At 71.4% G+C, this 48,351-nt stretch carries 46 protein-coding genes (1 of these 46 running past the window's edge); 27 read left to right on the top strand and 19 right to left on the bottom strand.

What is annotated here, in order from left to right; all coding sequences use genetic code 11:
* Window positions 1–413 carry the 3' portion of an aldo/keto reductase gene (locus tag E1295_RS08230; RefSeq protein ID WP_246079908.1) on the top strand. The gene continues 403 nt to the left of window position 1, outside the view, so 413 of the gene's 816 nt are visible here — the last part of the coding sequence; its start codon lies beyond the left edge, outside the window; it ends in the stop codon at window positions 411–413.
* Window positions 414–526: 113 nt separating this feature from the next.
* Here the strand turns inward: E1295_RS08230 and E1295_RS08235 are convergent, their stop codons facing one another.
* Entirely contained in the window at window positions 527–1,456 is a 930-nt protein-coding gene (locus E1295_RS08235) for an anti-sigma factor RsbA family regulatory protein (protein ID WP_132629200.1), read from the bottom strand.
* A 180-nt stretch (window positions 1,457–1,636) separates the two neighbouring features.
* Between E1295_RS08235 and E1295_RS08240 the strand changes: the two genes are divergently transcribed.
* Window positions 1,637–2,191: a DUF1707 SHOCT-like domain-containing protein gene (locus tag E1295_RS08240; RefSeq protein WP_246079909.1), complete on the top strand. Its 555-nt coding sequence runs from the start codon at window positions 1,637–1,639 to the stop codon at window positions 2,189–2,191.
* Here the strand turns inward: E1295_RS08240 and E1295_RS08245 are convergent.
* Both E1295_RS08245 and E1295_RS08250 read right to left on the bottom strand, forming a co-directional pair.
* On the bottom strand, window positions 2,161–3,273 hold the full coding sequence (locus tag E1295_RS08245; protein WP_132629202.1) for an aromatic ring-hydroxylating oxygenase subunit alpha: 1,113 nt from the start codon (window positions 3,271–3,273) through the stop codon (window positions 2,161–2,163). The two genes, E1295_RS08240 and E1295_RS08245, sit on opposite strands and share 31 nt — an antisense overlap.
* 63 nt (window positions 3,274–3,336) lie before the next feature.
* Window positions 3,337–4,467, bottom strand: coding sequence for an FAD-dependent oxidoreductase (locus E1295_RS08250; RefSeq protein ID WP_132629204.1), 1,131 nt, complete (start codon window positions 4,465–4,467; stop codon window positions 3,337–3,339).
* Window positions 4,468–4,517: 50 nt separating this feature from the next.
* Between E1295_RS08250 and E1295_RS08255 the strand changes: the two genes are divergently transcribed.
* The 3 genes from E1295_RS08255 to E1295_RS08265 all read left to right on the top strand — a co-directional run bounded on the left by E1295_RS08255 (window position 4,518) and on the right by E1295_RS08265 (window position 7,107).
* Window positions 4,518–5,081, top strand: coding sequence for a TetR/AcrR family transcriptional regulator (locus E1295_RS08255; protein ID WP_132629206.1), 564 nt, complete (start codon window positions 4,518–4,520; stop codon window positions 5,079–5,081).
* An 87-nt stretch (window positions 5,082–5,168) separates the two neighbouring features.
* Window positions 5,169–5,543 (top strand): hypothetical protein, encoded by a 375-nt coding sequence (locus E1295_RS08260; protein WP_132629208.1) that lies wholly within the window; start codon window positions 5,169–5,171, stop codon window positions 5,541–5,543.
* A 91-nt stretch (window positions 5,544–5,634) separates the two neighbouring features.
* Entirely contained in the window at window positions 5,635–7,107 is a 1,473-nt protein-coding gene (locus E1295_RS08265) for a DUF2079 domain-containing protein (RefSeq protein WP_246079910.1), read from the top strand.
* Here the strand turns inward: E1295_RS08265 and E1295_RS08270 are convergent.
* Entirely contained in the window at window positions 7,083–8,225 is a 1,143-nt protein-coding gene (locus tag E1295_RS08270) for a glycosyltransferase (RefSeq protein ID WP_166427141.1), read from the bottom strand. The genes E1295_RS08265 and E1295_RS08270 overlap by 25 nt on opposite strands.
* A 23-nt stretch (window positions 8,226–8,248) precedes the next feature.
* Here E1295_RS08270 and E1295_RS08275 point away from each other — a divergent pair, with 23 nt between their 5' ends.
* The 3 genes from E1295_RS08275 (at window position 8,249) to E1295_RS08285 (ending at window position 13,847) form a co-directional block, all read left to right on the top strand.
* Window positions 8,249–9,058, top strand: coding sequence for a PIG-L family deacetylase (locus E1295_RS08275; protein WP_246079911.1), 810 nt, complete (start codon window positions 8,249–8,251; stop codon window positions 9,056–9,058).
* A 91-nt stretch (window positions 9,059–9,149) separates the two neighbouring features.
* Complete coding sequence (locus E1295_RS08280) at window positions 9,150–10,208, top strand: lysylphosphatidylglycerol synthase domain-containing protein (RefSeq protein ID WP_132629210.1); 1,059 nt, start codon at window positions 9,150–9,152, stop codon at window positions 10,206–10,208.
* 264 nt (window positions 10,209–10,472) lie between these two features.
* Window positions 10,473–13,847, top strand: a complete 3,375-nt coding sequence (locus E1295_RS08285) for an ATP-binding protein (protein ID WP_132629212.1) — start codon at window positions 10,473–10,475, stop codon at window positions 13,845–13,847.
* Here E1295_RS08285 and E1295_RS08290 read toward each other — a convergent pair.
* Window positions 13,837–14,355: a hypothetical protein gene (locus E1295_RS08290; protein ID WP_132629214.1), complete on the bottom strand. Its 519-nt coding sequence runs from the start codon at window positions 14,353–14,355 to the stop codon at window positions 13,837–13,839. The genes E1295_RS08285 and E1295_RS08290 overlap by 11 nt on opposite strands.
* Window positions 14,356–14,518: 163 nt before the next feature.
* Here E1295_RS08290 and E1295_RS08295 point away from each other — a divergent pair, with 163 nt between their 5' ends.
* Window positions 14,519–15,052, top strand: coding sequence for a DedA family protein (locus E1295_RS08295; RefSeq protein ID WP_132629216.1), 534 nt, complete (start codon window positions 14,519–14,521; stop codon window positions 15,050–15,052).
* On the opposite strand, the gene E1295_RS08300 is transcribed toward E1295_RS08295, so the two are convergent.
* The gene (locus E1295_RS08300; RefSeq protein WP_132629218.1) at window positions 15,049–15,255 is read right to left on the bottom strand and encodes a YegP family protein; all 207 of its coding nucleotides are present in this window, start codon (window positions 15,253–15,255) and stop codon (window positions 15,049–15,051) included. The genes E1295_RS08295 and E1295_RS08300 overlap by 4 nt on opposite strands.
* 128 nt (window positions 15,256–15,383) lie before the next feature.
* Here E1295_RS08300 and E1295_RS08305 point away from each other — a divergent pair, with 128 nt between their 5' ends.
* Both E1295_RS08305 and E1295_RS08310 read left to right on the top strand, forming a co-directional pair.
* Complete coding sequence (locus E1295_RS08305) at window positions 15,384–16,202, top strand: D-alanyl-D-alanine carboxypeptidase family protein (RefSeq protein ID WP_132629220.1); 819 nt, start codon at window positions 15,384–15,386, stop codon at window positions 16,200–16,202.
* A 143-nt stretch (window positions 16,203–16,345) separates the two neighbouring features.
* Window positions 16,346–16,642: a hypothetical protein gene (locus E1295_RS08310; protein WP_132629222.1), complete on the top strand. Its 297-nt coding sequence runs from the start codon at window positions 16,346–16,348 to the stop codon at window positions 16,640–16,642.
* Window positions 16,643–16,666: 24 nt separating this feature from the next.
* Here the strand turns inward: E1295_RS08310 and E1295_RS08315 are convergent, their stop codons facing one another.
* Entirely contained in the window at window positions 16,667–17,656 is a 990-nt protein-coding gene (locus E1295_RS08315; protein ID WP_132629224.1) for an NAD(P)-dependent alcohol dehydrogenase, read from the bottom strand.
* 181 nt (window positions 17,657–17,837) lie between these two features.
* Between E1295_RS08315 and E1295_RS08320 the strand changes: the two genes are divergently transcribed.
* Window positions 17,838–18,500 carry a DUF2306 domain-containing protein gene (locus tag E1295_RS08320; protein ID WP_132629226.1) on the top strand — a complete coding sequence of 221 codons (663 nt, stop codon included), beginning with the start codon at window positions 17,838–17,840 and terminating at the stop codon, window positions 18,498–18,500.
* Here E1295_RS08320 and E1295_RS08325 read toward each other — a convergent pair.
* Genes E1295_RS08325 through E1295_RS08345 form a run of 5 tightly spaced genes read right to left on the bottom strand, consistent with a single transcriptional unit; the run spans window position 18,490 to window position 22,225 of the window.
* Window positions 18,490–19,146, bottom strand: coding sequence for a response regulator (locus tag E1295_RS08325; RefSeq protein WP_132629228.1), 657 nt, complete (start codon window positions 19,144–19,146; stop codon window positions 18,490–18,492). The genes E1295_RS08320 and E1295_RS08325 overlap by 11 nt on opposite strands.
* Window positions 19,143–20,273: a sensor histidine kinase gene (locus tag E1295_RS08330; protein WP_246079912.1), complete on the bottom strand. Its 1,131-nt coding sequence runs from the start codon at window positions 20,271–20,273 to the stop codon at window positions 19,143–19,145. Before E1295_RS08330 ends, E1295_RS08325 begins: the two co-directional genes overlap by 4 nt.
* A 52-nt stretch (window positions 20,274–20,325) precedes the next feature.
* Complete coding sequence (locus E1295_RS08335) at window positions 20,326–20,589, bottom strand: DUF4235 domain-containing protein (protein ID WP_132629230.1); 264 nt, start codon at window positions 20,587–20,589, stop codon at window positions 20,326–20,328.
* 60 nt (window positions 20,590–20,649) lie between these two features.
* Complete coding sequence (locus tag E1295_RS08340) at window positions 20,650–21,462, bottom strand: TrmH family RNA methyltransferase (protein ID WP_132629232.1); 813 nt, start codon at window positions 21,460–21,462, stop codon at window positions 20,650–20,652.
* On the bottom strand, window positions 21,455–22,225 hold the full coding sequence (locus E1295_RS08345) for a DUF4184 family protein (protein ID WP_132629234.1): 771 nt from the start codon (window positions 22,223–22,225) through the stop codon (window positions 21,455–21,457). Before E1295_RS08345 ends, E1295_RS08340 begins: the two co-directional genes overlap by 8 nt.
* A gap of 226 nt (window positions 22,226–22,451) precedes the next feature.
* Between E1295_RS08345 and E1295_RS08350 the strand changes: the two genes are divergently transcribed.
* The 5 genes from E1295_RS08350 to E1295_RS08370 all read left to right on the top strand — a co-directional run bounded on the left by E1295_RS08350 (window position 22,452) and on the right by E1295_RS08370 (window position 28,384).
* On the top strand, window positions 22,452–23,006 hold the full coding sequence (locus tag E1295_RS08350) for a cation diffusion facilitator family transporter (RefSeq protein ID WP_246079913.1): 555 nt from the start codon (window positions 22,452–22,454) through the stop codon (window positions 23,004–23,006).
* 134 nt (window positions 23,007–23,140) lie between these two features.
* A complete protein-coding gene (locus tag E1295_RS08355; RefSeq protein ID WP_246079914.1) occupies window positions 23,141–24,913 on the top strand; it encodes a VWA domain-containing protein in 1,773 nt (590 codons plus the stop codon).
* Window positions 24,914–25,034: 121 nt separating this feature from the next.
* Entirely contained in the window at window positions 25,035–26,606 is a 1,572-nt protein-coding gene (locus tag E1295_RS08360) for a sigma-70 family RNA polymerase sigma factor (RefSeq protein WP_166427143.1), read from the top strand.
* Between the two features lie 285 nt (window positions 26,607–26,891).
* A complete protein-coding gene (locus tag E1295_RS08365) occupies window positions 26,892–27,260 on the top strand; it encodes a hypothetical protein (protein ID WP_132629240.1) in 369 nt (122 codons plus the stop codon).
* Window positions 27,257–28,384, top strand: a complete 1,128-nt coding sequence (locus tag E1295_RS08370; RefSeq protein ID WP_132629242.1) for a GNAT family N-acetyltransferase — start codon at window positions 27,257–27,259, stop codon at window positions 28,382–28,384. Before E1295_RS08365 ends, E1295_RS08370 begins: the two co-directional genes overlap by 4 nt.
* Here E1295_RS08370 and E1295_RS48580 read toward each other — a convergent pair.
* Window positions 28,359–28,529 carry a hypothetical protein gene (locus tag E1295_RS48580; protein WP_166427144.1) on the bottom strand — a complete coding sequence of 57 codons (171 nt, stop codon included), beginning with the start codon at window positions 28,527–28,529 and terminating at the stop codon, window positions 28,359–28,361. The two genes, E1295_RS08370 and E1295_RS48580, sit on opposite strands and share 26 nt — an antisense overlap.
* Before the next feature lie 33 nt (window positions 28,530–28,562).
* Here E1295_RS48580 and E1295_RS08375 point away from each other — a divergent pair, with 33 nt between their 5' ends.
* The 4 genes from E1295_RS08375 to E1295_RS08390 are packed head-to-tail and all read left to right on the top strand — an operon-like array spanning window position 28,563 to window position 32,459.
* On the top strand, window positions 28,563–29,396 hold the full coding sequence (locus tag E1295_RS08375) for a glycosyltransferase family 2 protein (protein WP_132629244.1): 834 nt from the start codon (window positions 28,563–28,565) through the stop codon (window positions 29,394–29,396).
* A gap of 12 nt (window positions 29,397–29,408) precedes the next feature.
* The gene (locus E1295_RS08380) at window positions 29,409–30,350 is read left to right on the top strand and encodes a glycosyltransferase family 2 protein (protein ID WP_132629246.1); all 942 of its coding nucleotides are present in this window, start codon (window positions 29,409–29,411) and stop codon (window positions 30,348–30,350) included.
* Entirely contained in the window at window positions 30,347–31,150 is an 804-nt protein-coding gene (locus E1295_RS08385; protein WP_132629249.1) for a polysaccharide deacetylase family protein, read from the top strand. The genes E1295_RS08380 and E1295_RS08385 overlap by 4 nt, the downstream gene beginning before the upstream one ends.
* Window positions 31,143–32,459: a lipopolysaccharide biosynthesis protein gene (locus E1295_RS08390; RefSeq protein ID WP_132629251.1), complete on the top strand. Its 1,317-nt coding sequence runs from the start codon at window positions 31,143–31,145 to the stop codon at window positions 32,457–32,459. The genes E1295_RS08385 and E1295_RS08390 overlap by 8 nt, the downstream gene beginning before the upstream one ends.
* Here E1295_RS08390 and E1295_RS08395 read toward each other — a convergent pair.
* Window positions 32,431–33,213: a hypothetical protein gene (locus E1295_RS08395; RefSeq protein WP_132629253.1), complete on the bottom strand. Its 783-nt coding sequence runs from the start codon at window positions 33,211–33,213 to the stop codon at window positions 32,431–32,433. The two genes, E1295_RS08390 and E1295_RS08395, sit on opposite strands and share 29 nt — an antisense overlap.
* 673 nt (window positions 33,214–33,886) lie before the next feature.
* Here E1295_RS08395 and E1295_RS08400 point away from each other — a divergent pair.
* Window positions 33,887–36,103 carry a hypothetical protein gene (locus E1295_RS08400; protein WP_132629255.1) on the top strand — a complete coding sequence of 739 codons (2,217 nt, stop codon included), beginning with the start codon at window positions 33,887–33,889 and terminating at the stop codon, window positions 36,101–36,103.
* 113 nt (window positions 36,104–36,216) lie between these two features.
* Here the strand turns inward: E1295_RS08400 and E1295_RS08405 are convergent, their stop codons facing one another.
* The 4 genes from E1295_RS08405 to E1295_RS08420 form a co-directional block, all read right to left on the bottom strand.
* Entirely contained in the window at window positions 36,217–36,564 is a 348-nt protein-coding gene (locus E1295_RS08405; RefSeq protein WP_132629257.1) for an alpha/beta fold hydrolase, read from the bottom strand.
* Window positions 36,533–37,921: a GH39 family glycosyl hydrolase gene (locus tag E1295_RS08410; protein ID WP_246079915.1), complete on the bottom strand. Its 1,389-nt coding sequence runs from the start codon at window positions 37,919–37,921 to the stop codon at window positions 36,533–36,535. Before E1295_RS08410 ends, E1295_RS08405 begins: the two co-directional genes overlap by 32 nt.
* Window positions 37,922–38,028: 107 nt before the next feature.
* Window positions 38,029–38,781: an SDR family oxidoreductase gene (locus E1295_RS08415; RefSeq protein WP_132629259.1), complete on the bottom strand. Its 753-nt coding sequence runs from the start codon at window positions 38,779–38,781 to the stop codon at window positions 38,029–38,031.
* A gap of 73 nt (window positions 38,782–38,854) precedes the next feature.
* The gene (locus tag E1295_RS08420) at window positions 38,855–39,880 is read right to left on the bottom strand and encodes a phosphotransferase family protein (protein WP_132629261.1); all 1,026 of its coding nucleotides are present in this window, start codon (window positions 39,878–39,880) and stop codon (window positions 38,855–38,857) included.
* 154 nt (window positions 39,881–40,034) lie between these two features.
* On the opposite strand from E1295_RS08420, the gene E1295_RS08425 reads away from it, so the two are divergent.
* On the top strand, window positions 40,035–41,117 hold the full coding sequence (locus tag E1295_RS08425) for a GNAT family N-acetyltransferase (protein ID WP_166427145.1): 1,083 nt from the start codon (window positions 40,035–40,037) through the stop codon (window positions 41,115–41,117).
* Complete coding sequence (locus E1295_RS08430; protein WP_220448603.1) at window positions 41,114–42,247, top strand: DegT/DnrJ/EryC1/StrS family aminotransferase; 1,134 nt, start codon at window positions 41,114–41,116, stop codon at window positions 42,245–42,247. The genes E1295_RS08425 and E1295_RS08430 overlap by 4 nt, the downstream gene beginning before the upstream one ends.
* Here the strand turns inward: E1295_RS08430 and pdxR are convergent.
* Window positions 42,228–43,658 (bottom strand): MocR-like pyridoxine biosynthesis transcription factor PdxR, encoded by a 1,431-nt coding sequence (pdxR, locus tag E1295_RS08435; RefSeq protein ID WP_132629263.1) that lies wholly within the window; start codon window positions 43,656–43,658, stop codon window positions 42,228–42,230. The genes E1295_RS08430 and pdxR overlap by 20 nt on opposite strands.
* Window positions 43,659–43,733: 75 nt before the next feature.
* Between pdxR and E1295_RS08440 the strand changes: the two genes are divergently transcribed.
* The 3 genes from E1295_RS08440 to E1295_RS08450 form a co-directional block, all read left to right on the top strand.
* Window positions 43,734–44,372 (top strand): pyridoxamine 5'-phosphate oxidase family protein, encoded by a 639-nt coding sequence (locus E1295_RS08440; RefSeq protein ID WP_132629265.1) that lies wholly within the window; start codon window positions 43,734–43,736, stop codon window positions 44,370–44,372.
* An 82-nt stretch (window positions 44,373–44,454) separates the two neighbouring features.
* Window positions 44,455–46,968, top strand: coding sequence for a serine/threonine protein kinase (locus tag E1295_RS50770; RefSeq protein ID WP_132629267.1), 2,514 nt, complete (start codon window positions 44,455–44,457; stop codon window positions 46,966–46,968).
* 109 nt (window positions 46,969–47,077) lie between these two features.
* Window positions 47,078–48,351 (top strand): serine/threonine-protein kinase (locus tag E1295_RS08450; RefSeq protein ID WP_132629269.1); only part of this gene is annotated, 1,274 nt, incomplete at its 3' end.

The raw sequence follows: 48,351 nt of genomic DNA on the forward strand, positions 1-48,351 counted from the left end.
CGGCGGCCCGCGAGCTCGGCGTCGCGCTGGTGGCCTACTCCCCGATCAGCCGCGGTTTCCTGACGGGCACGCTGCCGCCGGCCGACGAGCTGCCCGACGACGACTTCCGCAAGCACATGCCGCGCAACGTGGGCGAGAACGCCCGGCACAACCGGGCGCTGGCGGCCGAGGTGAAGCGGATCGCCGAGGCGGCCGGCGTCACGGCGGCGCAGCTCGCGCTGGCCTGGGTGCTCGCCCAGGGCGAGGACGTCGTGCCGATCCCGGGGACGAAGCGGCTGCGCTATCTGGAGGAGAACGCCGCCGCCGCGGACATCACGCTGACGCCCGAGCAACTCGGCGCGCTGGACGCGGCCGTGCCCGCCGACGCGGTGCGCGGCACGCGCTATCCCAGCATGTCGGAGGTCGAGCTCTGACACGCAGGTCGGAGATCAAGCACTGACACGCAGGTCGGAGATCAAGCACTGACACGCAGGTCGGAGATCAAGCACTGACACGCAGGTCGGAGGCCCTGCACTGACGCCGCCGCTCAGCGCCGGACCGGGACGTCGAAATAGACCCTGACGGCGGTGCCCTCCGGCGTCGAGTGCACGCGGACGAGGTCGCTGAGCAGGTTGACGATGAGCAGCCCGCGCGAGCCCGCCTGGCGCGGGTCGACCGGGCTGCGCCCGGCCAGCGGGTCGGTGATGTGGCCGGCGTCGCCGACCTCGCACACGAGCCGCCCGTCGGTGGTCCACACCTTGATCGTGCCGGAGCCGCCGCCGTGGTCGAGGCTGTTGGCGCCCAGCTCGGCCACCGCCAGCCGCACGTCGTCGAGCCGGTCGCCGTGGAAGCCCAGCGCGACGGCCTCGCGCGCGGCCAGCGCCCGCGCCTCCGACAGGTTGCCGCTGTCGAAGCGCAGCGTGGCGCACCGCTCGGGCTCGTCGAACGGCCGGTTGTGCGCGTCGATCACCAGCTCGGGCGAGAAGTGGGGGCTGCGGCGTTCGCCGGAGGAGTCACGCAGCACGGGATGGGTGCGCGCCGCGTCCTCGATCACCGCCGGGTCGAGGCCCTCGGCGTCGTAGGGGCACAGGATCGTGGCGTGCCGGCCCGCGAACGACAGGTTGATCAGCGCCTCGTGCTGGGCGCACGCGGGATATTCCGCCGCGGTGCGGCCCGGCCAGACGGGCTCGCCGATGATGCGCACGTGGTCGTCGGGATACCGGTCGGCGAAGTCGCGCAGCACGGCGGGGATGATGCGGCCGGGATTGCGCCCCGCCGCGCTCATGTCGAGCAGTCGGACCGCTGCGGCGTCGGGGCCCAGGGCCTCCTCGATGAGGGCGAGGTTGCGGGCGGGAACGGCGACGGCGACGGGCTCGCCCGCCGCCAGGCCCTCGCGGACGAAGGCGGTCGTGGCAGCAACGTATTCCGGCTCACCTCGATAGAGGAGAGCCGGATGCTCGAACGGTTCTGCCAGCATCAGCCCTCACGCTACCCAAGGAGCGCGACTTCCCGGCGATCCACTGGGTACCTCATAGATGTGAAGAGAATACAGGTCAGTCGCCGCCCCCAGCCTGTCCGCCCGTCGCCGCCTCTCGATCTGCGCACCCCTTCTGGCCGACGTCTCCCGTTCTGAGCATTGTGAACCTATGCTCAAGACATGTCGGAAATGCAGATGCGGGTCTCCGACGAAGATCGGGAACGCGCCACCCAGCAGCTTCAGCGTGCGTTCTCCGAGGGTCGTCTCACCCAGATGGAGCTCGAAGAACGGCTCGAAGTCGCGCTGAGTTCGAAGACCTACGGCGACTTGCTCAACCTGATCGACGATCTCCCCGTCGAGCAACCCCGTGTCAACGACGTGGTCGAGCTGCAGTCGAAGCACGGGCTCATCAAGCGCTCAGGCGACTGGGCGGTCCCCCGGCGGCTGCGCGTGTCCTCCAAGTACGGCAGCGCCGAGCTCGACCTCTCCCAGACCGTCATCCCGCACCCGGTCGTCGACATCGAGCTCGACCTCACGTACGGCTACGCCAAGATCGTTCTGCCTGACGGCGCGGTGGTGGACGTGGACGGCTTCCAGAGCGACTGGGGCAACACCTCGACGGGCTCCGTCCCGAGCCGGCCGCGCCCCGGAGCCCTCCAGGTGGTGATCAGCGGCCGGGCCAAGTACGGCGGGCTCACCGTGCGCTACCCCCGCAAGCGCTGGTTCACCCACTGATGGAAGAGGGCGATGTGATGCTCGCTGGGCACGAGCACCCCGCCCTCCACGTACGCCCGTGACGACATGCCGGGCTGGGTCCGCTCGCAGGCGTCGAAGTCCTGCTCGTTGACCCGGTGGAACAGTTCGACGGAGGTCGACAGGTCCGCCCCCGAGGCGATCACGTCGGGGTGGTAGAGCCAGTCGCACTCAACGACGGTCCGGTCGGCGGCCATCGGGTACATCCGATGCAGGATCACGTGGTCGGGCACCAGGTTGACGAACACCTGCGGCCTGACGGTGATCGCGTAGTAGCGCCGGTCCTGCTCGTGTGACAGCTCGGGCAGCCGGCCGAAGCCCGGGCCGCCGTCCACGGTGAAGCCCTCGACCCGGGAGGCGAACTCCGCGCCATGGCCGACGTAGTACTGCGCCGCGTAGCCTCCGGCGAACTCCGGCAGCACGGCCGTCAGCTCGGGGTGGATGGTGGCGCAGTGGTAGCACTCCATGAAGTTCTCGACGATGAGCTTCCAGTTGGCCTTGACGTCGTAGCGGATCCTGCGGCCGAGCACGAGGTCCTCGACGTGGTAGCGGTCGATGGCGGCCGGGTCGCCGAGGCGTTCCGTGGCCGCGTTCTGCACCGTCTCCTCGAACGAGGGCGGCTCGGCGGCCAGGCACACCCACGCGTACCCCAGCCATTCGCGCAGGTGCACGGGCACCAGCCCGTACGCCACGCGGTCGATGTCGGGCATCTTCACCAGGTTGGGCGCGGCGGCGAGCCGGCCGTCGAGGTCGTAGGACCAGGCGTGGTAGGCGCACCTGATCGTCCTGCGAACCTCGCCCTGTTCCTCCACGCACAGCCGGGCGCCACGGTGCCTGCAGACGTTGAGGAAGGCGCGCAGCAGGTCGTCCCTGCCGCGGACCACGATCACGTTCTCCCTGCCGACCTGAACCGTCTTGAATGCTCCCGGCTTAGGCAGATCCTCTGTCCTGACGGCGCAGATCCAGAGGCTTTCGAAGATGCTTGCCTGCTCCTGCGCGAACACCTCGGGATCCGTGTAGGAGTTCCCCTGAAGGGTCGCGACCAGGCTTGACGTCGTCGTCAACCGTCACCTCTTGTTGCGTATTACGCACCGAGTTGCCCTATATGCAACATCGTCAGGTCGCGCTCAGGACGCTGTCAAGAGGTAAGTGCTGACTCTCCGCAACCACTTGACATACAGCCAGGTCGCGAGCCGGTCGGAGAAAAACCCCGCGAACGGGCCGTGCATGTCGGTGATCTCCGTGGCGGCCAGCCGGGCGGGCAGGCGCACGACCTTCGCCCTCGCCCGCTCGTACGCGCGCAACGCGCCGGCCGGTTCCGCGCGGCCGGACGCGGAGCGCAGCCCGTCGATCGCCCCGGCCAGCGACCAGGCGTCCTCCAGCGCCTGATTGGCCCCCTGGGCCATGGTGGGCGGCATGGTGTGGGCCGCGTCGCCGGCCAGGGTGGTCGGCCCCCGGCCCCAGACCGCGGAGAACGGCTGCCGGTGGTGCGGGAAGAAGTCGATGTCCGTGATCGTCTCCAGGATGTCCGGCACCGGGTCCGCCCATCCGCGGAACCGTTCGCGCAGCCGCTCGACCACGTGGGGGTCGTCGTCCCAGAACGGCTTGCCCGGCGCCGACCTGACGTCGAACCACCACAGCAGCCGGCCCTCGCCCGCCGGGATCAGCCCGCACAACCCCCGCGCCCCGGCGATCATCACGGCCCTGCGCTGCTCGGTGAGGGTGGTGGGCCGGGTGGTGAACCCCTGCCAGGTCACCCAGCCGCCGAGCGTCGCGCGGTCGTCTCCCCACAGGGCCTCGCGCACCGCCGAGCGCCGCCCGTCGGCCCCCACGAGCACGTCGCCGCGGACCGTGCGCCCGTCGGACAGGCGCACCTCCGCCCGCTCGGGCGCCACGTGCTCGGCGGCCACCCCGTAGGTCACCGGCATGCCGTCGGTGAGCAGTTCGACCAGGTCGCGGCGGGCCACGTGCACGCTCGGGTGGCCGTAACGGCGCTCGGCCGCGGTCAGGTCGATCGTGACCAGCCTGCGCCCGTCGACGGCCCAGGTCTCCATGGTCTCCAGACGCCGCCCGGTCGTGGAGTAGTCGACCTTGAGCTCCTGGAGTATGGCCGTGGCGGCCGGCCACAGGGAGACGGAGCCGCCGGCCGTGCGCAGTTCGGGGGCCTCCTCGTAGATCTCGACCTCGTGACCGGCGTTGAGCAGGCCGCGTGTCACGGCGAGCCCCGCGACGCCCGCTCCGACCACGATTACCCTCATAGCAACCCCTGATTGTGAGACCGTAAATATCAGATACTAGGAGTATCATTATGTCTGCGCGCGGACGCAAGCCCGATCCCACGGTCGATCACCGCATCAGGCAGGCCGTGACCGGGCTCGTGCTCGCGCGCGGCCTGGACTTCACCATGGACGACGTCGCGACGGCGGCGGGCGTGGGCCGGGCCAGCGTGTTCCGCCGTTACGCCACCAAACGCGACATGCTGCTCGAAGCCCTCGCCGGCATCATGAACACGCACGTCGCCATCCCCGACACAGGCTCGTTCGAGGGCGATCTGCGCGTGGTGGTCTCCGACACCCTCGCCCTCTTCCACCATCCCGACGTGTCGCGCATCACCAAGCAGGTCTTCGGCGAGGCCGGCCGGGATCCGGCGGTCGCCGAGATCATCCGCACCGGGATGCGCACCCGGATGGAGCGCTCGTGGATCGTGTACGAGCGCGCGATCGAACGCGGAGAACTGCCGCCGAATGCGGACCTTTGGATGCTTACGGATATGTTTGCCGGTTTCGTCGCTTACCGGGGGCTCCTGGATCTTCCCCTACCCGAGCCGGAGCAGATCGTGCAGGTCCTGCTGCACGGCTTTACGCCGCTCTGACGCGCGTGGTGTTAGTGGGGTGCAAGTGACGGTCAAGGCGTGCTCCATAATGTTCCCTTCGTAAGCAAACCTACGAAGGGCACGGAAATGACTCCCCCACGTCGTCGACTGGCCGTCGCGGCCGCGACGCTCACTCTTGCCGTCCTCACCACCGCCTGTGGTGCCCTGGGCAACGCCGTTGACTGCAACACCGCGGCCAGCGAGGCCAGCAAGATCGCCAGCGAGTGGAGCACCGCCGTCACGAAGAACGCCTCCGACACCGACGCCATCGGCACCGCCTCGCAGACGGCGGCCGACAAGACGAAGGAGCTCGCGGGCAAGTACGACGGCGAGGTCGCCTCCGCGCTGAACGACCTGGCGGCCGGGTTCGACTCGATGAAGGGCGGCGACCTGAGCTCGGTCTCCGAGTTCAGCGGCAAGGTGAACGGCTTCACCAGCAAGATCACGGCCGCCTGCTCCTAGCCGGGCGCACGGCCGCCGCTCCGCCCGTGGGGGGCTGGAGGGCGCGGCGGCCGTGCCCCGTTCGGGCGGATTCGTTCTAGTCTTGCCTTCCGTGACGGGACAACTGCTTGCGACGCCGGTGGGGGCCGGCAGCGCGCGGGCACCGTCATGGAAGAGCCGGCTGCCGGGCCACCGCGTGCTGGTGGGCGCCGTCACGCTCGCCGCCGCGGTGGCCTACGCCGTACTCGGGCTGGTCAAGCTGGCCACCTTCAGGGCCAGCACCTTCGACCTGGTGATCGTGGACCAGGCGGTGCGCAACTACGCGGGCCTGCGGCTCCCGTACATCCCGGTGCGCGGCATGTTCGGCGACCGGGGCATGGAATACGTCCAGCTCGCCGACCACTTCACGCCGCTCTACGCGGTGCTGGCGCCGTTCTACTGGCTCCACGACGGCCCCGGGACGCTGATCGTCGCGCAGGCGGTGTTGTTCGCCGCCGCGATCCCGTTCGTCTGGCTGTTCACCCGGCGCGTGCTCGGCACCTGGCCCGCCTACCTGGTCTGCGTGGCGTACGCGCTGTCGTGGCCCGTCGCGCAGGCGGTCGCCTTCGACGTGCACGAGGTCATGTTCGTCCCCGTGCTGACGGCGATCATGATCGAGCGTTACCACGCGGGGCGCATGCTGCCCGCGTTCCTGGCGATGGCCGCGCTCCTCCTCGTCAAGGAGGACATGGGGCTCATGGTGATCGGCGCGGGGGCGTGCCTGATCGCCCTCGGCGACCGGTGGCGCGGCGTGCTCACCGCGCTGCTCGGCCTCGGCACCGTGCTGCTCGTACGCGGCCTGACGATCTCCGTGTTCGGCGGCGACGCCAAGGACTACTGGGCCTACGGGCATCTCGGGGACGACCTGCCCGGGGCGCTCCTCGGCATCCTGAGCGACCCACTCGGCGCGGTGCTGCTCCTCTTCAGCGAGGAGGCCAAGGTCGACACCCTGCTGCTGATGGTGTGGCCGACGCTGCTGCTGTGCCTGCTCTCGCCGCTGTCGCTGGTCGCGCTGCCGCACGTGCTGGTGCGCATGCTGGCCGACCGGTCCCAGTGGTGGCAGGCGGACTTCCACTACAGCGCCTTCACCGTGGTGATCCTGTTCTGCGCGGGCGTGGACGGCCTGTCGCGGCTGTCACGGCTGGTCAAGCGCCCCCGTGACCGCTCGCTCCGGCTCGCGTGGGCGGCGGGCGTCTGCGCGGTCGCGCTCACCCTCGTGCCCCGGTTCGCCCTCGACCAGCTCCACCGTCCGGACTTCTACACCGAGCCCAGGGCGGCCGCCGCGGCGGAGGCCGTCGCCCGGGTGCCCTCGGGGGTCACCGTCGAGGCGGCCAACTCCGCCGGCCCGGCGCTGACGTCCAGGACCACCGTCCTGCTGTGGGGGCCCACCTCGCACGGCGCTCCGTGGGTGGTGGCCGACACCGCGCGCTGGGAGTACCCCTTCGGCTCGCCCGAGCAGCAGCTCTCCGCGGTCGCCGAGCGGGAGGCCCAGGGGTACGAGAAGGTGTTCGAGCGCGGCGGCTACGTGGTGTTGCGCCGCGACTGACCGCGCGGACTACGGGGCCCGCGCAGGGACATCGCCTGCGCGTACGCCCGGTCGAAGCCCTCGATCACGGCCGGCCACGAGCCCGCGGCAGGCGGCGTGGCACGGTTGTGCGCCGCGATGGACCCGCGCAGGACGGGGTCGGCGCACAACCGCGCCACCGCCCGCGCCAGGTCGCCCGGGGTGCGCCCGAGCAGCCCCTCCGTGCCGTCCTTGACGAAGTCGGCGACCCCGCTCTGCGTCCTGGCCACCACGGGCAGCCCCGCCGCCCGCGCTTCGAGCGCCGCGATGCCGAACGACTCGCGCGGCGCCGGCGCCACGAACACGTCGGCCGACTCCAGGACCTTGGCGATCTGCTCCCGGGTGTGCCGCCCCGGCAGCGAGACCCAGCCGGTCATGCCATGCCTGGCGAGGAAACGTTCCATCCGGCCCCGTGCGGGCCCGTCGCCGACGATCGTGGCCCGCACGGGGATCCGGGAGGGGACGCGCGCGCGGGCCGCCTGCAGCAGCTTCAGCAGGCGTACGGGATGTTTGCGCGGAGCGAGCCGGCCGACCGCCACGACGTGCACCTCGTCACGCGGGGCGGGCGGCGCCGGCGGCGGCGCCCAGCCCGACAGGTCGAGCCCGTTGGGCACCACGCGCACAGGGATGCCGGGCCCCGCCACGTCGCGGATGGGGACCGCGGCGGCGCTGCTCACCGTGGTCGCGACCAGCCGCCACCGTTGCCAGCCGAACACGAGCCCCAGCAGCCGGTAGAGCCCCTTGGTGAGCGGATCCCACATGCTGTGCACGGTCACCACGCACGGCACCCCGGCGCGCACCGCGGCCCGTACCCCCATCCAGGCGAACGGCGAGACCGCGCCCGCGTGCACGTGGACGACGTCGGGCCGGTCGGAGGTGAGCCGGCGCGTGAGATGTCCCACTCCGAACGGGTGCACGGGAAGGTCGAACGGCATCCTGGCGACGATCCTGCGCACGCCCGGCAGCGGCTCTCCCCTGGTCGCCGTGGCCACGCTGACGTCGTGACCGGCCTCCCGCTGCTCTCGTACGAGATCGGCGACCTGGACCTCTATCCCCCCGAGCCGGGGCAGGTAACAGTCGCTCACGTGAAAGATCCGCACCCCTCCCAGACTAATCTGGGCGTGTGCCTCCACGTACCGCTGTGTTCTTTCATGCGCACCCCGATGACGAGGCCCTGCTGACGGCGGGCACCATGGCGATGCTCGCCGCCGAGGGGCACCGCGTGGTGCTCGTGGTGGCCACGGCGGGCGAGCGCGGCCTGGCCGAGATGGAGCCCGGCGACGCGCTCGGCGAGACCAGGCTCAAGGAGCTCTACACCTCGGCCGCGCTGCTCGGCTGCGCCCGCGTGGAGTGCCTGGGCTACGGCGACTCGGGGCTGAGCCCCAAGGGCGGCAGCGCCGACGAACGGCCCGACAACGCCTTCATCGACGCCGACACCGAGAAGGCCGCCAAGGCGCTGGCCGCGATCCTTCATGAGGAGGAGGCCGACCTGCTGGCGATCTACGACCCGGCGGGCGGCTACGGCCATCCCGACCACGTGCAGGTGCACCGGGTGGGCAGACGGGCGTCGGAGATCGCGCGGACGCCGATCGTCCTGGAGGCGACGGTCAACCGCGATCCGCTGGTCCGGCTCCTGCGGCTGGCCAGCCGGTTCTACCGGTTTCCGCCGGAGTTCGACGTACGGACGTTCGAGAGCGCGTACTCGGCGAGTGAGACGATCACTCACCGCGTCAATGTCCGGAAATATGCGAAGCAGAAGAGGGCGTCCATGGCCGCGCACGCCTCGCAGGCCAGCGGCGGCGACAGCGACCGCACCCTCGCCGTCATGCTGAAGGTCCCCCGCCCTCTCTATCGCCTGGTCTTCGGCACGGAGTGGTACGTTCGCCGTGACCTTCCTCCGGGCGCCCGCCTCACTCATCCCTTCGACCAGTAGGCGACCTAGTTCCCACCCGCACACCCGGGGGGCTCCGCAGGAGACCGGTTCCTCCCCCACCTGAAGACGGAGGTCTCCTCGGAGGTATCCGATGAAGAACAAGTGGCTCCAGATCACCCTGTCCGTCCTGTCGCTCGGGCTGGCCGTGCTGCTCGTGGTCTACCTGCCCCAGATCGTGCGCACGCTCACCGGCAAGCCCGTCTCCTGGGCCGAGATCGGGGCCGTGTTCGGCGCGCTCGGCGCGGGCGAGATCGCGATCATGGCCGTGCTGTGGCTGCTGAGCCTGCTGGCCTACACGTTCGTGCTGACCAACTCGCTGCCGGGGCTGAACAACCTGCAGGGCCTCACCCTCAACGCGGCGGGCAGCGCGGTGAGCAACCTCCTGCCCTTCGGCGGGGCGGTCGGCGTGGCGCTGTCGTTCGCGATGACCAAGGGATGGGGCTTCACCAACCGCGCCTTCGTGGTCATGACGCTGGTCAGCGGCATCTGGAACACGTTGTTCAGATTCGTCCTGCCGGCCGTCGGCATCATCGCGCTGCTGATGGCCGACGAGGTGCCCAACGCGACCGTCGCCAAGGCGGGCTGGACGGGCGCGATCTCCATCCTCGTGCTGTGCGCGGTCGTGGCCGCTGCCCTCTACTGGGAGCGCGCCGCCACGCTGCTCGGCCGGGCGCTCGACGGCCTCACCAGGCTGCTGAGGCTGAAGCTGCACGCCTCCGCGGCCTTCCACCGGCTGCGCGCCGACACCGCAGGAGTCGTCAGGACCCGCTGGCCCGGCCTGTCACTCGGCATGATCTTCTTCCTCGGCTTCCAGTGGGCGATCATGGCCGCCTGCATGCAGGCCACCGGCGCCTGGCCGGGCCTGGCCGAGTCGATCGCCGTCTTCGCGCTGTCGAGGGTCCTGACCAGCGCCGTGATCACGCCGAGCGGCGCGGGGATCATGGAGAGCGGCGTGGCCGCCCTGCTGATCGCCTTCGGGGTGCAGGGCACCCCCGCGATCGCGACCGCACTGCTTTTCGGCTTCTGGACTTACACTATCGAGATCCCGTTCGGCGGCCTGGCACTGGGCGCATGGGCGCTTCTGCGCAGGCGCAACGGCCGGGACGCCGACGCGGAGCCCCCGTCCACGATCTCGAAGGCCCCCTCTTGACCACCACTGCGGCCCGCTGGGCCGACGATGTTCCGCGACCTGGGACGCGCCGCACACCGCGCCCGGCCGCCGTCGGCACGCGCTCCGGGTCACTGCACCACGACCATGAGGTGAACACCATGTCCTGGCACCCTGCAACGACCGACCGCACCGGGGGGACGCGGTTTCCATGCGCGAGCCGCCGCAGGGGGAAATCGGTGACAATCCCAAAGCCGGTAAAGACCTTGTGCATGATTCGCAGGCCCGCATAGCGTGGCGGCTGACATGGTGGCGTTCCGAGTTCTGGGGCCAGTCGAGGCGTACGAACACAACGACGAACTCGACCTCGGCGGGTTGCGGCAGCGGGCCGTCCTCGCCCGGCTCCTCGTGGCCAGAGGCCAGGTCGTGCCCGTTGACACGCTTCTTTACGATCTGTGGGACGACGACGCGGCGAAGGGCGCGCAGTCGGGCCTGCAGGTCTACATCTCACGCCTGCGCAGGGTGCTGGAGCCGGGCCGCCCGCGCGGCGGGCCCAACCGGCTGCTGGTGACGGTCGCGTCGGGCTACGCACTGCGCGTGGCCTCCGACCAGGTCGACGCGCTCAGGTTCGAGCAGCTCGTACGCGCGGCGGGCGAGCACCTCGACGAGGGCGACCCGCAGGCCGCCCGCGGCCGCCTGGAGAAGGCGCTGGGCCTGTGGCGCGGCACCCCCTACTCCGACTTCGCCGACCAGCCGTGGGCGGAGGCCGAGGTCAACCGGCTGACCGAGCTGCGCCTCGTGGCGCGCGAGCGGCACGCCGACACCGGCCTGCGGCTCGGCATGCACGCCGAGACCGTGCCCGACCTCGAGGCGCTGACCACCGAGCATCCGCTGCGCGAGGAGGGCTGGCGGCTGCTGGCGCTCGGCCTCTACCGCTGCGGCCGGCAGGGCGACGCGCTGGCCGCGCTGCGCAGGGCGCGCAACATCCTGGCCGACGAGCTCGGCATCGACCCGGGTCCGGCGCTGCGCAAGCTGGAGTCCGACATCCTGGCCCAGTCGCCCGAGCTCGAGCTGGCCACCCCGGCGCGGCCCGCCCGGCCGGCGCCGGTCACCGACACCTGGCCGCCGAGGCCGGCCACGCCCGTCGACCCGCCGCCGCTGGAGCCCGAGCCGTTCGTCGGCCGCGACGCCGAGCTGACCCGGCTGACCACGGCGGCCTCCCGCACCGGCAGGTTCCAGGTCGCGATCGTCACCGGGGTCGCCGGCGCGGGCAAGACCACGCTGCTGCGCCAGGTGGAGACCCGGCTGGCCGGCGACGGCTGGACCACCGCGTCCGGGGCCTGCCCCGACTCCAGCGCCACCCCGCCCGGCTGGGCGTGGGTCGAGATCCTGCGCACGCTCATCGGCGTGACGGGCGCGGGCGAATACGCCCAGCTGCTCGCGCCGCTGCTCGACGACGCCGCCCCCGACCCCGACGAGGACGAGGTGTCCGGCGGTTTCCGGCTGCACCGCGCGGTCGGCGGCTACCTCGCGGGGGTCGCGCGCAGGTCGCCCGTGCTGCTGACGCTCGAAGACCTCCACTGGGCCGACGACCAGACGCTGGCCCTGCTGCGGGCGCTGCCCAGCCTGCTGGCCACCAGCCGGGTGCTGCTCGTGGTGACCTGCAGGGAGAGCGAGCTCGACGACCGCCAGTCCGACGTGCTGGCCGCCCTCGCCCGGCTCAGCCCGGTCCGCGTGGGCCTGTCGGGGCTCGACCCGAAGGCCGTGGCCGAGCTGGTCAAGGCCACCTGCGTACGCGAGATCGACGACGACGCGGTCGAGTCGATCGTCGAGCGCACCGGCGGCAACCCGTTCTTCGTCCGCGAGACCGTGCGCCTGCTCGACTCCGAGGGCGCGGCCGACCGGGCCAGCGCCACCGAGGTGCTCTCGCAGGTGCCCTCCGGCGTGCGCGACGTGCTGCGGCGGCGCATCTCGCGGCTGCCGTCCGGGGCGCAGCAGATCCTGCTGCAGGCCGCCGTGATCGGCCGTGACGTCGATCTCGACGTGCTCATCGCCGTGGCGGGCGACGAGGACGCCGTCATCGAGGCCGTGGAGGCCGCGCTGCTGGCCGGCCTGGTGACCGAGCCGGGGCCTGGGCTGCTCAGGTTCGACCACGACCTGGTGCGCGACACGATCTACTCCGACGCCTCCCGGCTGCGCCGCACCCGGCTGCACGCCGCCGTGGCGGCGGTCATCGAGGAGCGCACGCCGTCCGACGTGGCCGCGCTCGCCCACCACTACTCCCTCGCCGACGCGGCCGAGAAGGCCGTCCACTACGCGGGGCTGGCGGCCGAGCAGGCCGAGCGGCGCTTCGCCCACCGCGAGGCCGCCACGCTGTGGGAGCAGGCCATCGCCGCGTTCGACCGTTCGCGCAACGACGACCAGGACGGCGAGCGGGCGCGCGAGCGCACCAAGGAGCGGCTGGCGCTCATGCTGCGCCAGATCAGGGCGCTGGCGCTGTGCGGCGACATGTCGGCGGCCAGGGTGCTGCGCCGCCAGGCCATGGACACCGCGCTGCCGCTGGGCGACCTCGAGATCACCGCGAAGGTGGCGGCCTCGCTGGCCGTGCCGCACAAGGGCATGGCCCGCGACTTCACCCGCACCGCGTGGGAGATCGTCGACGTCACCGAGCGGGCGCTCATGGAGCTGCCCGAGGGCGAGCAGCGGCTGCGGGCGAGCCTGCTGACCACGCTCGCCCTGGAGCTGGAGGGCTCCTCCTCGCCCGAGCGGGGCCGGCAGGCGTCGCTGGAGGCGCTGGAGCTGGCCAGGCAGAGCGGCGACCCCGCGCTGATCGCGGCCGCGCTCAGCGGGCGGCTGCGCCAGTCCTACGACATCCCCGCGGTCGACACCCGCGAGAGCATCGGCAGGGAGTTGCTGGAGGTCGCCCAGCGCTCCGGCCAGATGGCCACGCAGGCACTGGCCCATCTGGTGCTGCTGGAGTGCGCGGCGGCGAGGGGCGAGTTCACGACCGCCGACGAGCACGCCGCCGCCGCCGACCGCCTGGCCAAGCAGTACGACCTGTCGGCGCCCGCGGCGGTCGTCGTCTGGTACGCCGGCCAGCGCCTGATGATCGCCGGCGACTACGCGGGCGCCGAACGCGCCTACGGCGACGCGGCGAGGATGACCGAGCGGGCCGGCATGCTGGAGGGCCGCCAGGACCTCCCGCTGATCACGACGTTCTGCCTGCACCTCGTCGACGGCAGGGCCGCCGGCATGGTCGACCGGCTCGCCGAGGCCCACCTGCGTGGCGCCAAGTGGACGCTCGACGCCTACGCCCTCGCCCTGGCCTCCGCGGGCCGGCTCGACGAGGCCAGGGCCGTGGCCGCCACCCGGCCGCCCGTCCGTCCCGACTTCCTCTACGAGCTGGTGATGACCTGGCGGGCGCTGGCGGGCATGCTGCTGGACGACCGCGAGCGGATGATCGACTGCTACGACAAGCTCAAGCCCTTCGCCGACCGGGTGGCGGGCGCCGGCACCGGCGTGGTGGCGTTGTGGCCGGTCGCGCTGACGCTGGGCGACCTCGCCATCCGTCTCGGGCAGCCCGACGCCGCGCGTGACCACTACCACAAGGCCCTTGAGGTGGCGGAGCGGGTCGGCGTGCCGCGCTGGGTGCAGGCGGCGCGGCAGTCGGTCAACAGCTGACCTCGATGCGTTCGCTCCTGACGGTGGCGGCGCTCTCGACGGCCAGCTCGACGCGGTACGATCCGGGGTTGCCCGAGATCCGGGGCCGCCACTCGACGGTGCGCCGGGCGGCGGCGGAGCCGTCGTGGTCCACCAGGTAGGTGCGCCAGGTCCGGCTGACGGGGCTCCAGCGGGTGAGCCGCCAGGCGTACGTCACGGCCTGGTCGGGGTCGGGGTTGACGACCACGCTGCGGGCCACGTACGCGCCGGCGCATCCGGCGCCGCCGTCCGGCACGGCGCTGACGGAGATCTCCCCCTCCCTCGCGGCGGGGGACGCCGGCCGGGCCGGGGTGGAGATGGGCGTCTCGCGGGCCGACAGGGTGATGGTCGTCACCGGCTCGGTGGCCGAGCCGGCGCTGTGGTAGGCGGAGAAGCCGACGTAGGCGCTGGTGAACGCGAGCGCGGCCACGAAGAGCTTGGCCGTGTTCGCCGTGCCGCTGGCCAGGGCGGCTGCGCTTCTCGTCGTCATCGTCAACACCCCATTCGCCTCGCCCATAGAGTGAGGCAGGGCGGTTGAGTCCCGCTTGTCGCCTGGTTGCACCCGTTGCGGGAGACTTGCACCCGCTATGGCAGGTGGGCGGAGCTTTGATTAAGGTAAGGCTGACCTAAGGCTTTGGGAGGGGTGGCTGCGGATGGTACGTGCGATCGCCCCCGTCTCCGACGGCTTCGCCGAGCCGTTCTGGCTCGGCCTCCCCTACTGGCTGGTCGGCGCCATCCTGATACTCGCCCTGTTCGGAGCGTTCCAGGTCTACTACTGGGTCGGCCGCAAGCTCGGCGAGAAGCTGTACGACTCGCGCATCGGCGTCAGGCTGGGCCGCGAGCGCATCGCCAAGATCGAGCAGGTCGTCGAGAAGTGGGGCGCGCTGGCCGTCTACGGGTGTTTCTGGGTGCCCATGCTGCGCCACACGCTGCCGTGGGTGGCCGGAGCGCTGCGCGTGTCCTACCCCTGGTACGTCGTCGCGAGCGCGCTGGGCTGCCTGACGTGGGCGCCGCTGTGGTGGTTCGGCGGCACGGCGATCGTGTGGGGGTGGCTGCAGCTGGCCGCCGCGTCTCCCCTCACCGCCGCCGCCGTGGCCGTGCTGGCGGTCGCCGCCGTGGCCGCGTTCGTGGTGCGCCGCCGCCGTCGCCGCCGCCGGGACTCCGAGGACGAGGCCCTCGTGTCCTAACGGGCCCGCACCGGGGGCTCCTGCCCGCTCTGGTCGTCGACGACGGCCTCGGGGGCGTTCCTGCGTACGGTCTCGATGCCGTTCACGCAGGCCATCTTCGTCGGGAAACCCTCGCCGACCGCGAGCGTCTGCCCGTTGTTCGCCACGAGCGCGAAGCGGAAAGCACCCCGTTCGTCCTTGCTGATGATGAACCTGCCTGCCATGGCCGCCGCCCCCCGCAATATCGGATCTATCAACGATTTACCCGTGCCTGATCCATACCTATGGTCGTGTCAGGCAAACGAACCGTTGATCTGCTGACACCATGATTGCCATGCGTATAGCCGGTTTCATGGGTTCTGTCGTGGTCACTGTGCTGGTCGGGGTCGCCACCCCCGCCGTGGCGGCGGACGCGCCCGCCGTGGCGGCCAAGGCGGCGTACGTCGTCGACTCGGCGGGTAACGTGCACGTCGGCAAGCGCCAGACGCGCCGGATGCCGGTCGCGAGCCTCGTCAAGGTCATGACGGCGTACGTCGTGCTGCGCGAGGCCCGGCTCGGCGACACGGTGAGGATCTCCGCGGCGGACGTGTCGTACGCCGCCCGCAACGGCGCCGCGACGGCGGGCCTGCGCAAGGGCGAGCGTCTCACGGTCAGGGACCTGCTGTACGCGCTCATGCTGCCCTCAGGGGCCGACGCGGCCAACGCGCTGGCGCGGAAGTACGGCCCCGGCAAGACCGCCTTCGTCGCCAAGATGAACCGCACCGCCCGCTCCCTCGACCTCGACGACACCCGCTACACCAACGCCGACGGCATGCCCACCCCGCGCAACGGCGGCTACTCGACGGCCGCCGACCAGGCGAAGCTGGCCCAGCGGGCGCTGATGGACGACACGTTCGCGACCGTGGTCAGGCGCACGGTGCACAGGGTGGCCAAGACGAAGGTGCACCGGGCGCACACCTGGACCAACACCAACAAGCTGCTCACGCGCGCGGACGGTGTGCTGGGGGTCAAGACCGGCTACACGAGGGCCGCGGGCTACTGCCTGCTGTTCGCGGGTGAGCGCAGTGGTGAGCAGGTGGTGGGCGTGCTGCTGAACGACGGGAGCGAGCGCCGCTTCACCACGGCCGAGCGGCTCCTCGACCATGCGGGCGACCGCATCGCCCTCGGCTGAGCCGCCGCGCTCGTCACGCCGTGGCCGGGCACTTCCGGACGGGCTATATCCGAACAGCCGGCAACGCCAAAGGTGACCTGGAGCACAGCGACCACGCGCCTCGGCGCAGTAGGGTGGCCCTTCCATCCTCGAAAAGGACGACCATGGCGGAATTCATCGAGGTCCGCGCGACGATCGAGGGCCACGAAAGGGCGGCCGTGCTGGCCAACGGCATCTTCCGCGCCGGACTGGCCACGTCGATCGACATAGCCGAGACGCCACACCCGACCGCCCACCATGACGAGATCGCCTGGGAGCTCACGCTCATCACCACCGCGTCGCAGGCGCCCGCGCTCGAACGCCACATCAGGGAGACGGGCCTCGGCAGCCCCATCATGAGCCGCCCGCTCGTCACCAACCCCGACACGCTTCCCGACTGGTTCGACGCCGAGCAGCCCTGACAGGACGACCGCCCTCCGGCGGGTTCAGCCGCCGACCGTGACGACGACCTTTCCCGCGGCGTGCCCCTTCTCCTGGTACGCGACGGCCTCAGGGATACGGGCGAACGGGAAGCTCCTGTCGATGACCGGCGACACCTTCCCGTCCTCGATGAGCCCGGTCAGCGTCACCAGGTTCCGCTTGGTCTCCTCGCAGTTCACCACGTCCACGGACGACACCCGCTGCGACACGAACGGCCCCGCGGCCACCATCGAGAGGACGTGCCCGCCGGGCTGCACCCACCGCCCGGCCTGGCCGCCGACGGCGACGAGGGCTCCCTTGCCGGTCAGCACCCGGCGGCACGCCCATCCGGGGCGGCTGCCCGCGATGTCGATCAGCACGTCGTAGCGCTGCCCGTTCCGCGTGAAGTCCCGCTCCGTGTAGTCGATGACCTGGTGCGCGCCGATCGATCGCACCAGGTCCACGTTGCGCGGACCGCAGACGCCGGTGACCTCCGCGCCGAACGCGCGGGCCAGTTGCACGGCGAACGTCCCCACGCCGCCGGAGGCCCCGTTGACGAGCACCTTGTCCCCCGGCCCCACCCGCCCGTGGTCGCGCACGGCGAGCAGGGCGGTGCCGGCCGCCATGGGCACCGCGGCGGCCTCGTCGTACGACAGGTTCGCCGGCTTGGGCGCCAGCTCGCGCTCGGGGACGCAGACGTACTCGGCGAAGCCGCCCTGCTTGGGCATCGCGTACACCGGGTCTCCCGGGACGAACTCCGTGACGTCCTTGCCCACCGCCACCACGTCGCCGGCCACGTCCGCGCCCAGAACGGCGATCTTCGGCCGGCGCAGGCCGAGGTCGCCGAGCACGCGGAAGAGGCGCGGCTCGCCTCTCATCATGTGCCAGTCATAGGGCTGGACGGAGGTGGCGCGCACCTTGACCAGCACCTCGTCGTCGCCCGGCTCCGGCTTGCCGAGTTCCTTCAGCTCCATGACGTCGGGCGAGCCGTACGCGCGCAGAACGAACGCCTTCACGTGATTCTCCTTCTGCCGGGGGTGGCCTCGCCGGTCGCGTACCACCGTGAACGTCAGTGTGAACAGCGCCGCGCGGGGGCGTAACAGCCGAAAGTACGACGTCGCCATCGGCCCTTCGGACGCCTGTGACCGGGCCCTTCAGGCGATGCGCCGTACCCGCGGGCGCGGTCACGATCGGCCTATGACCTATGAGTCCACGCCTCTCCCGGGGAGCGGGCGGTCCGGATCGGCCTGGTCGGTGCGTACCGGCCTGATCGCGCTCGGTTGCGTCCCGATCCTGGCCGGAGCCGTCCGGCTGGCCGAGCTGGGCGGCGGCGCCGGCGTCACACCGGACAACGCGCGTTTCCTCGCCACGCCGCTCCCGGTGACCCTGCACATCGTCGGCGCCTCCCTGTACACCCTGCTGGGCGCCTTCCAGTTCGGCGGGCGATGGCGGCCGCGGCATCGGGTGCTGGGCCGGGCCCTGGTCCCGCTGGGGCTCGTGGCGGCGCTGAGCGGCCTGTGGCTGACGCTGTTCTCCGCGCTGCCTCCCGGGGACGGCGGCCTGCTCACCGCCTTCCGGCTCGGGTTCGGCACGGTCATGGCCGGGTCGCTCGTGCTGGGCGTCGCCGCGGTGCTGCGCCGCGACGTCCCCCGCCACCGCGCGTGGATGGCCCGCGCCTACGCGCTCGGCCTGGGCGCGGGCTCGCAGGCGGTGACGCAGGCGCTCTGGCTCCTCGTCGCCGCCGCTCCCCCGGACGAGACCGGCAGGGCGCTGCTCCTGGGCGCGGGCTGGGCGGTCAACCTCGCCGTGGCCGAATGGATCATCCGCAGGCGGTGGGCGGGCCGGCCGGTCAGGGTCTGACGCGGCGGGTCTCGTAGGCCCACATGGCGATCTCGACGCGGTTGCGCACGCCGAGCTTGGTCATCAGGCTCGCGATGTGGCTTTTCACGGTGCTGAGGGAGATGTGCAGCTCTGCGGCGATCTCGCTGTTGGTACGGCCGCGCGCCACGGTGAGCAGGATCTGCTCCTCGCGCTCCGTCAGCGCCTCGACGGGCTGTGCGGGCGGCGTGCCGCGTCCTGAGTCGGCGAAGGCCGCGAGCAGCCGGGCGGTGATGCTCGGGGCGATGAGGGCGTCCCCGCCCGCGGCGGCGCGTACGGCCTGGCCGAGCAGGTCGGGTCCCGCGTCCTTGAGCAGGAACCCGCGGGCGCCGGCCCTGAGCGCGGCATAGACGTACTCGTCGAGGTCGAACGTGGTGATGACGACGACGGCCAGCGGGGCGTCCACGGCCGGCCCCGCGACGGAGCGCGTGGCCTCGATGCCGTCGAGGTGCGGCATGCGGATGTCGAACAGGCACACGTCGGGACGCAGCCGCCGCGCGAGCTCGACGGCCCGCCGCCCGTCGCCGGCCTCGCCGACGACCTCGATGTCCGGCTGGGCGTCCAGGATCATCCTGAGCCCGGTACGCGCGATCTCCTGGTCGTCGGCGACGAGCACGCGGATGCTCACGTCGCCGCCCCCGCCCTGGGCAGCACCGCGGTCACGGTCCAGCCGCGCTCGGGGCCCGGACCGGCCTCGCACGTGCCGCCGAGCAGCCCGGCGCGCTCGATCATGCCGAGCAGCCCGTACCCGGGCGCGGACACCAGGCGCGGGGAGGCGGTGTCGCCGTCGTCGCTCACCCGTAGGCGCACCGTCGTGTCGTCGGCGGCCACCAGGACCTCGATGCGGGTGGCGTGGCGGGCGTGCCGCCGGGCGTTGGTGATCGACTCCTGGGCGATGCGGTAGATCGCGGCCCCGACCGGCGGCGGCAGGTCGTCGAGGTCTCCGGCCAGCCGGACGTCCACGGACGGGCCGGCGCGGCTCTGGCCGGCGAGCTGCCGCAGATCGGAGACGCGCCGGCCGGGCGCCAGCTCCGCCGGCTCGTGCTTGCGCAGGACGCGCACCATGGCGCGCATCTCGGCGAGGGTGCGCGTCGCCTCGGCCTCGATCACGCGCAGCGCGTCGGTGGCGGCCTCCGGCCGCGTCACCGCCGTCGCCAGGCCCGCCTGGGCGCGGATCGCCATGGCCGAGACATGGTGGGCCACGATGTCGTGCAGGTCGCGGGCGAGGTGTTCGCGTTCGAGCAGCTTGACCTGGTCGAGCTCGCGCATGCGGGCCCTGGCCCGGTAGCGCAGCGCCCCGCCGAGCGCCATGGCCGAGAAGACGACCGCGAACGCGCCCACGGCGTCGGCCGGCGCGAGCGGCGCGCCGGCCAGCGAGAAGCGCACCCCGGCGAGCAGCACCGCCACGCCGATCACGATCTCCCGGCCGGACCCCCAGCGGAACACCGCGTAGACCAGGATCAGCATGAACACCATCGTGTACGCGTCGGGTCGGCCGCCGTCCAGGAACAGCGGGACGACGCTCGAGGTGGTGAAGGCGATCACCAGCATCAGCAGCGGCCTGGTCCTGCGCCAGAGCAACGTGGGCACCAGCCCGACGGTGACGATCACGGAGACGGCCCGCCACGGCATGTCCGGGCGTAAGGCTCCTTCGAGCAGCGCGAGCGCCACGAGCACCCCGACGAGCGCCCAGTCCCGCCAGACCCGCGCGGGCGGGTCGGGAGGAGGGGGCTCGTTCCACACGGAACGAAGCACGCCCTCATCGTACGAGAGTCCACCCCGCCGTGGACCTGGCCGGAAGCGGTCGTCAGGCGCTGTGCCCGCTCCGGATCGCCCTGCGCCGGAACGTCTTCGCGCTCGCCCGGTGCACGATGGCCTTGATCAGGCCGAACAGCGCCCCTTGCACGGCGGCGGCGACCAGGATCTCGGTCAGGTCGCGGTCGAGGTCTTCGGCGTCGGGCGAGTCGTCCTCGCCCGCGGCCAGTTTCCACATCCGCCGGAACAGCAGGGTCGCCAGGGCGCCACTGAGCAGGCCCATCCCCAGCGAGGCGGCCTTCTGTACAGGATGCATCCCGTCTCCGTGCCCCGTGTGCGCGTCCTAAACGTCGCCCGGCCCGGCCGCGGGCGGCATTCAGCGCGACGCGCGCATCAGCCCGTGACACGCGATGGCGGCGGCCGCCACGACGTTCAGGGAGTCGACCCCCGCCGTCATGGCCCCCGCGCTCATGGGGATGCACACCGCGTGGTCGGCCTCCTGCAGCCAGTGGGAGGAGAGCCCGTCGCCCTCGGCCCCCAGCAGCAGCGCCACCCGTCCCTCGACCGCGATCTCGTCTATGGGGACGGCGTTCTGGTCGGGGGTCAGGGCCAGCATCCTGCAGCCCGCCTTGCGCAGCTGGGCGAGCCCTTCGAACCAGTCGTCCATCCGCGCGTACGGGATCGAGAACACCGCGCCCATCGACACCTTGACCGCCCGCCGGTAGAGCGGGTCGGCGCACCGGGGCGACAGGATGACGCCGTCGGCGCCGAGCGCCGCCGCCGACCTGAAGATCGCCCCCACGTTGGCGTGGTCGACGAGGTCCTCCAGCACGAGCATGCGCCGGCCGCCCCGCTTGAGCAGGGTCTCGACGGCGGGCAGGGGAAGGCGTTCCATCGAGGCCAGCGCCCCGCGGTGGACCTGGAAGCCGGCGATGCCGGACATGATCTCGTCGCTCACCACGTAGACGGTGGCGTCGCCGAGCACGTCCTGCAGGGGCGCCAGCCAGCGGCGGGTGGTCAGGACCGAGCGGATCGGGTAGCCGGCGGCGATGGCGCGTCTGATGACCTTCTCGCCCTCGGCGAGGAACAGCCCGCGCTCGGCCTCCAGGCTCTTGCGCAGTTCCACGTCCCTGAGCCGGGTGTAGTCGGTCAGGCGCTGGTCTCCGGGGTCGGTGACGTACTCAAGCACCTTCTGATACTGCCATGCGCCGCCTGACCTGCCAGACCACCGCGTAGCAGGTGAGGACGAGGCACAGGCCGATCAGGGTGCCCGCGCCCGTCTTGGTGAGCACGCTGGGCAGGCCGAGTTCGGGGCTGGGCTCGTCGACGAGCGGCCACAGCAGGGCGCCCGCCACCGCGCCTGACGCGCACGCGGCCAGCACCGACCACCGCGCGCGGGGTGCCATCCGCAGGCGGCCGGGGACCGGGGCGGCGGGCATCCTGGACAGCCCGCGCCGGCACCACCACACGACGGCGGCCAGCCCGATGGCGGAGGAGACGTACTGCAGGAGGCGGAAGAGCGGGAGCTCGCCGAGGACGACGACGTCGAGCCAGCCGCCCCACTCGACCGACCCCGTGGAGTGGGTGAAGGAGTCCCAGAGCACGTGAGAGGCGGCGCCGATCACCGCGCCGGCGGCCATCGGCAGGATCCTGAGCCGCTCGGGGGCGAGGAGCGCGGCGCGGCCGGCGAGCGCGGCCGGCAGGAGGGCGACCAGCGGGTCCCTGAACAGGATGTGGAACAGCGGCAGCAGGACGAGCACCGCGGCGAGGTCGAGGGTGACGACGCCGGTCCAGGAGTGCCAGTCGGTGTAGTCGGGCAGGTACGGCAGGAACAACGGCAGGTCGGGCGCCATCGTCCCCAGCGCCAGCGCCCACGGATCGGCGAACCTGCGCACCCGGGAGGATGCGATCAGCGGCACCACCGCCGCGATGTGACTGGGCGTGAACGGCAACCGTCTCCCCCTATCTGACGATCTTCGCCCATTATGCGGTGAACCTTGAACATCCTTTGCCCGTATGATCTGGAGTCACGGACTGTAGTGGGTAAGTTACGTAACGCTGTCGACGGCCGGATAGCCGGGAGTTCGGGGGTTCATGGTGCCTGACCAGCGGATTCGTGAGCATCCGGCCGCGTCAGCAGACTGGATGCGCGCCGCTCGCGCGGCTCGCTCGCTCTCGGTGGCTACGCTCGTCTGGCTGGGCGTGGAAAGCACGCTCGGCCTGGCGGCGGGTCTCGTGGCCCACTCCGTCGCCCTGATCGGATGGGGACTCTGCGCGGTCGTGGAGGCGGCGGCCAGCATGATCGTGGTGTGGCGGTTCACCGGCGCGCGCACGCTGTCGCCAAGCGCGGAGACCACCGCCAGGCGCGCGGTCGCGGTGAGCTTCTGGATGCTCGCGCCCTATCTGGTCATCCACGTCGCCTACGACCTCGGAGCGGGGCACCGGGCGGTGCCGAGCACGCTGGGGATCGCGGTGACGGCCGTCAGCCTGGTCAGCATGCCGGTGCTGGGCATCGCCAAGCGGCGGCTCGGCGCACGGCTGGCCTCGCCGTCGACGGCCGGCGAGGGCACGCAGAACCTCATCTGCGCCGCCATGGCGGCGGGCGTGCTCGCCGGGTTGTGGCTGAACACGATCGGCTGGTGGTGGGTGGACCCGGCCGTCGCGGTCGCTCTCGCGGCGGTCGCCGTACGCGAGGGAAGGCGCGCCTGGCGCGGTCACGCATGCTGCCATTGACGGTAACGCAGCGTCATCGTCGCACCAAAAGGGCTGTTTTGCCACACTAACCGCACCGAGTATCGTTCCCGGAGTATTGCGGAGCTTCTCCCGCTAGGGTCTCCGGAAGGTTCCAACACACCTAAGAGGGCATCGTGGGGCGACACCGCACAGACGATCTCGACGGCGGGTACCGGGCCGGCGAACCTCCACCCCCGCGCAAGCGTTCCGGCAACGGTCGCGGCAGGGTGCTCGTGCCGCTGGCCGGGGCCGTCGCGATGGCCGTGCTCCTCGGCGTCGCCGCGTTCGTCATCTTCAACAGGAACCACGACTGCTCCAGCGGCAAGCTGCCGCTGCGGGTCGTCGCGACGCCCGACATCCACCCCGCGCTCAAGAAGATCGCCGGCAACTACACCAAGGCCATGCACTCGATCGACAGCAAGTGCGTCGAGGTGACCGTGGCCAAGGAAGCGGCGGCGAAGACCGCGAACGCGCTGGCCGCGGGCAAGGTGCCGGCCGACTTCTGGGTGGCCGACTCCAGCCTGCTGATGGAGAGCATGCGCCAGACCGCGGGCGGCGCGGCGCTGCCGCAGGTCGAGGGGTCGATCGCGACGTCACCCGTGGTGCTTGCGGCCGCCAAGTCGGCCGCGCCGAAGCTCGCGGACACGCTGCAGCCGAGCTGGGGCGCGATGATCGCGGCGGCGAACGTCGCGAACGTGGACGGGCCGGGCAAGAAGGTGCGCGTGCTGGCCCTCGACCCTCAGAAGAACTCCGCCGGGCTGGCCGCGCTGCTCGCCGCCGCCGGCACCGCGAAGGAGGCCAAGCAGGACAAGGCGCTCGTCGGGGCGCTGAAGGAGCTGTCCGGGCAACTCGCCCCCGACTCGACGGCGCTGCTGGCCAGCCTCACGGTGAAGAGCAGCAGGGTGCCCGTCGGCGTCACCTCCGAGCAGGCCATCCACGCCCACAACAAGAAGAAGCCGGAGGCGCCCGTGGTGGCGCTCTATCCGAAGGAAGGCACGCTCAGCCTCGACTACCCCGTCACGATCCTGGCCAAGGACCCGGCGGTGCTGAAGGCGGCGGCGGACTTCAAGCAGCACCTGACCACGGAGTCGGCCGCGAAGACCCTGCGCAACGCCGGGTTCCGCGGCACCGACGGCAAGGCGGGCGACGCGCTGTCGGAGGAGGACGGATTCCCGGCCGACCCGCCCACCGCCCTGGAGCCGCCGGACACCGCGACCGTGGCGCGGATGGTGCAGACCTGGTCCAGGCTGAACCTCGGCACCAGGCTGCTCACCCTTCTCGACGTCTCGGGGACGATGGCGCTGCCGGTGCCCGGCACCGACATGACCCGCATGCAGGCCATCAACAAGATCGCTACAGAGGGTCTCGGGCTCTTCCCCGCCGACTCCGAGGTGGGTCTGTGGACGTTCTCCACCCATCTGGACGGACGGGACAAGGACTGGAAGGAACTCGTGTCCGTCGGTCCGCTCAGCGAGTCGATCGACGGGACACTCCGCAAGCAGGCGCTGGCCAAGACGTTCAGCCAGATCCAGGCCAAGCCCACGGGCGACACCGGGCTGAACGACACGATCAAGGCCGCCTACGCGCAGCTGACCAAGACGTTCCGGCAGGACAAGATCAACACTCTGCTGATCCTCACGGACGGCGCCGGTAACGACGATCCCGACGGCGGCGTCAAGAACGCCGAGATCCTGCAGTACCTGAAGAAGACCTACAACCCGAAGCGGCCCATCAGCATCCTGCTCATCGCGTTCGGCCCCGAGGCCGAGAAGGGCAAGCGGCAGATGGACGCGCTGGCCAGGGCCACGGGCGGCGAGGCATACATCGCCAAGGACATCCTGCAGGTCCGCGACTTCTTCCTCCAGGGCATGGAGCGCCGCCTCTGCTCGCCCAACTGCGACGGCTGACCCGTGAGGGGGCCCGGTCCCCCTCATGCCCATTGGGTATGGCGGGCGAACCGGCCTGAAAGGGACGGCGTCCTCTCCGCGTGGGGCTGAGTGCCCGTACGACCCGCGGGGAGGGGAATCCGTGCCTGGATGGCCGACCGTCGACCGAGCCGACGACCAGGAACTCGTTGAGGCTCTGCGCCGCGCGGACGCCGACGCCCCCGCCAAGCTGTACGACTCGTACGGCGAGCGGCTGCACGACTACGCCTGCGCCCTCATCGAGGAGCGGGAGGTCGCCGGGGACGCCGTGCACGACGCGCTCGTGACCGCGCAGGGGTGCGTGGACCGGCTGAAGGAACCCGTCAGGCTGCGGGCCTGGTTGTACGCGCTGACCCGGTTCCAGGTGCGGTCCAGGCTGTCGCACCGGAGCGGCACCCCCGTGGAGGGCATGCCGCTGCCGGATCCCGCCGAGCACGACGACCCGGAACTGGCCGACCTGGTCCACGAGACGCTGGGCGAGCTGAGCAGGAACGAGCGCGAGGTCCTGGTGTTGTCGCTGCGCCACGGCCTGACCCCGGCCGAGGCGGGCGCGGTGCTCGGGCTGACCTCGCGCCAGGTGACCTCCAGGCTGGGCCGCGCGCGCGACCACCTGGAGAACGCCGCGGCCGCCGTGGTGCTGGCCAGGACGGGCCGGGCGCACTGTCCCGACCTGTCGGCGATGGTGGACTCGTGGGAGGGTCCGCTCACGCCGCTGCTGCGCCGGCGGTTGTCGGGGCACATCGGCGGATGCGAGGTGTGCACCGAGGGCCGGCACCGGCAGATCTCGGCCCTCCGGCTGCTGGACATGGTGCCGGTGGCGTTCGCGCCGCTCTCGCTGCGCCGCCGGGTGGTCGACACGTGCGTCAACCCGGAGCGCGACCAGACCCGTACGTTGATCACCGATCGGGGCGACACCTTCGACCGGACGGGCTTCCCCGTGGCCGCCGAGGGCCGCTCGCGCCGCCGGGGGACGCGCCGGCTCGCTCCGGTGGTGCTGGCCGGGGCCTGCCTGCTGGCCGCGACGGGCGCCGTGGTGGCGATCAACGGCCGTGACGTCTCCAGTGGCTCCGCGCTGCCGTCGAAGCCCTCTCCGGCGTTCTCCGTGACGTGGAGTCCCTCCCCCGACCCCGTTCTGGAGGAGGACGAGGAGGAGGCCGCGTTCTCGCCCTCGCCCACGCCGAGCGCGACGCGGCCGGCCAGGCGCACGCCGAGCGGGCGGCCGGTCGCCACACGGCCCCGCACCAGGCCCGCCCCCGTCCCCACGGCCACCAGGCGCAGGCCCGCGCCGGGTGCGAAGCTCGTCGCCTCGTGCCCTGACCGGATCGACGGGCCGGCCACGATCGGGCTCAGCGCCCGCAACGCCAAGGTCTCCTGGGTGGCCACCGCCTCACAGGGGTTGGACGTGCGTCCGGCGAGCGGGTCGATCAGGGCGGGCGGTTCCGTACGGGTCGTGGTGACGGTCGTCGACCCGGCCGTCTCCGGCAGCGGCCGGGTGGCCGTCACCTCGAACGGCGGCACCAGGTCCTGCTCGTTGTCGTGGGTGGCCGAGGAAGGGCCGCCGGCCACCGACGCGCCGGACGGCGATGTGCCCACGGACATCTCGGAGCCGCCCGAGACGCCCACCGCCGGAGCGGAGAGCTCCTCCGTGGACACCATGGACGACGTGAACAGGTAAAGTGCGCACCACAAGCCGGTAGATCGAAACTTAGACGACAATTAGGCATAATTCCGGCCCTGGCTCGAACATCCTGCGCCCCATAGGGCATCCTGGTTTGCTTGGAGACCACTCCGGGGCCGAAGAGCACTTGACCGTGTGTTGAAGCTCACACGAGAAAACTCGGCCGCTTGGTGAACCGGTCAGCGTCACCAAGCGTCGGCATTGACGTGCCCAGGCGCTGATTGGTCCCATGAACTGCGATCAAACACGCTCCTACCAGGAAGATCAGGAGAGAGACAGGAGATGCTCAAGCACCGCAGAGCGCTGGCGTGGGTGCTGGCGATCGCCTGCATAGCTGGGGCGATCGTCGCATTGTTCGACATCGAGACCCCGCTGCGCCCGTTCTTGATCTCTCTGTTCCTCCTGTTCGTTCCCGGGGCCGCAGTGGTGGGACTGTTGCGTGATCGTGACCCCCTTGCCGCAGTATCAGTAGGGGCCGCCGCGAGCCTCGTGCTGAACGTGCTTCTCGCTCAGGCCATGCTGCTCTTCAACGCGTGGTCGCCGAGAGCCGGTGTGGCCACCGTGGCCGTGCTCGGAGGGTTCATGTACGTGCTTCGCGTGTTGTACCGGGGGAAGAGCATGCAGACCGAACAGGGGGCCAGGGCAAGGTGAACATCCAGATAGTTCGGCCGGGAGAGCTCGGGGACTCCGAACGCGCCCGGTGGCGGGAGCTGCAGAAGGCGGACCCGAGTCTGGACAACCCGTTCCTGTCGGTCGAGTTCGCCGTCGCGATGGACCGTTTGCGCGACTACGTGAGGGTGGCGGTCATCTCCGACGGCGACGGCATCGCCGGCTTCTTCCCCTACGAACGGCACAGCTTCGGCATCGGCAAGCCCCTCGGCGGCTTCCTGACCACCTGCCACGGCCTGATCGCCGCGCCGGACCTGCGGCTCGACGCCAAGGCGCTGCTGCGGGCCTGCAAGCTCAGCGTGTTCGACTTCGACCACCTGGTGGCGGGGCAGCCCACGTTCGCCCCTTACGAGCAGGACGTGCGGCCGGCCCCGGTCATGGACTTCACGTCGGGGTTCGCGGCCTGGATCGACCAGGTCAAGGCCAACTCCCCGAAGAACCTCAAGACGGTCCGCTACAAGGAGCGCAAGCTCGGCAGGGAGCAGGGCGAGCTGCGCCTCGCGTGGGCCTCCGCCGACCCCGAGGTGCTGCGCACCCTGCTGGCCTGGAAGTCCGACCAGTACCGCAGGACCGGGCGGGTCGACAGGTTCGCCCAGCCGTGGATCGTGGAGCTGACGGAAATGATGCATGCCGAAAAGTCATCGGATTTCGGAGGCGTGCTCACCATGCTCTATGCGGGCGACGTTCCGGTGGCCGGACATTTCGGCCTCCGTACGGCCACCACGCTTGTAGGGTGGTTCCCCGCCTACGACACCGAGTTCGCCCGATATTCGCCGGGAATCGTGCACCATCTCCAGATGGCCGAGGCCGCCGCGAACGACGGGCTGCACATGGTCGACATGGGCAAGGGCGGCAAGGAGTACAAAGACTGGCTCAAGAGCGGGGTCCTGTACGTCGCCGAAGGCCGCATCTCCAGACCGTCCGCCACCGCGGCGGTGCACTGGATCGGCAGAACTCCTTTCAACAAGGCCCGAACAATTGTCATGGACCGGCCGTCTCTTTATAGGGCGGCCGACCGTGTCCTCAAGGGCTTTGGTCGGGTGCGCACCTCAGTGCAGCAGCAGGAGTCACCCAATGTAGTCAAGGAGGCATCGGGAGCGAGTTGACCGCTCCCACCCCCGGCACCAGCACCAGCACCAGCACCAGCACCAGCACCAGCACCACACCCTCACACTCCACGCAGGACCCGCCCGTGCGCGGCACCCCGGTTATGTCGTTCCCGTAGCACCCGGGAACGATCTCGTCCGGCACGTACGGGAGGGTCCCGGAAGGACATCCCTCGCCATGAGTCCCGAGATAACCAAGCACAACGGCAAGCTTCAGGCCACGCCCCTGCGCTCGATGCCACCTCCGTCGAGCTTCACTCCCGTGACGCCGCACCTGGCCATCTCACCGACGGTGAGCGTGGTCGTGCCCGCGATGAACGAGGCCGAGAACCTGCCGCACGTCTTCGCCACCATCCCGCAGTGGGTCGACGAGATCGTGCTGGTCGACGGCAACTCCGTCGACGACACGGTCGCCGTGGCCAAGCGGCTCCGCCCCAACGTGAAGGTCGTGGCGCAGACGGGCAAGGGCAAGGGCGACGCCCTGGCCGCCGGTTTCGCCGCGTGCACCTGCGACATCATCGTGATGATCGACGCCGACGGCTCGACCGACGGGCACGAGATCATCAACTTCGTGGGCGCGCTCGTGACCGGCGCCGACTTCGTCAAGGGCTCGCGCTACGCCTCCGGCGGCGGCAGCGACGACCTGACGTTCAACCGCCGTCTGGGCAACAAGGTGCTCACCGGCATCGTCAACGTGATGTACCGCACCCAGTACACCGACCTGTGCTACGGCTACAACGCCTTCTGGGCCCGCCACCTCGAGGTGCTCGACCTCGACTGCGACGGCTTCGAGGTGGAGACGCTGATGAACGTGCGCGCGGCCAAGGCCGGGCTGAAGGTGCACGAGGTGCCCAGTCACGAGCGCAACCGCATCCACGGCGAGAGCAACCTGCACGTCGTACGCGACGGCTTCCGCGTGCTGCGGACCATCCTGAAGGAGTGGCGCCGCCAGCCCTCCCCGCCCCAGCCTGAGCCCACCACCGCCACTGCCGCTGACCGAGGCGTCGCATAACAAAGGACCGTTGTGAACACGTCTGTTGTCATCTGCGTCTACACCGAGGACCGGTGGGAGGACATCAGGCAGGCAGTCGAGTCGGTCGAGAACCAGACCCGCCCGGCCCACGAGCTGATCCTGGTGGTCGACCACAACCCCGACCTGCACCTGAAGCTCAAGCGCGAATATCCACAGGCCATCGTGGTGGAGAACACGCACGAGCAGGGGTTGTCCGGAGGCAAGAACACCGGCGTGGCCACGGCCAACGGTGAGATCGTCGCGTTCCTCGACGACGACGCCGTCGCCGATGCCGGATGGCTGGAGGCTTTGGAGGAGGGCTTCCAGGAATCCGGCGTGGTGGGCGTGGGAGGTCGCACCGACCCCCTGTGGGCGTCCGGCAGGCGGCCGCGGTGGTTCCCGTACGAGTTCGACTGGACGGTCGGCTGCACCTACCGCGGCATGCCCGCGGTCAGGGCGCCGATCCGCAACGTGATGGGCGGCAACGCCGCCTTCCTGCGCGACGTCGTGTCCGAGGTGGGCGGCTTCCACAGCGGCATCGGGCGCAGCGTCCAGGGGCGCAAGTCGCGCCCGCTGGGCTGCGAGGAGACCGAGTTCTGCATCCGGCTGACCCAGCGCAAACCCGGCTCCGTCATGCTGTTCGAGCCGCGCGCGGTGATCGGGCACAAGGTGTCGGAGCAGCGCGAGGGCTTCGCCTACTTCCGGTCCAGGTGCTACGCGGAGGGCCTGTCGAAGGCCCTGGTGACGCAGGAGGTCGGCACCCAGGACGGCCTGGCCAGCGAGCGGGCGCACGCGATCAAGACGCTGCCGCTCGGCGCGCTGCGCGGGGTGGGCGAGGCCCTGAGGGGCGACGTCGGCGGGCTCGGCAGAGCTGCCGCGATCGTCATCGGGCTGGCCTGGACGACCTGGGGCTACGTGGTGGGCACGGCACGACTGAAGGCGGCACGCTCATGATCCGTGTCCCGATCCTGATGTACCACTCGGTCACCGACAACCCCACCGACGAGACCCGGCCGCACGCGGTGCGGCCCTCCGACCTGGCCGAGCAGCTGGCCTACCTGTCGGAGCACGGCTTCACCCCGCTCACGCTGGGCGACCTGGTGGCCTCACTCAACAAGAACAACGGCCGCTCCATGCCCGACAAGCCGATCGTGGTGACCTTCGACGACGGCTACGCCGACTTCCACAGCCACGCGCTGCCGCTGCTCGACCGCTACAACTTCCCCGCCACGGTCTTCCTGACCAGCGGCTGGGTGTCCGACGCGGGCAAGGACGCGGCGGGCAGGCCCCTGGACGACATGTTGTCCTGGGGCCAGGCCCGCGAAGCCGCGCAGACCGGCATCGAGATCGGCGGCCACAGCCACAGCCACCCCCAGCTCGACCAGCTCCGCATCGAAGACCTGCGCCAGGAACTGCGCAGGAACAAGGGCCTGCTGGAGGAGAAGATCGGCGCGCCGGTCGCCACCATGGCCTACCCCTACGGCTACTCCAGCGCCCGCGTACGCCGTGAGGTGCGCAAGGCCGGCTACTTCGCCGCCTGCGCCGTCAGCAACACGATCGCCGCCGACCGGCACGACATGCTCGCCATCCCCCGGTTGACGGTCGGCAAGGGCACGACCATCAACATGTTCAAGCGCGCCGTCGAAGGCACCGCCGTACCTCTGATCTACATGCGCGAGCGCATCCTCACCAAGGGGTACGCCGTCGTGCGCAGGACCCGGTACGGCCTGCAGCGGGTGCGCGGCAATGTCTAGGGTCTGGGGACGGATCCTCGTCGACCTGCGCAACCCGCTCTTCCGGCAGGGTTACGCGCTCATGGCCAACACCGTCATCACCGGCGTGCTCGGCATGGGCTACTGGCTGCTGGCCGCCCACTACTACTCCCCCGAGGAGTTCGGCCGCGGCCAGGCCGTGATCACCGCGATGCGGTTGTTCGCGTCGCTGGTCGCGCTCGGGTTCGTCGGGGCGCTCGCCCGCTACCTGCCGGTGGCCGGCCGCCGCACGCCCGAGCTCATCCTGCGCGGGTACGGCCTGGCCGCCGCCACGGGCGGGGTCGCCGCGGTCGGCTTCCTGCTGACGCTGCCGCTGTGGGGCGAGACCTACTCCGTGCTGGCCGGGTTCGGGCCCGGGCTGTTCTTCCTGGCGTCCGTGGTGGTGTGGGCGGTCTTCACCCTCCAGGACGTCGTCCTGACCGGCCTGCGCAGGGCGCCGTTCGTACCGCTCAACAACCTCATCTTCGGCCTGGTCAAGATGGGGCTGCTGGTGGCGCTGGCCGGCGCGCTGCCCTCGGGCGGCATCTTCGTGTCCTGGGTCGTCCCGACCGCGCTCGCCCTGATCCCGATCAACTTCCTGATCTTCGGCATCGTGGTGCCCCGGCACACCCGGCAGGCCGGCACGGAGCAGCAGCCTCCTCGTCTGCGCGAAATTGGAAGGTTCCTAGCAGGCGACTTCCCCGGGACGCTGTCGATCCTGGCCATCGTCTACCTGGTGCCCGTGGTCATCGCCACCCAGGTGGGCGAGGCCACGTTCGGGCGTTTCTCGATGGCGCACACCCTGGCCAGCATGATCGAACTGCTGGCCATGAACATGGCGGTGTCACTGACCGTCGAGGGCTCCTTCGACCGGTCCCAGCTGGCGGAGAACTGCCGGAGGGCGTTGCGGCGGGCCTTCATGATCGTCATACCGATCACCACGGTGGCGATAGCCGGGGCGCCGCTCATCCTGACCGTCTTCGGGCCCGCCTTCGCCGAGGAGGGCACGACGCTGCTGCGGCTCATGGCGCTCGCCGTACTGCCCCGGGTGCTGATCGAGGTCTACCTGAGCGCGCTGCGGGCCCAGAGCAGGGCGCGCACGCTGGCCACCGTACAGATCGGGCTGGCCGTCCTGGTGCTGGTCTCCACGCTCGCGCTGTTCCCCTTCGCCGGGGTGAACGCGGTGGGATACGGGCTGCTGGCCAGTGAGCTGCTCGTGGCGCTGTTGATCTTCGGAAATCTGCGTAAGATTCTCGGATTCGGCGATACAGGTCGACCGGCTGTCACTCAGGGGTCGTCCAGGACCGCATGATGGTCAACGCGAGGCAACGGGACAGCGATGGCGTGACGACACCGGGGACCACGGGTTCCCCGGACGCGCGCGGGGACAAGGAGGACTCAGACGTGCCCTTCGATCCGGAAGCTACCGGGATCATCCCGAAGCTGACGTTCGAGCCCCCTGGTGAGGGCTCCGGCACGTCTGAGGAGAGCGAGGCGGAGGCCGCCGAGACCACCGGCGAACCCACTGCCGAAAGCACCGCCGGAAGCACCGCCGGAAGCACTGCCGATCCCGGCCCCGACCGCACCACGGCCATCCGCCTCCCGATGCCACCGGCGCCGGGCAGGAACACCCCGGACACCGGCTCCCCTCCGAAGCCCAGCGGTTCTCCGGGACCCAGCGGATCTACGGGGTCCGGCGCTTCCTCGGGATCCGGCGGATCTTCGGAATCCGGCGAATCTTCGGGCCCCGGCGGATCTTCAGGCCCCGGCGAATCTTCGGGACCCGGGGGTTCCAAGGCGACCGGTGGTTCGTCGCAACCGTCCAGCGGTTCCTCGGCGCCGTCGGCGGGGTCCCAGGCATCGGGCGGTTCGTCGCAACCGCCGGAGGGCTCCCAATCGTCCGGAGAGACGAAGCCGGCCGGTGGCGGGCGGCCGTCCGTGGGGGCCCGACCGTACGGCGCGACGCAGGCCGCCGCCACCGCGCAGCCTGCCGGCGGTACGAAACCCTCCAGCGGGTCGAAGACGTCCGACGAGACGAAGCCCGGCAGCGGCAGCAAGGCAAGCACACCCGCCGGTGGACGCGATGAGCCCGGTGCAGCGCGGCAAGTCGGCGACAGCGAGAAGACGCGCGCGATCGGGCAGGTCGGCCCAGGCGCGACGACAACCGGGCGTGAGCAAGCCGGCACGACTGGGCAGGGACAAAGCACCAAAACCGGGACCGGGCAAGCCGGCGAAGGCGGGACCGGCCAGGCCGGTGCGACCGGGACCGGACAATCCGGCGGTCCTCAGGACGTCCGGCCCCAACCCACCAGCGGACCCCAGACCGCCCGGCCACAACCGACCAGCGGACCCCAGACCGCCCGACCGCAACCCACCAGCGGACCCCGAGACGTCCGACCGCAACCCAGCAGCGGACCTCAGACCGTCCATCCGCAGCAGGCGGGCGGGTCGGCTCATCCCGCGCAGGGTGGTGGTTCTGCCGCCGGCACGCAGCAGCCGGCCGGCGGTGCTCGGACCGGGGAGCACCCGACGAGCGGCCCGCAGCCGGCCGGGCAGGCGCAGCAGCCGCCCGGTGGGACGCGGTCCGGGGCGTTCGGCGGGAACGCGGGCGCCGAGGACGACTCGCGCGACACCAATCCGAACCTCGCGGTACCCCCCGCGGCGGGAGGCCCCCATGCGGGCACTGGAGCGCCGTCCGCGGCCGTCGGGGCACCGCCCGGGGCGCCGCCTCAGGGGCCCGTGGGTGTGGCGCTGGAGGGGCCGCAGGAGCCGGTCGCGCAGGTGCGGGCGACGGCGCAACCGCAGACGTTGCGGGCCCGGTTCAGCGCGCTGATCGCCAGCGCGCCCCGGTGGTTGCCCGTGGTGCTGGTCCTTGAGGGCCTGCTCATGTTCATCCTCGCCGTCAAGGTTCCCCCGGGGCCGCTGCGAGGTGTGGACCCGGCGGACATCGACGGTCTCGGGCTGATCTCGGCGCTGCCGGTCACCGCGTTCCTCGCGATCCTCATCATGATCGTGTCGTTCTTCGTCACGGTCGCCCAGAGCACCGACCGCAAGTTCCTGCTGTTGTTCCAGATCGCCGCCATCGCGTTCGCGCTGCACGGCGTCGGGTCGCTGGTGGCGAGTGAGCCGCGTTTCCCCACGGCGTACATTCATGCCGGTTTTGTCGAGTTCATCAGCAGGACGGGCGAGACGGCGATCAGCATCGACGCCCGCATGGGCTGGCCGGGTTTCTTCGCGTTGTTCGCGTTCGTGACGAAGGCCGCCGGCATCAGCGACATGACGACGATCCTGCAGTGGACGCCGCTCCTGTCGAACCTGCTCTACTTGCTCCCGTTCGTGCTGATCCTGCGCCAGGTGGTGGCGACCACGCGGGCACGGTGGTTCGCGGCGCTGCTGTTCGTGCTGGTGCAGTGGATCGGCCAGGACTACTTCTCGCCGCAGGGCTTCACGTTCGCCCTGTATTTGGCGTACGTGGCGATCCTGCTGCGATGGTTCGGGCGGGTCGAGCCGCGGACCAGGCCGATCGCCCAGAAGGGCCTGCGCAAGCTGCTCGGCAGGCTGGACGCGATGACGCCGGGCGAGTTGGCCAACACCGGCACCTACCGGGCCGACAAGCTGCTCATGCTGATGATGCTGATGGCGCTCTTCATCGCGTCGGTGGCCTCGCACCAGATCACGCCGTTCATGATGCTCGGCGTGCTGACGGCGTTCCTGCTGGTGAAGCGTACGTCACTGACGTGGGGGCTGCCGTTCTTCCTCGGGCTCGTGGTGGCGGCCTGGATCAGCTACATGACGGTCGGCTTCTGGGCCAGCCAGATCGACACGATCTTCGGCGGGCTGGGCAACGTCCTGTCCAACCTGCGCAGCAACACCGGCGACCGGATCGAGGGCACCGACCCCGCCCACGCGATGGTGTTGCAGGCCCGCCTCGGCATCCTGGTGGTGATCCTCGGGCTCGCGGCGGCCGGGTTGTTCCGGCGGCTGCGGCGCGGGGTGTTCGACAGGTCGGCGCTGGTCCTGCTCTGCGTCCCCGTGATGGCGCTGGGGCTGCAGAGCTACGGCGGCGAGATCGGGCTGCGCATCTACATGTTCGCGCTGCCCGGCGCGTGCCTGCTGGCCGCGTACGCGTTCTTCCCCAACCTGCCGGCCGACAGCGCCGACGTACGCGAGGAGACCGTGCCGCTGCGCAAGCGGAACGTGCGCTTCAACCCCGAGCTGACCAGGAAGATCTCGGTCGTGCTCGCGGCGTGCTTCGCGGTGGTGTTCGCGATGGCGTTCCTGCTGGCGAGGTACGGCAACGAGAAGTTCGAGCGGGTCACCACCGGCGAGGTGGCGGCCCTGCACTACGTCTACGAGCACGACAAGCCGAGCGCCAAGGTGCTCTATCTGGTGCCGAAGCTGGGGCCGGAGGTCACCCCGACCCTGCCGTGGGGCGAGCGCGACGTCGAGTTGGTCGCCTTCAACGAGCAGGCGCTCGTGCACAAGGATCCGGCGAAGATCGCCGACGCGGTGAAGGCGCTGCAGGGGCAGCCGCGTAACTCGTACCTGATGGTGAGCACCGGCCAGGTGAGCTACCTGCAGCTCAACGAGGGTTATCCGGCGGACTGGGGGGAGAAGTTCCGCGCGGCGCTGGACGCCTCGCCCCATCTGAAACGGGTGTACTCCAACGACGACGCGGCGCTCTACACCTGGAAGAAGTTCGTCAGGGGGACGGAGATCCCCGAGGCTCGGCCGTACAAGGGCCGCGGCGACCCCACCTCGCCGTGGACGCCGGTGGGCATCGGGGCGCTGGTCCTGACCTGGGTGGCGCTGTTCGGCTATGAGATCATCCGCCTGAACGGCCCCAACCGGGCGCGCAAGGCGCGTAAGCGCCTGTTGTTCCTGGCGGTGCCGGCGTTCGTGGTGGCCATCGCGGTGATCGTCGAACGCTTCATCTACATCGCACAGAACAACTGAACTCCAGGGAACTCCCAGGTTCCACCGGGCGACCCGTGCGACCCGTCCGCGCAGGCTGGACGGGTTTCACGGCCGGTCTCCCCGGGGCGTGACGTACGGCACCAGGCCGACCGTCAGAGCGAGTCCAAGAACTCGATCAGCGCCTCGTCGACCTCCTCCGGGCGTTCCTGCTGGATCCAGTGCCCGCAGCCGCCCAGGACCAGAGTGTCCCGCAGGCCGGGCACCGACCTCGACCGGCCGGACAGCAGGTCCAGCATCGCGGTGCTCCCGTAGTCGCCCTCCCGGTCGCCGACGAGGTGGTCGATCGTGTAGTCGGTCACCCGCGGCGGCACGTCGGTCTCACCGCGCCCGCCCGCGCTGGTCGGGGCCACGACGCGGTAGCCGGCGGCGGCCAGGGCGGGCAGCTGGTGGCGGGCTCCCGTCCGGTGCTCACATGCCCCGGCCGGCCCACTTGATCTCATAAGGGCGCAGGGTGACCCGTCTGCCGTCGACGGTCGCGTTGACCGCTTCGCCGGACATGTTCACCATGACGACCTGGCGCTCCTGGCCGATGGCTCTGACGCGCCGGTCGGAGGTGCGGACCTTGGTGACCTCGACCCCGGCGGGGAACCACTTGGTGAACCCGCTCAGCAGGCCGGCCATCGGCATCTCGTCACCCACTTTCGGCTCCCACAGGCAGCCGGGGCACCCGCCCTTGTCCTTCTGCTGCGGGTTCCAGTAGAGCGCCGTGGTGACGCCGCTCTCGGCGAACTCCATCAGCGCCGTCGCCTGGACCGCCGTGCGCTGCTGCTCGCTCCAGCCGGAGTTCTCCGGCTCGACGTACCACTCCGCCCACCAGACCGGCAGGTCGCCGCTCTTCTGCCGCAGCCACGAGGTGATGGCGCCGAACTTGGCCTGGGCGCCGAAGTCGTCGGGGATGTTGCCCTTGTCGGTGGTCATCGACGCGCCGTCGACCACGATGAAGTCGGCGCCCTGCTTGTTGTCGATCCAGTACTGGATCGCGTCGAGCGCGCGCTGGTCGACGCTCCCCCATGAGCCGGTGAGCTCGGAAGGCTCCAGGGGGTTCTCGCTGCTGTCGATCGGGACGTACGGGCCGCCGACCTGGATGTCGCCGTTCACCTTCTTCAAGGCCGTGTAGACCTTGTTGTACAGCGCGGTGTACGCCTTGGCGTCCCACTTGTTGGTGGTCGCGTTCCAGAAGCCCTTGAACTCGTTCCAGACCATGTAGTGCTTGACGGTCGGGTACTGCTTGGCGACCTTGACGGCGAGTTCGGCGAAGTCGTCGTAGTGCTCGGGCTCGGGGGCGACGGTGTGGTTCTTGCTCCAGTCGGTGCGCCCGGCCTTGCCGCCCTTCATCCAGTCGGGCGCGCAGCACAGCGTGATCACCGGCACCCCTCGCGACGACGCCATGAAGGTCAGCCGCCGGTCGAGGTCGCGGAAGTTGAACTGCCCCGGGCTCGGCTCGGGGTTGCCGACTCCCCAGCCCATGATGTGCTGGTTCTGCACCATCGGCACCCGGCCGAACATGCCCCTGGCCTGGTCCTGGACGTGCTCGGACTCGGTGTCGGCGCCGTACTGCGTGTGCGTGACGCCCCAGCGCGGCCAGTTGGCCAGCGCGGGCGGCTTGTCCAGCTTGGGAGCCGGCTCGCTGGGCACCGTCGTGGCGACCTCGGCACCGCTGAACTCGCTGCGTTCCCCGGAGTTGAGCGAGGTGTAGACCATGATGCCCGCCACGAGAATGACCGCGAGAATGCCGGCTCCAAGGGCGATCGGCCAGGGCGATCGCCGGCGCGCATGACGGCCATCGGTCGGAATCACTGAACGCTCCTCATCCACACGGGCCCACCAAGGGGCGACCCTACAGAAAGGCCGGACGCAGCACCGGCCTGATGAGGCTAATCGTCTTGCTCACAAATCGCTATTCGTCAATCCGCACGTGGTGGCCGCTGACCGCCGGCCGGGCCGGGCACCCCCGCGTAGCGGTAGGGGACCGGCTGCCTCCCGGGCTGGACGATGAGGAGGGCGCCCGGGGTCTCCGCGTAGAAGGCGGACTCGACGGCGGCGGCCACGTCGTCGGCGGTGAGCAGCGGGAAGCCGGCGTTGACGAACATCTCTCGTGTTTCGGCGACCAGCGGCGTGTCGGTGAAGCCGGGGCAGACAGCGCCGATGCGAATGTTCCGGGCAGCCAGCGGCTCGGCCAGCGCCCTGACGAGGCCGACGACGGCGTGCTTGGTCATCGTGTAGACCGGGTCGCCGGAGAAGGCCACGAGCCCGGCCAGCGACGCGGTCGCCACGATGGCACCGCCGCCGGAACGGGCGAGGAGCGGGACGCCGGCCCGTACGCCGAAGACGACGCCGTCCACGTTCACGCCCACCACCTGGCGGTACCGTTCGGCGTCGAAGTCCGCCAGGTCCACCCGCCCGCTGACGCCGGCGTTGAGGTGGACCAGGTCGAGCCGGCCGTAGTGCCGCTCGGCCAGCGCGACGGCTTCGAGCGAGGCCTCCTCGTGGCTGACGTCGGCCTCCAGCCAGACGCCGCCGACCTCCTTGCCCAGGCGTTCCGCGCCCTCGCCGTCGCGGTCGACGAGCACGCATTTCGCCCCTCCTGCCGCCAGCCGGCGTGCCACGGCGGCTCCGATGCCGCTGGCCGCTCCGGTGATCAGTGCAACTGTGCTCATGGCGCTCCTCGCGGGGTCGGAACCGGGGGTCCAGGCTGGTCGAGCGTCTCGGGATCTGCCGGGCTCGGGGCTGTCAGTGCTGGTCGAGCATGCGGTGGGCGCGGGCGATCAGCGTGGGTACGGCGGAGCCGATGCGGTCGAACCCCTCCCCCACGGTCTTACCTTGCCGGAAGCGGGCGTGGATACCCTCCACGATGACCGCCAGCTTGAAGTTGCCGAAGGCCACATAAAACCCAAGATCGGAAATTTCCCGACCTGACGCTTTGATGTAGTGGCTCGCGAACTCGGCCGCGTTCATGAACCCGGGCGCCACCGTCACGTCGCCCGCCACCGGGATCCCCGCCCGCTCGTCGTCCCCGGCGTCGTGCCAGTACGTCAGCGTGAGCCCCAGGTCGGCCAGCGGGTCACCGAGGGTGGACATCTCCCAGTCGACCACGGCCGCGATCTCGAGCTCCCCCAGCCTGATCAGCGTGTTGTCGAGCCGGTAGTCGCCGTGCACCAGCGTGCCGGCCGACTCGGCGGGCAGCCGCTCGCGCAGCCGGCCGGCGAGCCGGTCGTAATCCGGCGACTCCGCCGTCTTCGAGCGCTCCCACTGCTGGCCCCACCGGTCGAGCTGCCTGGCCAGGTAGCCCTCCGGCCGCCCGAAGCCGGCCAGCCCCACCTCGCGGTAGTCGACGGCGTGGATGGCGGCCAGCACCTCGGCCAGCCGCTCCGACAGCCGCCGCGCCTGCTCAGGCGTGTGCTCGCCGAGCTCTTCCCTGGTCCGCACGGCGACGCCCGGCACGTGCTCCATGAGGTAGAACGGGGCCCCGATCACGTCCTCGTCGGCGCAGAACGCGACAGGGCACGGCACCGGCACGGGCGTCGGCGCGAGCGCCGAGATGACCCGGAACTCGCGCCGCATGTCGTGGGCGGTCGGCAGCACGTGACCGAGCGGCGGCCTGCGCAGGACCAGCCGGCGGTCGCGGGCCTCGACCACATACGTCAGGTTCGACCGTCCGCCCGAGATCAGCGAGACGGACAGGGGCTCGCCGGCGTCGGGCACGTTCCGGCCCATCCACGCGACCAGGCCGGCGTGGTCGATCCCAGGTACGGTCATGAACACACATTAGAACCTCATTCGGTGCTGAATGCCAGCTGAGAGTTGCGTAACGTTCCAGACCAGGGACGATCCTCATGACCTGAGATCCTCTACCCTGGGTATACGTCTGCCCAGACGCTGGATAGAGAGTGGCAGCACACAGTAGGAGACCATGCGCGTCACCCTTGCCCTGCCTCGTGAGCTGGGAGAGCCCGAGATCGATCGGTGGCGGAGCCTGCAGGAGCCCGGCACCGTCTTCGACAACCCGTTTTTGTCGCCCGAGTTCACGATCACGGTGGGCGAGGTACGCGACGTCGTCCGCGTGGCCGTGCTGCACGACGGCCCGGAGATCGTCGGGTTCTTCCCCTTCGAGCGGCATCCGCTGGGCATCGGCAAGCCCGTCGCCGCCGGGCTCACCGACGCGCAGGGCATCGTCCACGCCAAGGACCTCGAGCTCGACCCCGGCCGGCTGATCAAGGACTGCGGTCTGTCGGTCTACGAGTTCGACCACCTGGTGGCCGGGCAGCCGCTGCTCGACTCCCGGCACGAGCGGCACCCCTCGCCGATCATCGACCTGAGCGAGGGTTACGAGCACTACACCGAGTTCCTGAGGCAGCACTCCGGCAAGACGTACAAATCAACCCTGGCCAAGGCGCGCAAGCTGGAACGCGAGGCCGGGAAGATCCGCCACGACTACGCGAGCGCCGACGTGGCGCCGCTGCGCACGCTGCTCGGCTGGAAGACCGACCAATACCGCCGCACGGGCCGCACCGACCGCTTCTCCCAGCGGTGGATCGTGGAGCTGGTCGAGCGGCTGCTGGCCATCCGGTCGGAGAGCTTCGCCGGGGTGCTCGACATGGTCTACGCCGACGACCAGCCGGTGGCCGGGCACTTCGGGCTGCGCACGAGCACCACGCTGGTCGGCTGGTTCCCCGCCTACGACCCGCGCTTCGCGAAATACTCCCCCGGCCTCATCCACCACCTGGCGATGGCCGAGCGCGCCGCCGGGTCCGGCATCCGGGTCATCGACATGGGCCGCGGCCAGAAGGAGTACAAAGACAAGCTGAAGACCGGCGAGCTCCAGGTGGCCGAGGGGCGCGTGGCCAGGGCCGGCGCGGCGGCGGGGGTGCACTGGCTGCTGCGGGTGCCCGCGCGCCGGACCCGCGCCGCGGTGATGGCCAACCCGCTGCTGCTCAAGACGGCCGACAAAGCGTTGAAAACCTACGGAAAGCTGCGTACTGTCCTACAAGGATGAATTTAATCGCAGAGCGCACGGGCCGTCACTGTCTGTCGCTTCCTTCGAACCGGCTCGGCCTCTACCTGGCGTTGCGCCACTGGTGCCTGCCCGGTCAGCGGCTGCTCATGTCACCCGTCTCCGCCGACGAGATCCTGTTCCTCGTGCTGGCGGCCGGGCTGCGGCCGGTGATCGCGCCGCTCTCCCCCCGTGACGGCAACATCGACGTCTCACGGGTCGATCTCGACGGTGTGGACGCCGTCCTGACGACCAACCTGTACGGCCTGCCCGACCGCGTCTCCGCCTTCACCGGCAAGATCCTCATCGAGGACGTGGCCCACGCCCTGGAGAGCCACGTCGACGGCCGGCCGCTGGGGACGTTCGGCCAGGCGGGCGTCTTCAGCCTCTCCAAGCACGCGGGGGCCGGCTCGGGCGGCGTGCTCGCCGTCGAGGACAAGTCCGACCTGGAGGCGCTGACGCGCGCCCGCGACCTCCTGCTGGCCCCGGGCTCCCTGCGCGCCGACCTGATGAGCGTCGCCACGTCCGCGGCCCGCCAGGTGGCGCTGCGCACCAACCTCGTACGCCCCGCGCTCGCCCTCTCCCGGGCCCTCGGCCTGCACGAGCCGCGCGACGGTTACCGCATCCCGCTCGACCCCGAAGGGCTGCGGCTGGCGCTCAAGCAGGCGCCCGCGCTGCCGCCGTTCGACCCCTGGGTCCGCGCCGACCTGCACGACTACCGCCGCCGCCGGGGCCATCTCGTGCGCTGGTACCAGTCGAGAAGGGCGAACCAGGTCCCCCGCGCGCGGGGGCGGCGCCTGGCGGGCGTCCGGCGGCTGGCCGAGCTGCCCACGGCCGCGCCCGCCGTACGCGACCACCTGGACCAGCCGTTGTTCCGCGTGCCGCTGCTGGTGCGCGACAGGGACGCGGCCATCGCCGCGCTGGAGCGGCACGGGGTGGCGACGGGCTACCTGTACGACCCGCCCTACGACGACTACGCCCCCGCCTTCGCCGAGGCGTCGCCGCACCCCGGCCCCGCCCGCTGGTGGGCCGCGAACGTGCTGCCCGTCGATCCGCTCCACGTCGCCCGCGCCCTGCCCGTCCTCAGCCGCCTGCGGCCTCCGGACGGCCCCGTCAGCCCGTCAACCGCCTGATCAGCTCGGCCACGATGTGGCAGCCGCGCCGGACGTCGGCGTGGGAGGCCGAGCCGTAGCCGATGACCAGGCCGTGCAGGCGGGGACGGCCGTGGTGGTGGGGCTCGATGGAGTCGAGCAGGACGCCGCGCTGCCTGGCCTCTTCGACGACGGCGAGCGCGACGGCCTCGGGCAGCTCGGCCAGCACGTGCAGCCCCGCCGTGTCGCCGCGCAGCCTGCAGACGGGCCCGAGCAGCTCGACGACCAGTGCGCGGCGGCGCGCGTATTCCAGGCGCATCCTGCGCAGGTGCCGGTCGAGGTCGCCGCGCTCCAGGAGGGTGGCGACGGCCTGCTGCACGGGGCCGCTGGTGCGGTCGGCCACCGTGCGGCGCAGCCCGGCGACGCGGTCGACGAACGCGGGGTCGCCGACGAGCCAGCCGACCCCGACGTCGGGGGTGAGGGTCTTGGAGAGCGTGCCCAGGAGCACCACCCGCTCGGGGTCGAGGCCGTGGAGGGCGGGCAGCGGGGCCACGTCGTAGCGGAACTCGGCGTCGTAGTCGTCCTCGACGATCGTCGCGCCGGTGCTCCTGGCCCAGGCCAGCAGGCGTTCCCTGCGCGGGATCGGCAGCCGGCCGCCCAGGGGGTACTGGTGGGCGGGCGTGGTGTAGAGCACGCGCAGGTCGCGCGGGAGCCCGTCGACGACGACGCCGTCGGCGTCCACCGGGCACGGCACCACCTCCGCGCCCCTGGCCGCGAAGACCGTGCGCGCCACGTGGTAGCCGGGATCCTCGACCCCCGCCCTGGCGCCCGCGCCGAGCAGCGCCAGCGCGCACAGGTCGAGCCCGTTGCCGGTGCCCCGGGTGACCAGGACGTTCTCGGGGCCGACGGCCACCCCCCTGGCCCGGCGCAGGTGGTCGGCGAGCAGCTCACGGAGGCGCGGCAGGCCGTAGGGGTCGGGCGACTCCCCTGGCGGCAGGTCGGCCGCCTTGCGCCAGGCCCGCTTCCACGCGGCCCGGTCGTGGTCGCGCACCCAGGGCCGGCCCGGCGTGAGGTCGATCACACCCGGCGCGGACGGCGGCCCGGGGAGCACGCGCGCCTCCGGTGACGGCCGCTTCCTGGGGCGCCGGGGTTCCATGTCGGCCACGTACGTGCCGGAGCCGTGCCGCCCGTCCAGCCAGCCCTCGGCGTACAGCTGCTGGTAGGCCTCGGTGACCACGGTCCTGCTCACCGCCAGCTGGACCGCGAGCGCCCGCGTGGACGGCAGCCGCTCACCGGGCGCGAGGGCGCCGTCGAGCATGGCACGGCGCAGCCAGCCGGCCAGCTGCGCCGTGAGCGGCTCCGCGGAGTCGCGCGACAGGGATACGGGCAGGTCGACGTGTGTGCGGGCGGTAGGCTGCGGTCGGCGGCCCGCGGTGGACGGCGGAGTGTGCACGAGCGAAAGTGGTCTCTACGAAGGGGCCGATAGTGGCCCTACAGGATAGGTCCACTTCGCCCGTACGGTCGAAATATGCTCTCGACCACTTCACGCACCACGCTCGGCCGCGCCAAGGAGCGCGGCAGCACCGACAGGAACGACCTCTACGAGGTGCTCGACACCGCCCTGGTCTGCCACCTGGGCGTGGTCGCCGACGGCCACCCCATGGTCGTGCCGACCGGCTACGGGCGCATCGGCGACACCCTCTACCTGCACGGGTCCACCGGCGCACGGTCCCTGCGGGCCGGCGACGGGAGCGAGGTGTGCGTGACGGTGACACACCTCGACGGCATCGTGCTCGCCCGCTCGATCTTCAACCACTCCTTCAACTACCGCTCGGCGATCATCTACGGCCGGCCCCGGCTCGTGACGGACGCCGACGAGCGCATGGAGGCGCTGCGGGCGCTGTCCGAACACCTCGCGCCCGGCCAGTGGGACTACGCCAGGCGGCCCTCGCGCAAGGAGCTGGCCGCCACGACCGTGCTCGCGCTGTCGCTGGAGGAGGCGTCGGTCAAGATCCGGCGCGGGGCGCCGAAGGACGAGGAGGAGGACTACGACCTGCCCGTGTGGGCCGGGGTGGTACCCCTCGTCACGTCCTACGGCGAACCGGAGCCCGATCCGGTACTCCCAGAAGGTATCGCCACGCCCGTTCACGTTCTCTCCAGGGAGTAGTTCCATAGAGCAGGCACACCTGGAAAACCTGAGCCCTTGATCAGACGTCTCATCAGGTGGGCCATCCTGATGGGAGAGGCATATGCGGTGGAGCGCTCCGGGTTACACCGAGGTCAAGCAGCTCGGGGAGGGCGCCGGCGGGCGGGTCGCGCTGGCCGTCCACGACGAGACGGGCGTCGAGGTCGCGATCAAATACCTCTCCTCGCGGCTGCTGCACGATCCCGCCGCGCTGGCCAGGTTCCAGTCGGAGGCGCGGCTGCTGATCACGCTGCGCGACCCGCACATCGCGACGTTGTGGGAATACGTCCAGGACCCGCACGGCGCGGCCATCGTGATGGAGCTCGTCAACGGCGTCTCGTTGCGTGCGCTGCTGCGCGAGAACGGCACGACCGGGCCGGAGGCGGCGCTCGTCGTGCTGAAGGGCTCGCTGCTCGGCCTGGCCAAGGCGCACGCGCTCGGCCTCGTGCACCGGGACTACAAGCCGGAGAACGTGATCGTCCGCGACGACGGGGTGAGCAAGCTCGTCGACTTCGGCATCGCGGTGCCTCAGGGAACGGCCGCACGCACCGAGGGCACGCCTCCCTACATGGCGCCCGAGCTGTGGGATCGGCAGCCCGCCTCCCCCGCGACCGACGTGTACGCGGCCACGGCCGTCTTCTTCGAGTGCCTCACCGGGCACCGGCCGTACCGGTCCACCGAGCCCAGCGTCCTGGGATACCAGCACCTGTACGCCCCGGTGCCCGCCCACGACGTTCCCGAGCCGGTGCGCGGGCTGATCACCCGCGGCCTGGCCAAGGACCCGGCGCTGCGGCCGGCGAGCGCGTCGGCGTTCGTGGCCGAGGTGGAGGCCATCGCCAGGGAGGCGTACGGCGACGACTGGGAGGAGCGCGGCAGGCGGCGGCTGGCGGCGCTCGTCGTGCTGCTCGCCCTGCTGCTGCCCCGGCCCGAGACGCCCGTTCCCGAGGTCGGCACGTCGCTGGCCAGGACGGTGTTCCGCGGGACGGATCCGGAAGCGACCCGCGTGTTGCGCGGGACGGGTTCGAAAGCGACCCGCGTGCTGCGCGGGACGCGCGCGCGGGCGACCCGCGTCAAGGTGTTACGGGGGATGCGTTCCAAGGCGGCCCGCGTGGTCGTGACCGCCGGCGTGGCCGCCGCGGCGGCCGTGACCGTGGCGGTCGTGCTGCTCAACCGGCAACCGCCCCCACCTGATCCGATCGGCGCGGCGGCCGTGATGCCGCCGACGGAGCTCTCCACCGGACCGGTGTCGGGCCCGCCGGAGACGCCCGGCGCCGGGCCCGAGTCCACGCCCTCGGCGGGGACACCCACCGAAGGCACCCCACCCGGCAGCACGCCCGATGCGGCGTCCGAGAGCACTCCCGGCCCGACGTCCGCCGGCACGCCGCCGAGCTCGGCGGGCGCGGACCCCGAGGAGAGCGCCGCCCCGCGGCGCACGACCACCGGCCCGGCCCGCACGCCCGGCGCGTCCCCGCCGGCCCGGACGCCCGGTGCCACCCCGGCCCGGACCCCGGGCGCGTCCCTTCAGCCCGTACGCAGTCCCGGCACGACCACCACCCCCGTACGCAACCCGGGCACGACCACCACCCCGGTAGGCACCCCCACGCCGACGCCCTCGCCGGCGACCTCCGTGTTGCGGGTGGGCGTCGGCGGGCTCACGGTGGACGGCAAAGGGGTCGCCCGGGCCACGGTCACCCTGCGCACCAGCGGCACCGCGCCCGTCGTGGCCGTCGCGACCTGGCGGGCCCCCGGCACGGACGGCCGGGTGCAGCGGGTACGCCTGAGTGGCGCCACGTCGTACACCCGCACGCTCACCTGGGCCATGGGAGAGCGTGCGTGCGGCGGCACGCTCCGGCTGGGCGTCACCACGTCGCCCGCCGCGGCCGGCGGCGCCGGGTCGGACACGCTGTCGCTGCCGCCCTGCCCGACCGAGGTGACGGGACTGCGCGTCTCGCTCGGCCTGCCGGCCGCGCCTGGCCGCACGGCGACCGCCCGGCTGCGGGTGCGCGCGAGCGGTACGGCGGAGATCCCCGTACGGGCCGAGTTCGCGGTCAACGGGGACCGGGTCGCGACCCGCTCCGCGGACCTGTCGGGCCGGACCTCGTACACCCGCTCGCTCGCGCACACCTTCCGGTCGCGCCCGTGCGGCGCGACGCTGTCGGTGACCGTGCGCGCGGGCGGCAGGACGGCCACCGCGCGGGCCAAGGTCTCGTGCCCTCCCGCCGTGACGCGGGTGTCCGTCCAGCGGGCCGCCCTCTCCGGCGGCGCACTGGCCGCGACCGTCGCGGTGACGACGTCGGACACCCAGCGGGTACGCCTCACCGTCACGTTCGCGGCCGGGGGCGAGCGTCTGGGCACGCGGACGGTCACGCTGTCGGGCGGCACCTCGTACACGAGGACCCTGCGTCTCCCGGTCGAGGCGCGTTGCGGCTCGACGTGGACGGTGACGGCCGCCACCGTGCCGGCGGCGGGCAACGGCGGCTCCACCGCCTCCGGCAGCACACCGGAATGTCCCGAGGAAGAGCCGGATGACCAGCCGAGTCACAGCCCGCGCCCTGAGTCCCCTGGCACCGTCAGGTGACAATGCTGACATCTGGCGATATCAGTAGCGGGATTGTGGTTCCCTCTGGTTAAGCTACGGACCGTTTGATGAGGGTGGGGGCCCGCACACGACTCCAGAGGAGACCGCTATGCATGGTGATGGCCAGTGGGGGGTCCCTGGCTATACCGCGGTTCGCGAGCTCGGAGCGGGCGCCGCGGGTCGCGTGGTTCTGGCCCGCCGCGACTACGACGGCATCGAGGTGGCCATCAAATACCTCAGCGACGAGCTCCGCTCCGACGTGGGGTTCGTGGCCAGGTTCCGGCACGAGGCCAGGCTGCTCGCCACGCTCCAGAGCGCCTATCACGCCCGTCTGATCGACTACGTCGAGAGCGGCGGGGGCGCGGCGATCATCATGGAGCTCATCAACGGCGTCTCGTTGCGCGAGCTCATCAGGTCCGAGGGCCCCACGGGCCCCGAGGCGGCCATGACCGTGCTCAAGGGCTCACTCAAGGGCCTGGCCTCGGCGCACGCGGTCGGCGTCGTCCACCGCGACTTCAAGCCCGAGAACGTCATGGTGCAGGGCGACGGCACCAGCAAGCTGGTCGACTTCGGCATCGCGGTCAGGACGGGCCAGGGCGCGAGCCCCGCGGGCACGCCGCCGTACATGGCTCCTGAGCAGTGGTCGGGTGCGCCCGCGGGGCCCGCCACCGACGTCTACGCGGCCGCCGTCGTCTTCTTCGAGTGCCTGACCGGCGCCCGCCCCTTCCGCGCGGCCAACCTGGCCGCGCTGGCCCGCCAGCACCAGAGCGCCGCCCCGCCGCTCGGCGACGTGCCCGAGCACCTGCGCGAGCTGGTCGGACGCGGCCTGGCCAAGGACCCGGCCGACCGCCCGTCGTCGGCCGAGGCGTTCCTGACCGAACTGGAGGCCGTGGCAGGCCGGGCGTACGGTCCCGACTGGGAGGAGCGCGGGCGCCGCCGTCTGGCCGCCCTGGCGGGCATGCTGGTGCTGCTCTTCCCGACCGCGCTGGACGAGCCGGCCGCGACGAGCACGGCGCTGGCCGAGACCCGCTTCCGCGACCCGTCGCGCCTCCTGCGTACGCTGCCCGCCAAGCTGGCCATCGGCGTCACCGCCGTCGGCGTGCTGGCCACCACCATCGTGCTGCTGGTCAACGCCGCCGAGGACAAGCCGGTCCTGCAGGCGCAGGTCACGAGGATCACGCCGGCCACGACCGACCCCGGCGCGCCGGAGCCCGCGATCACGGAGGAGGAGCCGGCGCCCTCCCCCGAGGACAGCACGCCGGAGCCCACGCCGACCGCGCCGACCACGTCCTCGACGCCGGCGGGCACCGTGAGCGACACGCCGCCGCCCGTCCGGCCCAGCAGCCGCCCGCCCACCCGGACGCGCAGCCCGAAGCCCAGACC

The organism is Nonomuraea mesophila, from assembly GCF_004352805.1.
Taxonomy (GTDB): Bacteria; Actinomycetota; Actinomycetes; order Streptosporangiales; family Streptosporangiaceae; genus Nonomuraea; species Nonomuraea longispora.

Bases quoted from the DNA above. Each gene is read 5' to 3' on its own strand.
- E1295_RS08255 (WP_132629206.1), top strand. From the start codon at position 4,518: ATGTCTGCGCGCGGACGCAAGCCCGATCCCACGGTCGATCACCGCATC.
- E1295_RS08320 (WP_132629226.1), top strand. From the start codon at position 17,838: ATGACCTATGAGTCCACGCCTCTCCCGGGGAGCGGGCGGTCCGGATCG.
- E1295_RS08420 (WP_132629261.1), bottom strand. From the start codon at position 39,880: ATGACCGTACCTGGGATCGACCACGCCGGCCTGGTCGCGTGGATGGGC.
- E1295_RS08425 (WP_166427145.1), top strand. From the start codon at position 40,035: ATGCGCGTCACCCTTGCCCTGCCTCGTGAGCTGGGAGAGCCCGAGATC.
- E1295_RS08390 (WP_132629251.1), top strand. From the start codon at position 31,143: ATGTCTAGGGTCTGGGGACGGATCCTCGTCGACCTGCGCAACCCGCTC.
- E1295_RS08295 (WP_132629216.1), top strand. From the start codon at position 14,519: ATGGTACGTGCGATCGCCCCCGTCTCCGACGGCTTCGCCGAGCCGTTC.
- E1295_RS08335 (WP_132629230.1), bottom strand. From the start codon at position 20,589: ATGCATCCTGTACAGAAGGCCGCCTCGCTGGGGATGGGCCTGCTCAGT.
- E1295_RS08300 (WP_132629218.1), bottom strand. From the start codon at position 15,255: ATGGCAGGCAGGTTCATCATCAGCAAGGACGAACGGGGTGCTTTCCGC.
- E1295_RS08385 (WP_132629249.1), top strand. From the start codon at position 30,347: ATGATCCGTGTCCCGATCCTGATGTACCACTCGGTCACCGACAACCCC.
- E1295_RS08305 (WP_132629220.1), top strand. From the start codon at position 15,384: ATGGGTTCTGTCGTGGTCACTGTGCTGGTCGGGGTCGCCACCCCCGCC.
- E1295_RS08280 (WP_132629210.1), top strand. From the start codon at position 9,150: ATGAAGAACAAGTGGCTCCAGATCACCCTGTCCGTCCTGTCGCTCGGG.
- E1295_RS08290 (WP_132629214.1), bottom strand. From the start codon at position 14,355: ATGACGACGAGAAGCGCAGCCGCCCTGGCCAGCGGCACGGCGAACACG.
- E1295_RS08240 (WP_246079909.1), top strand. From the start codon at position 1,637: ATGTCGGAAATGCAGATGCGGGTCTCCGACGAAGATCGGGAACGCGCC.
- E1295_RS08250 (WP_132629204.1), bottom strand. From the start codon at position 4,467: ATGAGGGTAATCGTGGTCGGAGCGGGCGTCGCGGGGCTCGCCGTGACA.
- E1295_RS08235 (WP_132629200.1), bottom strand. From the start codon at position 1,456: ATGCTGGCAGAACCGTTCGAGCATCCGGCTCTCCTCTATCGAGGTGAG.
- E1295_RS08285 (WP_132629212.1), top strand. From the start codon at position 10,473: ATGGTGGCGTTCCGAGTTCTGGGGCCAGTCGAGGCGTACGAACACAAC.
- E1295_RS08365 (WP_132629240.1), top strand. From the start codon at position 26,892: ATGCTCAAGCACCGCAGAGCGCTGGCGTGGGTGCTGGCGATCGCCTGC.
- E1295_RS08260 (WP_132629208.1), top strand. From the start codon at position 5,169: ATGACTCCCCCACGTCGTCGACTGGCCGTCGCGGCCGCGACGCTCACT.
- E1295_RS08310 (WP_132629222.1), top strand. From the start codon at position 16,346: ATGGCGGAATTCATCGAGGTCCGCGCGACGATCGAGGGCCACGAAAGG.
- E1295_RS08405 (WP_132629257.1), bottom strand. From the start codon at position 36,564: ATGAGATCAAGTGGGCCGGCCGGGGCATGTGAGCACCGGACGGGAGCC.
- E1295_RS08440 (WP_132629265.1), top strand. From the start codon at position 43,734: ATGCTCTCGACCACTTCACGCACCACGCTCGGCCGCGCCAAGGAGCGC.
- E1295_RS08415 (WP_132629259.1), bottom strand. From the start codon at position 38,781: ATGAGCACAGTTGCACTGATCACCGGAGCGGCCAGCGGCATCGGAGCC.
- E1295_RS08430 (WP_220448603.1), top strand. From the start codon at position 41,114: ATGAATTTAATCGCAGAGCGCACGGGCCGTCACTGTCTGTCGCTTCCT.
- E1295_RS50770 (WP_132629267.1), top strand. From the start codon at position 44,455: ATGCGGTGGAGCGCTCCGGGTTACACCGAGGTCAAGCAGCTCGGGGAG.
- E1295_RS08375 (WP_132629244.1), top strand. From the start codon at position 28,563: ATGAGTCCCGAGATAACCAAGCACAACGGCAAGCTTCAGGCCACGCCC.